Source organism: Paenibacillus sp. 10L310 (assembly GCF_056395745.1).
In genome coordinates, this window is sequence record NZ_JBFTKC010000028.1 from 1 (window position 1) to 57,339 (window position 57,339).

52 protein-coding genes and 1 tRNA gene are annotated in these 57,339 nt (G+C 45.1%); 14 read left to right on the forward strand and 39 right to left on the reverse strand.

Annotated elements, in window-relative coordinates; genetic code table 11:
• The first annotated feature begins 4 nt into the window (after positions 1-4).
• The gene (locus AC1DE7_RS29640) at positions 5-100 is read left to right on the forward strand and encodes an IS3 family transposase (protein WP_477535106.1); all 96 of its coding nucleotides are present in this window, start codon (positions 5-7) and stop codon (positions 98-100) included.
• A 70-nt stretch (positions 101-170) separates the two neighbouring features.
• Here the strand turns inward: AC1DE7_RS29640 and AC1DE7_RS29645 are convergent, their stop codons facing one another.
• From AC1DE7_RS29645 to rpsF, 22 genes are all read right to left on the reverse strand, one after another.
• Positions 171-1,703, reverse strand: a complete 1,533-nt coding sequence (locus AC1DE7_RS29645; RefSeq protein WP_477535742.1) for a peptidoglycan DD-metalloendopeptidase family protein — start codon at positions 1,701-1,703, stop codon at positions 171-173.
• A 486-nt stretch (positions 1,704-2,189) separates the two neighbouring features.
• Positions 2,190-2,999 (reverse strand): class I SAM-dependent methyltransferase, encoded by an 810-nt coding sequence (locus tag AC1DE7_RS29650; protein WP_477535743.1) that lies wholly within the window; start codon positions 2,997-2,999, stop codon positions 2,190-2,192.
• 289 nt (positions 3,000-3,288) lie between these two features.
• Entirely contained in the window at positions 3,289-4,056 is a 768-nt protein-coding gene (locus tag AC1DE7_RS29655; protein ID WP_477535744.1) for a hypothetical protein, read from the reverse strand.
• 222 nt (positions 4,057-4,278) lie between these two features.
• Positions 4,279-5,565 carry an adenylosuccinate synthase gene (locus tag AC1DE7_RS29660; protein WP_036671866.1) on the reverse strand — a complete coding sequence of 429 codons (1,287 nt, stop codon included), beginning with the start codon at positions 5,563-5,565 and terminating at the stop codon, positions 4,279-4,281.
• Between the two features lie 445 nt (positions 5,566-6,010).
• The gene (gene dnaB / locus AC1DE7_RS29665) at positions 6,011-7,372 is read right to left on the reverse strand and encodes a replicative DNA helicase (protein ID WP_036611922.1); all 1,362 of its coding nucleotides are present in this window, start codon (positions 7,370-7,372) and stop codon (positions 6,011-6,013) included.
• A gap of 1 nt (position 7,373) precedes the next feature.
• A complete protein-coding gene (gene rplI, locus AC1DE7_RS29670; RefSeq protein WP_036611925.1) occupies positions 7,374-7,817 on the reverse strand; it encodes a 50S ribosomal protein L9 in 444 nt (147 codons plus the stop codon).
• Positions 7,814-9,805, reverse strand: a complete 1,992-nt coding sequence (locus AC1DE7_RS29675; RefSeq protein ID WP_076216655.1) for a DHH family phosphoesterase — start codon at positions 9,803-9,805, stop codon at positions 7,814-7,816. The genes rplI and AC1DE7_RS29675 overlap by 4 nt, the downstream gene beginning before the upstream one ends.
• Positions 9,806-9,816: 11 nt before the next feature.
• The gene (locus AC1DE7_RS29680) at positions 9,817-10,728 is read right to left on the reverse strand and encodes a DUF2232 domain-containing protein (RefSeq protein ID WP_036612044.1); all 912 of its coding nucleotides are present in this window, start codon (positions 10,726-10,728) and stop codon (positions 9,817-9,819) included.
• A gap of 5 nt (positions 10,729-10,733) precedes the next feature.
• Positions 10,734-11,036: a MazG-like family protein gene (locus tag AC1DE7_RS29685; RefSeq protein WP_017691445.1), complete on the reverse strand. Its 303-nt coding sequence runs from the start codon at positions 11,034-11,036 to the stop codon at positions 10,734-10,736.
• Positions 11,037-11,301: 265 nt separating this feature from the next.
• A complete protein-coding gene (locus tag AC1DE7_RS29690; protein WP_036671868.1) occupies positions 11,302-11,727 on the reverse strand; it encodes a CBS domain-containing protein in 426 nt (141 codons plus the stop codon).
• A gap of 184 nt (positions 11,728-11,911) precedes the next feature.
• The gene (locus AC1DE7_RS29695) at positions 11,912-12,946 is read right to left on the reverse strand and encodes an LCP family protein (RefSeq protein WP_036671869.1); all 1,035 of its coding nucleotides are present in this window, start codon (positions 12,944-12,946) and stop codon (positions 11,912-11,914) included.
• A 438-nt stretch (positions 12,947-13,384) separates the two neighbouring features.
• A complete protein-coding gene (locus tag AC1DE7_RS29700; protein WP_477535745.1) occupies positions 13,385-14,971 on the reverse strand; it encodes an MFS transporter in 1,587 nt (528 codons plus the stop codon).
• Positions 14,972-15,221: 250 nt separating this feature from the next.
• The gene (locus AC1DE7_RS29705) at positions 15,222-16,127 is read right to left on the reverse strand and encodes a D-alanyl-D-alanine carboxypeptidase family protein (protein ID WP_282319776.1); all 906 of its coding nucleotides are present in this window, start codon (positions 16,125-16,127) and stop codon (positions 15,222-15,224) included.
• Positions 16,128-16,381: 254 nt separating this feature from the next.
• Positions 16,382-18,208 (reverse strand): oligopeptide ABC transporter substrate-binding protein, encoded by a 1,827-nt coding sequence (locus AC1DE7_RS29710; protein WP_477535746.1) that lies wholly within the window; start codon positions 18,206-18,208, stop codon positions 16,382-16,384.
• A 19-nt stretch (positions 18,209-18,227) separates the two neighbouring features.
• Positions 18,228-19,133 carry an ABC transporter permease gene (locus AC1DE7_RS29715; RefSeq protein ID WP_036611941.1) on the reverse strand — a complete coding sequence of 302 codons (906 nt, stop codon included), beginning with the start codon at positions 19,131-19,133 and terminating at the stop codon, positions 18,228-18,230.
• 29 nt (positions 19,134-19,162) lie between these two features.
• Positions 19,163-20,125 (reverse strand): oligopeptide ABC transporter permease, encoded by a 963-nt coding sequence (opp4B, locus tag AC1DE7_RS29720; protein WP_036611942.1) that lies wholly within the window; start codon positions 20,123-20,125, stop codon positions 19,163-19,165.
• Between the two features lie 7 nt (positions 20,126-20,132).
• Positions 20,133-21,065: an ABC transporter ATP-binding protein gene (locus AC1DE7_RS29725; protein ID WP_047841027.1), complete on the reverse strand. Its 933-nt coding sequence runs from the start codon at positions 21,063-21,065 to the stop codon at positions 20,133-20,135.
• A gap of 14 nt (positions 21,066-21,079) precedes the next feature.
• On the reverse strand, positions 21,080-22,069 hold the full coding sequence (locus tag AC1DE7_RS29730) for an ABC transporter ATP-binding protein (RefSeq protein ID WP_026081379.1): 990 nt from the start codon (positions 22,067-22,069) through the stop codon (positions 21,080-21,082).
• Positions 22,070-22,794: 725 nt separating this feature from the next.
• Positions 22,795-23,385: a M15 family metallopeptidase gene (locus AC1DE7_RS29735; RefSeq protein ID WP_127547524.1), complete on the reverse strand. Its 591-nt coding sequence runs from the start codon at positions 23,383-23,385 to the stop codon at positions 22,795-22,797.
• Positions 23,386-23,613: 228 nt separating this feature from the next.
• Complete coding sequence (gene rpsR, locus AC1DE7_RS29740) at positions 23,614-23,886, reverse strand: 30S ribosomal protein S18 (protein WP_017691433.1); 273 nt, start codon at positions 23,884-23,886, stop codon at positions 23,614-23,616.
• A 56-nt stretch (positions 23,887-23,942) separates the two neighbouring features.
• Positions 23,943-24,428, reverse strand: coding sequence for a single-stranded DNA-binding protein (gene ssb / locus AC1DE7_RS29745; RefSeq protein ID WP_017691432.1), 486 nt, complete (start codon positions 24,426-24,428; stop codon positions 23,943-23,945).
• A gap of 48 nt (positions 24,429-24,476) precedes the next feature.
• Positions 24,477-24,770, reverse strand: a complete 294-nt coding sequence (gene rpsF / locus AC1DE7_RS29750; RefSeq protein WP_036611944.1) for a 30S ribosomal protein S6 — start codon at positions 24,768-24,770, stop codon at positions 24,477-24,479.
• Positions 24,771-24,972: 202 nt separating this feature from the next.
• On the opposite strand from rpsF, the gene AC1DE7_RS29755 reads away from it, so the two are divergent.
• Positions 24,973-25,167 (forward strand): YjzC family protein, encoded by a 195-nt coding sequence (locus AC1DE7_RS29755; RefSeq protein ID WP_036671877.1) that lies wholly within the window; start codon positions 24,973-24,975, stop codon positions 25,165-25,167.
• A gap of 388 nt (positions 25,168-25,555) precedes the next feature.
• Here the strand turns inward: AC1DE7_RS29755 and AC1DE7_RS29760 are convergent.
• The 4 genes from AC1DE7_RS29760 to AC1DE7_RS29775 all read right to left on the reverse strand — a co-directional run bounded on the left by AC1DE7_RS29760 (position 25,556) and on the right by AC1DE7_RS29775 (position 27,168).
• Positions 25,556-25,646 (reverse strand) — tRNA-Ser (locus tag AC1DE7_RS29760).
• 103 nt (positions 25,647-25,749) lie between these two features.
• Positions 25,750-25,959, reverse strand: a complete 210-nt coding sequence (locus AC1DE7_RS29765; protein WP_036611950.1) for a DUF951 domain-containing protein — start codon at positions 25,957-25,959, stop codon at positions 25,750-25,752.
• Positions 25,949-26,890, reverse strand: coding sequence for a mechanosensitive ion channel family protein (locus AC1DE7_RS29770; RefSeq protein ID WP_477535747.1), 942 nt, complete (start codon positions 26,888-26,890; stop codon positions 25,949-25,951). Before AC1DE7_RS29770 ends, AC1DE7_RS29765 begins: the two co-directional genes overlap by 11 nt.
• A 14-nt stretch (positions 26,891-26,904) precedes the next feature.
• Entirely contained in the window at positions 26,905-27,168 is a 264-nt protein-coding gene (locus AC1DE7_RS29775) for a putative Se/S carrier protein (protein ID WP_017691427.1), read from the reverse strand.
• A 117-nt stretch (positions 27,169-27,285) separates the two neighbouring features.
• On the opposite strand from AC1DE7_RS29775, the gene yyaC reads away from it, so the two are divergent.
• On the forward strand, positions 27,286-27,891 hold the full coding sequence (gene yyaC, locus AC1DE7_RS29780; protein ID WP_036611957.1) for a spore protease YyaC: 606 nt from the start codon (positions 27,286-27,288) through the stop codon (positions 27,889-27,891).
• Here the strand turns inward: yyaC and AC1DE7_RS29785 are convergent.
• The 12 genes from AC1DE7_RS29785 to rpmH form a co-directional block, all read right to left on the reverse strand.
• A complete protein-coding gene (locus tag AC1DE7_RS29785) occupies positions 27,866-28,366 on the reverse strand; it encodes a DUF4446 family protein (RefSeq protein ID WP_036611960.1) in 501 nt (166 codons plus the stop codon). The two genes, yyaC and AC1DE7_RS29785, sit on opposite strands and share 26 nt — an antisense overlap.
• Before the next feature lie 140 nt (positions 28,367-28,506).
• Positions 28,507-29,661: an aminotransferase class V-fold PLP-dependent enzyme gene (locus AC1DE7_RS29790; RefSeq protein WP_477535748.1), complete on the reverse strand. Its 1,155-nt coding sequence runs from the start codon at positions 29,659-29,661 to the stop codon at positions 28,507-28,509.
• A gap of 161 nt (positions 29,662-29,822) precedes the next feature.
• Positions 29,823-30,668, reverse strand: coding sequence for a ParB/RepB/Spo0J family partition protein (locus tag AC1DE7_RS29795; protein ID WP_036611964.1), 846 nt, complete (start codon positions 30,666-30,668; stop codon positions 29,823-29,825).
• The gene (locus AC1DE7_RS29800; protein WP_036611966.1) at positions 30,661-31,422 is read right to left on the reverse strand and encodes a ParA family protein; all 762 of its coding nucleotides are present in this window, start codon (positions 31,420-31,422) and stop codon (positions 30,661-30,663) included. The genes AC1DE7_RS29795 and AC1DE7_RS29800 overlap by 8 nt, the downstream gene beginning before the upstream one ends.
• Before the next feature lie 189 nt (positions 31,423-31,611).
• Positions 31,612-32,430 carry a nucleoid occlusion protein gene (gene noc, locus AC1DE7_RS29805; RefSeq protein ID WP_036611968.1) on the reverse strand — a complete coding sequence of 273 codons (819 nt, stop codon included), beginning with the start codon at positions 32,428-32,430 and terminating at the stop codon, positions 31,612-31,614.
• A gap of 516 nt (positions 32,431-32,946) precedes the next feature.
• Entirely contained in the window at positions 32,947-33,669 is a 723-nt protein-coding gene (gene rsmG, locus AC1DE7_RS29810) for a 16S rRNA (guanine(527)-N(7))-methyltransferase RsmG (RefSeq protein ID WP_036611970.1), read from the reverse strand.
• Positions 33,669-35,558, reverse strand: a complete 1,890-nt coding sequence (mnmG, locus tag AC1DE7_RS29815; protein ID WP_036611972.1) for a tRNA uridine-5-carboxymethylaminomethyl(34) synthesis enzyme MnmG — start codon at positions 35,556-35,558, stop codon at positions 33,669-33,671. Before mnmG ends, rsmG begins: the two co-directional genes overlap by 1 nt.
• A 222-nt stretch (positions 35,559-35,780) precedes the next feature.
• Positions 35,781-37,157, reverse strand: a complete 1,377-nt coding sequence (gene mnmE, locus AC1DE7_RS29820) for a tRNA uridine-5-carboxymethylaminomethyl(34) synthesis GTPase MnmE (RefSeq protein WP_477535749.1) — start codon at positions 37,155-37,157, stop codon at positions 35,781-35,783.
• A 210-nt stretch (positions 37,158-37,367) separates the two neighbouring features.
• Complete coding sequence (jag, locus tag AC1DE7_RS29825) at positions 37,368-38,069, reverse strand: RNA-binding cell elongation regulator Jag/EloR (protein WP_127547530.1); 702 nt, start codon at positions 38,067-38,069, stop codon at positions 37,368-37,370.
• The gene (locus AC1DE7_RS29830) at positions 38,066-38,944 is read right to left on the reverse strand and encodes a YidC/Oxa1 family membrane protein insertase (protein WP_076252192.1); all 879 of its coding nucleotides are present in this window, start codon (positions 38,942-38,944) and stop codon (positions 38,066-38,068) included. The genes jag and AC1DE7_RS29830 overlap by 4 nt, the downstream gene beginning before the upstream one ends.
• Positions 38,945-39,019: 75 nt before the next feature.
• On the reverse strand, positions 39,020-39,370 hold the full coding sequence (rnpA, locus tag AC1DE7_RS29835; RefSeq protein ID WP_036611981.1) for a ribonuclease P protein component: 351 nt from the start codon (positions 39,368-39,370) through the stop codon (positions 39,020-39,022).
• Between the two features lie 358 nt (positions 39,371-39,728).
• Entirely contained in the window at positions 39,729-39,863 is a 135-nt protein-coding gene (gene rpmH / locus AC1DE7_RS29840; protein ID WP_017691413.1) for a 50S ribosomal protein L34, read from the reverse strand.
• Between the two features lie 576 nt (positions 39,864-40,439).
• On the opposite strand from rpmH, the gene AC1DE7_RS29845 reads away from it, so the two are divergent.
• From AC1DE7_RS29845 to gyrB, 9 genes are all read left to right on the forward strand, one after another.
• Positions 40,440-41,114: a GntR family transcriptional regulator gene (locus AC1DE7_RS29845; protein WP_017691412.1), complete on the forward strand. Its 675-nt coding sequence runs from the start codon at positions 40,440-40,442 to the stop codon at positions 41,112-41,114.
• A 209-nt stretch (positions 41,115-41,323) separates the two neighbouring features.
• Positions 41,324-42,685 (forward strand): GntT/GntP/DsdX family permease, encoded by a 1,362-nt coding sequence (locus tag AC1DE7_RS29850; protein ID WP_036671886.1) that lies wholly within the window; start codon positions 41,324-41,326, stop codon positions 42,683-42,685.
• 66 nt (positions 42,686-42,751) lie between these two features.
• Positions 42,752-44,299, forward strand: a complete 1,548-nt coding sequence (gntK, locus tag AC1DE7_RS29855) for a gluconokinase (protein WP_477535750.1) — start codon at positions 42,752-42,754, stop codon at positions 44,297-44,299.
• A gap of 870 nt (positions 44,300-45,169) precedes the next feature.
• Complete coding sequence (gene dnaA / locus AC1DE7_RS29860) at positions 45,170-46,516, forward strand: chromosomal replication initiator protein DnaA (RefSeq protein ID WP_036611990.1); 1,347 nt, start codon at positions 45,170-45,172, stop codon at positions 46,514-46,516.
• Between the two features lie 220 nt (positions 46,517-46,736).
• A complete protein-coding gene (dnaN, locus tag AC1DE7_RS29865) occupies positions 46,737-47,879 on the forward strand; it encodes a DNA polymerase III subunit beta (protein ID WP_017691408.1) in 1,143 nt (380 codons plus the stop codon).
• Between the two features lie 16 nt (positions 47,880-47,895).
• Positions 47,896-48,111 carry a S4 domain-containing protein YaaA gene (gene yaaA / locus AC1DE7_RS29870; RefSeq protein ID WP_036611994.1) on the forward strand — a complete coding sequence of 72 codons (216 nt, stop codon included), beginning with the start codon at positions 47,896-47,898 and terminating at the stop codon, positions 48,109-48,111.
• Positions 48,112-48,168: 57 nt separating this feature from the next.
• The gene (recF, locus tag AC1DE7_RS29875; protein WP_477535751.1) at positions 48,169-49,281 is read left to right on the forward strand and encodes a DNA replication/repair protein RecF; all 1,113 of its coding nucleotides are present in this window, start codon (positions 48,169-48,171) and stop codon (positions 49,279-49,281) included.
• A gap of 14 nt (positions 49,282-49,295) precedes the next feature.
• On the forward strand, positions 49,296-49,544 hold the full coding sequence (remB, locus tag AC1DE7_RS29880) for an extracellular matrix regulator RemB (protein WP_017691405.1): 249 nt from the start codon (positions 49,296-49,298) through the stop codon (positions 49,542-49,544).
• A 67-nt stretch (positions 49,545-49,611) separates the two neighbouring features.
• Positions 49,612-51,522: a DNA topoisomerase (ATP-hydrolyzing) subunit B gene (gyrB, locus tag AC1DE7_RS29885; protein WP_047841032.1), complete on the forward strand. Its 1,911-nt coding sequence runs from the start codon at positions 49,612-49,614 to the stop codon at positions 51,520-51,522.
• 93 nt (positions 51,523-51,615) lie between these two features.
• Here the strand turns inward: gyrB and AC1DE7_RS29890 are convergent, their stop codons facing one another.
• Positions 51,616-52,563, reverse strand: a complete 948-nt coding sequence (locus AC1DE7_RS29890; RefSeq protein ID WP_477535752.1) for a YheC/YheD family protein — start codon at positions 52,561-52,563, stop codon at positions 51,616-51,618.
• 427 nt (positions 52,564-52,990) lie between these two features.
• Here AC1DE7_RS29890 and gyrA point away from each other — a divergent pair, with 427 nt between their 5' ends.
• Together gyrA and AC1DE7_RS29900 are read left to right on the forward strand one after the other, a co-directional pair.
• Positions 52,991-55,555, forward strand: a complete 2,565-nt coding sequence (gene gyrA, locus AC1DE7_RS29895) for a DNA gyrase subunit A (protein ID WP_477535753.1) — start codon at positions 52,991-52,993, stop codon at positions 55,553-55,555.
• Positions 55,556-55,777: 222 nt separating this feature from the next.
• Positions 55,778-56,896 carry an HD-GYP domain-containing protein gene (locus AC1DE7_RS29900; RefSeq protein ID WP_477535754.1) on the forward strand — a complete coding sequence of 373 codons (1,119 nt, stop codon included), beginning with the start codon at positions 55,778-55,780 and terminating at the stop codon, positions 56,894-56,896.
• Positions 56,897-57,339: the final 443 nt, after the last annotated feature.

Genomic DNA, 57,339 nt, shown 5'->3' on the forward strand with positions numbered 1-57,339 from the left:
CCAAATTACAGAGTATATGTTGTTTTACAACAAGGACCGTTTCCAAAACAAACTCGGCGACCTCTCCCCAATTGAATTCCGGGAAAAAGTCGCCGCTTAATGGAGTTTCTCTTTTTTTATTGTCTACTTGACGGGGCTATGACCAAACCTTGCTCTACTTAAGCTCTATATTAGTTCAGATACGTTAACGGATTTTCTACCGTTCCATTCTTAATAATCTCAAAATGCAGATGTGTTCCAGTCGAACGACCCGTGTTGCCCATAACGCCGATACTCTCGCCTTTTTCAACCACTTGTCCAACCTTAACGCCAATGCTGTTCAAATGTCCATACAGTGTTTCGTATCCGTTACGGTGGTTAATAATGATGACATTACCATAGCCGCTTTTCTGTCCTGCAAACGTAATTACACCCTCATCAGACGCTTTCACATCGCGGTTACCTACCAGATCGACACCTTTGTGCTGGCGACCCCAACGTTGTCCAAAGCTGCTACTCATCGTTGCATTTGATACCGGCCAAGCAAATTCACCTGTGCCCTCACCAACAACTTTTGTTCCGCTAAGGACTACTTCAGTTACAGCTGCTTTAATCACTTCCTGACCAAGCCACTCTTCCTGAACCACTTCACCATTTTCTTTGGTTATACGATACTGCATGCTTTTCAAGCCGCTTTGTCCTGGGCGCACGACTTTTGTTGTACCTGCTTTCAACTCATCACTTTTGCGCACTTCCACTTGCGGTTTGATCTCAATTTGTTCAACAACCTGCTCAACCAATTTAACGGTTACCGCCGGTTTCGGAACGGTCAAGGTCAGTTCGTCTCCGATTTGAAGCGACGTTTCCTTGATGCCCGGATTATGCTTACGAATCTCGCTTTGTGTAATTTCATACTTGGCAGCGATCGAAGAGATTGTATCTCCTTCACGAACCACATAAGTTACAGGCGCGTCTTTACCAACGGTTAAAGCTTTAACCGCCTCGGACACATCCCATATTTTGTTTGGATCAGCCTTCACCACATCTGTCGCTACATCTTCCTTGATGCCTACCGACTTCAGGGTTGTGATAGGTCCCTCCTCTTTCTTCGAGGAGTTAGCCGATACCGACTTCGTCTTAAGCGAACTTCGCACAGCCGATGCCGATATGTATTTGCTCTGCACTTGTTCCAGGATTGCATCAGCTGTTGCCTGATCCTTCACGATACCAATGACTTCACCGTCTACCTTGAGCTCCACACCTTTGGCGTAGGCTGTCAGCATGTCACCCAGTTTGTCCAGCGTCTCGTCACTGTTCACTTCAGGTTTGTACGCTCTTACCGTTTCGGTTGTGATGCCATCCGTGTTCAGCACCATCTCTGCATCCGGATATTTATGTTGATATTCCTCAGTTTTGTCTGTAAATAGTTGTTGTAATTGTGCCTCATCTGCAATGGTACCAATCTCGCTACCTTTAACCATTACTTTATAGTACGGTACGGTGTTTGCAGTAACATATTGTTTGCCTGCGAACCCGAGCGATGCTGCGATGAATACACCACATGCTGCTGTAATGATCCATTTGCGCGAGGCCAGAACGCGCTTCTTATTCACACTGAAGGTGGACATGCTCATGTTGTTTTTGTCTTCGGCCGTCCGGTGTTCCCCGGATTGTTCGTGTACCCGGTCTTTGCCCGGTTGGCGTATGCCTCTGAAACCTTTCATGATTCTCTCCTTTTCAGCACTTCTCAGTTCGCATTTCTGTCAAGACATCACCCATCGTGTCTGTCCCATGCTCGTTGATACTTGTATTGGGTGTCCGCAAAATCAGGACTTTAGCTGCGCTCGTAAAAGTGTCAAAATTTTAACCTTTTATCACACCCGTATACTTTAACACAGGTTTTACACTCATTTCAACTCTACACGTCACACCGTAAAGCCACGCCCCGCTTGCTTTCCCTGAATTATCCATAAGATAGTACGGCTGGTCCATCACCCATTATGCCTCAACATCCGCTGTACTATGTACTTTTGTTCGCAAATTAAGACTAGGTTCTAAGACCCAGTGAAATATGCTTTATTTTTCATAAAAATACATATAAAATCCCTCACCAGATCAACTCTGATAAGGGATTACGTAAACAACCTGTTTGTGGTTTATCTTAAACTGGATTTCATCTCATGCCACAATAGAAATTAACTTTTATGTCTCTATTCTTTGACTGCAAGAATTACAAATCGCTTTTGCTGTACTTCCCAGAATCCATTGTGCTCCATCTCCATATGAATATCCATTAACGGCTGACGGAACTGTTCCACTTTGAAATCAGGTACTTGCCACGGGATAGTCTTTAGATAATATACCAGTGCGCCTATATCATAGAAACGTTGTGCAGGGGTTGCTTCCCGTTGCTCCAGAATACGGAATCCAGACTGTTCCAGCTGAAGAACAGCACGATCCAGTTCCCATCCAGCGTAATCCGCTGGCATAGGAATGCCGAGCCGATCATTGATCTCCCTGCAATCTGACCAACCTACCTGTTGAGTTAGAAACATTCCCCCTACCGATAGAATCCGCCTAACTTCCCGCTCATCATACGACTCATGCCGATTAAGAATCAGATCGAATTCCCCATCTGTGAAAGGAAGTTGCGAATCATCAGTCACTGGAAGCACCTTCACACCGAGCGGCTGTAAACGTTCCTCTGCAATAGGTATATTGGGGAGATAGCCCTCGGTCGCACATCTGTATGGAGGAAGGGGACGGAGTCTGGACAGCATCTCTCCTCCACCAGTCCCCATGTCGAGCATTCGTTCTGTTTGATTCAATAATCGGCGCGCCATCGTTCCATATGACCAAGGCAATATTCCGCTCTGGAGTCTCCCACTCCCTGTTACATAGCTAAAATCCCAGCCACTAAACGGCTGGTCCGCCTCTTGCAGCCCTTGCTCGTATCGCTCTTTCGCCGCCTCGGCAAACTCTTTTACTGATGGTTCTGAATTAGAATGATATAAGTTCATGGTCAATACAACCTCCAATTAGTGTATTCGTAAACACAAGTCCATCGGTTCTCTTGAAAGCACCTATGAACGGAGGTCCACGAATTGGACTGGAGATTTCTGCAATGTTGCCTGAACGTTTTTATATGTCGTGTTCTTTACCTTTATATTTCATACACTGTACCCTCCTACAGGCATTTCCAGAATTTATATAAATAAATTATATTCAATCATCCTCGACAAGTCCATTACATTATGAATCAGGCGATACGTCTATGAGCACACCTGTCTTCCCTGCCTGCCTATCATCCTATTCTGTTTGCAGTACTTCCATCAGGTTGTCGTACTCTTCACTGGTCAGGTACTTCGAGATCACCTGTTCAATCTCACGTAATTCCTGTTCCGTTAGGCCACCTTCCATGGCACCTGAGATCTGTTGCATTTCCTTCTGTGGAAGCTTATTCATGAGCAGGCTGAAGATTTTTTCTTTCTCCTCTGCTGGTAGCTTGTCCTTCGCTCCTGTAATGTCATCCGGTGATACGACAATAGCATCATTGCCTGAAGAAGCACCGCCGCTGGCTGCTCCGGTTCCATTGCCTGAAGCTGAACCACTACCCTGATCTGTTCCTGAGTCATTACCCGTGCCGGTATCCGTCCCATTACCTGCACTTGTGCCTGAGTTTGATCCTACGGTCGTATCTGTACCTGAACCTTCCCCTGTGCCCTCGCCTGAGCCACTTCCTTGGGACGCATTGTTGCCTGCATCTACGCCAGATTGACCGCTCTCCGTTCCATTCCCCATAACTGAAACAGCATCTTCCGGAACCTTCTCTTCGTCCGCTCCTGTCGGCTGATCTGTCTTCCCATTTCCCGATTTATTCCCCTCGCTGGTTTTACCGCCCAAAGCACCTTGGAACATGGCGGTTAACCCCATGGGTTGACCTTCCCACTGAATATTGAAACTCGCGAGTAGCGACTTCGCATATGACTGTACAATTAATCCGGTCGTGAGCAGTGTCAGTGAACTGACCAGCAACACGGTTAGCACGATTTTGACAAACCACACAAGCAACTTCATTCCGTTCTCTCCCTCCGATTATCCCACCCGTCTAACATGCGCATGTCGGGGTCTGTGACTCTACTGTTAACCAGTATTGACGGAAATCTCGGGATTATATCCGATAAACATACAAAAAACCTCCAGTCATCGCTATAAAAGCAACAACTGAAGGCTTAACATGCCTAAGTCAGCAGAGGATTCTATTTTATAATTCAAGAAACAATCTCTCTATTTCTTCGATTACTCGTAGATTGGAAGAACTTGATTTGTTTGCTCACGGTTACGACCAACGGAGAAGATGGCAATTGGAATGCCTGTCAGTTCGGAAACACGTTTTACATAATTCTGTGTGTTCACTGGCAGGTCTTCAAGTTTCTTCGCTCCAGTGATATCTTCGCTCCAACCTGGCATCTCTTCGTATACTGCTTCACATTCTGCCAGCATTTTGAGGCTTGCCGGATAGTGTGTGATGACCTCGCCGCGGAATTTGTATCCTGTGCAGATTTTTACGGTTTCCAGACCTGTCATTACGTCCAGAGAGTTCAGGGACAGACCTGTAATTCCACTGACACGACGCGCGTGGCGAACAACAACACTATCGAACCAACCTACACGACGTGGACGTCCAGTTACCGTACCGTACTCATGTCCAGTCTCACGGATTTGGTCACCGATTGCATCATGCAATTCCGTAGGGAATGGGCCATCTCCTACACGGGTTGTGTAAGCTTTCGCTACCCCAATGACTTGTTGAATACGAGCCGGGCCTACGCCAGAACCGATACATACGCCACCTGCGGACGGATTGGATGATGTAACAAATGGATAAGTTCCTTGATCAAGGTCCAACATAACGCCTTGTGCACCTTCAAACAATACTTTTTTGTCCTCATCAATATATTCGTTCAGAACAACCGATGTATCACGTACGTAAGGACGCAGAATTTCAGCATATCCGAGGTAATCTTGCAGAATCTCTTCCACATCAACAGGCTGGCCGCCGTAGACTTGCTCGATGACGCGGTTTTTTTCTTTGACCAGATGACGCAGTTTCAGTTCGAAATCTTCAGCATCCAGCAGGTCAACCATCCGAATACCAATACGAGCTGATTTGTCCATGTAACATGGGCCAATTCCTTTGCCAGTCGTACCGATTTTGTTCGGGCCTTTGCTCTCTTCTTCGAGTGCATCCAATACCATGTGATATGGCAGGATGATATGTGCGCGCTCACTGATGGACAGGTTCTTCGTTGTAAAATCATTGTCATGAATATAGTTAATTTCTTCGATGAGTGCCTTCGGGTTGATAACCATTCCGTTACCAATAACACACGCTTTATCCGTGTAAAAAATCCCTGATGGAATCATCGTCAGTTTATATTTTTTGTTATCAATCAGAATTGTATGACCCGCATTGTTACCACCTTGATAACGAGCCACCACATCAGCGCTCTCCGCCAGATAATCCGTGATTTTACCTTTTCCTTCGTCTCCCCATTGCGTTCCCACTACAACTACCGTTGACATAGTTAACATTCCTCCGTGGGTGCCTTGCGCACCTTTGTATTGGTCTGTCCGTCCTCTATCCCGGCAGGCATGTTACGCAATAAACCGACTGAGAAGCGTGCTAACGGACAGTAAAAATGTCCTTCCGTTACATTCAAGGGAAGGTTTGCGCTGCTTTAACGCAGCAGTATTAGTGTACCAGTACCCTTTTTCAAAGTCAAATCAAATGGCGAACAATTAGATATAGTACAACCGTAATGTTCGGGATTTACCCATTATTTCAACACAAAAAACCGGAGACTTCAGTCCAAGCTTGCTTGACTGCTATCACCGGTTCAAGGATACCCATTTCAATGTGAATCTATATCTGGTATTTATAACACATGTTTGCGTTCAGTTGCTCTAATGGTTGATCTTTGGGACAGACGATTCTCGCTTCTTGATCGAAGTCGTCAGCACCTGCCCGTTACATCGCGAAGGCGTCATTGTGCGCCCTCTCGTAATTGACGAATTTATTAAAGTTTTTCAGGAAGACCAGTTCAACCGTACCTACCGGACCGTTACGCTGTTTAGCGATAATGATCTCGATAATATTTTTCTTCTCGGTCTCCTGGTTATAGTAGTCATCCCGGTACAGGAACGCTACGATGTCGGCATCTTGCTCGATCGAACCCGATTCCCGCAAGTCACTCATCATCGGACGTTTGTCCTGACGTTGCTCTACACCCCGGCTCAGCTGGGACAAGGCAATAACCGGAACTTCCAGTTCCCGGCCAATCTGTTTCAGTGTACGTGAAATCTCGGATACCTCTTGTTGACGGTTCTCCCCTGCTTTACCACGACCACTAATCAGTTGAAGATAGTCAATCAGGATCATGCCGAGGCCCTTCTCTTTCTTCAGGCGACGGCATTTGGCACGAATATCCGCTACGGTAATCCCTGGTGTATCATCTATGAAGATGTTGGCTTCTGACAAAGCTGCAATACCCATCGTCAGCTTCTGCCAGTCTTCATCACCCTTGAAGTCACCCATACGCATTACGCTGGCATCCAGGTTGGCTTCCGCACAGATCATACGTTGCACCAGTTGGGCAGCTGACATCTCCAGACTGAAGATGGCTACCGTCTCCTGGGCCCGAATGGCTACGTTCTGAGCGATATTCAGGGCGAAGGCCGTCTTACCTACGGAAGGACGGGCCGCTACAATGATCAAGTCACTGCGCTGGAATCCGGCAGTCATCTTGTCCAGATCGATAAACCCGGACGGAATACCTGTTGTTGTACCCTTATTCTGATGAAGTGTTTCCACACGATCGAATACTTCCATCAGTACGTCCTGTATGGCTATAAAACCACTACTGGAGCGACGGTTGGAGATCTCCAGAATGCGACGTTCAGCTTCTCCGAGCATCGCTGCAACATCTTCTCCGCCTGTATATCCTTCGCTCACGATCTGTGTTGCCGTACGAATCAGGCGACGCAGCATCGATTTCTCTTCGATAATCTGAGCGTAATAGTCTACGTTCGCGGCTGTAGGTACACCATGGGCTAGCTTAGCCAGATAACTAACGCCCCCGATGTCCTCCAACTCACCTTTATCCTTCAGAAGCGAAGTCAGTGTAACAAGGTCAATCGGTTGATTTCCCTCACCAAGCTGGATCATCGCTTCAAAGATTAATTGATGGGGTTTATCATAGAAATCCTCGGTTTGCACCCGTTCCATCGCTGTAATCAGGGCCTCGCCCTGCAACAGGATTGCACCCAGCACGGCCTGTTCGGCTTCCAGGTTCTGCGGGGGAATCCGGTCGAATAACATTTCTCCGCCCATCTTACTCTTCCGTTACCTGTACCTTCAAGGTTGCCTTCACTTCAGGGTGAACCTTGACAGTTACTTGTGTTACGCCGAGTGTACGAATAGGCTCGTCCAGCTCAATTTTGCGTTTGTCTACTTTCAGACCCTTTTTAGACAAAGCTTCTGCGATCTGTTTGCTCGTAATGGCGCCAAACAGACGACCACCTTCGCCGGACTTGGCTTTCAGTTCAGTCACTTCTGCTTCCAGCTTTTTCGCAAGTGCTTCCGCTTCCGCTTTCTCTTCCTGTTTGAGTCTTTCTTCAGCCGCCTTCTGGTTGTCCAGTGTCTTCATGTTGCCGTCTGTTGCCAGACGTGCGATTCCCCGTGGCAATAGGAAGTTCTGTGCGTAACCCTCAGATACTTCTTTCACTTGCCCTTTCTTGCCTTGACCCTTCATATCTTTTATAAAAATGACTTTCATTCGAACAGCCCCTCTTCCTTTTCGATTTCAGCCAGTACGTTCGTCAGCCGTTTTTCTGCCTCTCCAAGCGTTCCTTCAAGCTGCACGGCAGCATTCGTCAAATGTCCGCCACCGCCCAGTCGTTCCATGACAACTTGGACATTCATGCGCCCCAGCGATCTCGCGCTGATGCCAATCAGTCCATCCGGACGCTCACTAATCACAAATGAAGCGACCACGTCAGTCATGTTCAGTAATGTATCCGCCACCTGGGCGATCATCATCTGTGAAATCTTGCTGCCAGGGTCTGTGACCGCCAGCGCAATGTTTCCATATACCATTTTAGCATGCTTTATGATTTCTGCCTTAGCAATATATTCTGACAGATCCTCTTTCATCAACCGCTGGATCATAATGGTGTCCGCACCGCTACGGCGCAAGAAACCTGCCGCTTCGAACGTTCTGGACCCCGTGTGCAGTGCAAAATGCTTCGTATCCACCGTAATCCCGGCAAGTAGAGCCGTAGCTTCTAGCGGAGTGAATTGTACCTTATCATGAATGTATTGCAAGAGTTCGGTTACCAATTCGGCAGCAGAGGACGCATAAGGTTCCAGATAGATCAACACTGCGTCATTGATGAACTCTTCGCCCCGGCGATGGTGATCCACAACGACGACACGGGTAGCAGACTGTACCAGTTTTGGCTCCATGGTCATGGAGGCCTTATGGGTATCCACTACCACCAGCAACGTGTGCTCGGTCATCATCTGGGTTGCCTGTTCCGGTGATACAAATGCTTTGGACAACTTCTCGTCCTTGTTCACTTGCTCCATCATGCGTTCAATCGATGGATTAATTCCATCCAGAACAATTCGGGCTTCCACATTGTACAGACTGGCCGCTTTCCACACTCCGATGGATGCGCCGATCGCGTCCATATCCGGAATTTTGTGCCCCATGATGAGCACCCGATCGCTCTCCTGCATGAGATCACGCAACGCGTGTGCAATAACGCGGGCTCTTACCCGTGTCCGTTTCTCCACTGCGTTAGACTTACCGCCATAGAAAGACAGGCGTTGTCCGGACTTCACGGCAGCCTGATCACCACCACGTCCAAGTGCCATGTCCAGACTGGACTGTGCCAGTTCTCCCATCTCGCTGATGCTATCCGATCCAAACGCCAGTCCAACACTGAGTGTCATTGGCACTTTGAGGTCAGCAGTCATCTCCCGAACTTCATCCAAAATGACAAATCGGCTCTGCTCCAGTTCCTGCAAAGACTTATGATTCAGCATCAACAGATAACGATCAGAAGACAGACGGCGCAGGTACACTTCGTACCGCTTGGCCCATGACGTAATTTCGCTGGTCACTCGGGCAATCAGCGCTGTACGCTGTTGATCGTCCATGCCTTGGGCAGCCTCGTCCAGATTATCCAGAACGAGAATTCCCAATGCAAGGCGTTCATTTTCATATTTATCACGAAGAATGGCTAGCTCCGTAATCTCGTATACATATACATACCGCTCCTGCGGGTTATGAATAACTCCATAATGCCGATCATCCAACTGGAATTCGTCATGCAACTCCTTGGATGAATGTTCCTTCGTCCCATCCTTCTTCTCTTTAGGCTGAGGAAGTTTGGGAAACATATTAAGTAGCGGATTACCCACCATTGTCTTCTCCTGGAACATCTCCGCGACAAAGCGGTTATGCCACTCTACCGTACGATCTTCGCTGTACAGCACAATTCCGAATGGAAGCATGCTGACCGCTTCCCCCTCCATCCGTTTGATCCGAATAGATAGGCCATTAATGTAGTCGTTAAGCTCACGGCGGAACGCGAGCTCCGCCTTAATCATGACGATTCCCAGCGCCGAAGCCAGTATCAGACTAATCAAACCAAGCGTCCAGTTATAAATGGTAACGAACATAACGAGCAACAGCAGCAGTATGAACGCCCATACGGTATAGTAGCCGTGCCAGCGTTTCTTCAGAAATTTAGGCATGACTCATCACCCTATCGTTTTGATTTCGATATTGCCTCACGAAGCGGGAACGCCAGATCGATAATTCCGATAATCCGAAGCGGACCAATGAAGAAAACCGCAGCCGCCAGGAAATATGGTATAACCGGATTCCATTTCTTTGTATGTGAGAGAAAGAAGAAGAAACCGATCGCTTGAATCATGAAGCCCAGATTAATTAACGGGGACAGATTCATGGCAATCATGGTCCAGTATGTTCCATCACTTTGTCTGGAGATCACTTCGATCAAGAGAGCAAGGAAATAATACCAGATCAATGCACGCGGCATACGCCATTCTCTCGCTGGTGGAAGCTTCGATACCACCACACCCATCACGTTAAGAATTGGACGAGCTATGGCGTGTGTAATAAAGGCCATTACCATCGATGTGACAACGAGAGCAAACGGAATCATAAGCTGTGTTTGTTTGGCAACATCCTCGGTCATCTCAGGTGTCCATGCAAAACCGTTGATCATCTGATTCGATGTATTGGTTAGCGGTTCAATGGTCAATTTGACCACATCTTCAATATAACTGGACAGGTCGAATTGGAAAATGACACTGCCGACCAAGAGCAACAACAAGTATTCTGCCAACATCATGCCACTTCCCGCCATCAGGGCGAACAGGGCTGATTTACGTGTTTTATACGCGTGCCCCATAACGATCGCAGGCAGGGTAAAGATGAGCAATAGTAACAGGTAGATGGGGTGGAATACGACCAATATAACGGCTACGGGCACGAGATGCCATATAAATGATTTTAAAGATAATGAAGCATACAAAATAACTCCCGGAATCATCATAAAAAATATGGCAAGTACCGATAAAGGAGTTAACAGCGAAAGTAGCAAGAGCAGATAAACTGCGCTCCAAACAGCTGATTTAAAGCTAAATTTCAACAAATTCACCTCTTACGCATATGATCTTCTAGCGCGGAAATATCCTGGTACCAGTCTTCAAGCTGGTGACCTTCCTGTTTATGCTTTTTCAACTTCTCAACTAGCAGTGCATCCAGATCCTTGAAAGGAATACCGAGCCTGCGGCCCAATATGTAACTACTCATAATCAAACTGGCAAGACTGTCCCCGATTCGAGTTGTACTGCCTTCCCATAACGCCTTGAATAATCGGGATACCTGATCAAGCACTTCGGTTTTCAGCCATTCAATCACTTTAGCGCGTTTGGCTACATCCAGTTCTTTAGGCATATTGGCGAAAGTCACTCTCCCCCGAAAAAGCTTTATTCTCGATTATAGCATAAAAAGAGGGCCCGCAAAATTACCCCAAAAAACGGAGAAGTTCTCCGAAACTGATGTCAGGTACTTATGCGGAGTCCTCCGTACATCCTATCGACCTATATATTTGTAAAAAACTTCGAATGCGGCCCTGATTCAGGACTTCTTAAGTTTAACATGATACCGGACGGCTGTGATTATCCATCATGACACAATAATGTTTAAATTCGTAACAGCCTTACTTAGCCTTGATCGATTCTTTGGCTACAATGCCCTCGCAGTACTCAATAATCTGACTCCGTCTGACAATACCAATGAACCGATCCATATCATCGACCACAGGAACAAAGTTCTGAACTTTAGCCAGATTAATCAGGTCCTCCATGTTGGCGTTAATGGATACAGGTTTCATATCCAAGCGAAGGGGAACATCCTTGAGCAAGAATTTTGAAGCGTTTTCAAATGAAATCTTTCCCTCGGCATTCTTCATATACCACAGTAAGTCGCCTTCGGTAACCGTACCAATATATTTGCCCTCTTTATTCAAAATGGGTACCGCCGTAAAACGATGATATTCCATCCGTTCCAACGTTTGCCGCAGTGTAGAATCCGACGTCACGCACGTAACCTCTTGTTTGGGTAGCAAAAAAAATGCGATGTTCATACCCTTGTGTATCCTCCTTGTGAATTTCTTCGTTCAACTTATCTCGCTCAACTTATATTATACGGATCAGAACGCAGGATGTTCCAAAAGGATAATAGTTCTCAATACAAAGAAAAAAAACAGCAGCCCGCGAATAAACGTACTGCTGATTGTGGTCTACAACACATCATTGGTATGGAATTGGTTATTCAATCTTTTGCCGGTCAGGGATCATGACTTCACCGGCTGGGGTAGATTGATCCATCCAGTTGTTAATCAGCTCTTTGGCATATTGGACATCTTTCTCGTCAGCCTGACCATAATAGATACCGTCTTTTTTCATCCCCTCACCCAGAATGGTGAAGCTTGAAATCTGTGGTTTCTCCTGAGTAAGCACTTGTTTAGCCAGATCAATAATGAAAGAAGCTCGCATATCCGTCTGGAAGCTGTCTCCCATGATCTGAATCAATTCCGGAATTTTGGCGATTTGATTCAAATTCAGCATCTCATTCGCCATCGCGTTCAGGAAAATCTGCTGCCGCTTGGTACGATTAAAATCGCTATCCTCACGGTATCTTACATAATACAGCGCTTCCTGCCCGTCATAGATCGGCTTACCACCTTCAATCGTGAATTGCACATGATCCGGATTCTTGTTCACAATGTCCTCATCGATTGGCAGTTTTACACCACCAAGCGCATCAACCACTTTTTTGATTCCGTCGAAGTTGATTGTTGCATAATAACCCACATCAGCATCAAGGAATTTCTCCACCGTATTGATGGACATATTCTCCCCACCAAAAGCATAGGCATGCGCCAGCTTATCATAATCATCTTCGCCGTCCTTGTTGGCATCCCGTCCTACAATCTGCACATACGTATCACGTGGAATGGATACCAACAGCACACGGGATTCCTTCGGACGTACTACAGCATAGATGACGGTATCGGAACGTCCACGCGTTTTCTCATAGGCGCGTTTATCCGAACCGAGCAGTAACACGGAGAATGGTTCCTTACGGTATACCGTTGGATCAGGCGTGTTGTTGCCTTCTTGCGGTACATAAGAGCGGGATAACTGATCTTCTACTGAACCGGCGAGAAACAGATCAAATGCCGCTACAGCCAGCTGCTGACGGAACAAATACCCTCCGATTAACAAAACAACAAGTGAAACGAGCGTTATATATAGGCCTTTTCTTCTTTTCTTCTTCTTATCTTTAGTTCTGCTTTTCATCCATCGATTCCTTCTTCACTATCGAAATGATACTGCCTACTATATAAGTTTCATCTAATATTTACACTAATAACGGAGAGGTCAGAAAAAACCTGAAGAAGCGTAGCGCTCGCCTTTATCAACGGATTTTTACCTTTTGAATAAGGTAATTTTAAAAAAATCTGGGGATAACAGCGATCGGAAGGTTATTCTGAACTCGCAGTGATGAAGTGTAACGATTCGTTCAACTTATATAATACCAATTAAACGTCTGAGATGTCTTGTGACTCGGTGTTCTCTGAAGTTTTCTCTCTCTTGAATCAAGACACCGCTTACGCTCGTTCTATTGTAATCATTGCAGGAGCAAGAAAAGTTACAATCCGGTTAAATTGAAAAGAACAGCGACTCCTTTTTAGCTACAAAAGGTGCACTGTTCTCTTCATTTCTAACGTTATCGAATCAGTTTGTGGATACACTTTCCACATGTTGGCTCTTCTCTTTTTGACGCAGACGTCCCGTTATAAGCGCAGCTACCAGCGTAAGCACACTGAATACCACCGCAGACCAGAAAAGGCCATTATAACCCTGCCCTGTCGTTTGATGCACTGCCTGGAGCAACACATCACGGATACCTGCATCAGGAATCTGGGACAGGCCCTCTGTCAGACTGGATACATCACTCCCTGCTGCTCCACCTGAGGCATATTGCTCCAGCATCGCCGGCGGCACCTGAATTCCTTTGTCAGCGAATCCTGCCTGAATGTTGGATCCCAGATTAATGAAAGAACGTGCCAGGAATCCAGCGAAAATCGTAGGCGCAATAGCCATCGCCATCTGGCGGAATAACGAACTGGTCGCTACCGCGATGCCTTTGTTGTTCTCCCCCGCCTGTTCCGTGACAAGTACGTTAACTGGCGCACCAAGCATCATGCCGAAACCGATACCTACGAGTGTACTCGCGATGACAAATTGCCAGATATGCTCCACCCATAGCGGGAACAGCAGGAATCCAATGGCAGATAGCAACCCCGCAACCGATAACGTCCAGATTGGCCCTTTGCGGTCAACGAGGTATCCACCTCCACCTGCCCCGATGCCAGATGCCAGCGCAAGCGGAGTAAACCAGTACCCGGAAGCCGTATTGGATACGCCGAGATATTGCTCAACAAATCCGGGAATAAAGATCACCGAGGCCAGAATGGCTCCGGAGAAAAAGGCAATCAACAGCGTCCAGCGAAAGGACGCAATGCCCAGAAGCTGTGTCGATACAACAGGTTCACGTTCAGATCCTTCCAGCCTTTTTTCCATGAAGTAAAAGAGCACCAGAATGATTACACCTGCCAAGAAGAAACCGTAGAACATCGGTGATCCCAGGCTTTGAAGCATGTTCACACCGTCCAGATTGCTGAAGCTATACATTAAACTGAGTACACCCAACGTTAGGACAGCAATACCGCTCCAGTCCACTGCTGCACGATTAAGTTCCTGCTCCTCATGGATTAATCGAATACCTGCAATGAACAACAGAATGGCGATCGGCACATTGATCAGGAATAACCAATGCCAATTTCCGGTCAGATCCAGTATAAAAGCACCGACATTGGGTCCCAAAATAGCGGCAACACCATTCATCCCTCCAAGCAGACCCAAGGCTGTACCTTGTCGCTCCGCCGGGAACTTGCTTAATACGTATGAGCTGGCAATGATAAAAATCCCACCACCGCCCAAAGCTTGAATGACACGAGCAATCAGGAAAAAGGTAAACGATGTGCTCAACGCGACAAGCAGGGACCCGATCCCAAACAACGCCACTTCAATCAAAAATAGTTTCTTGCGACCATAACGGTCCGACAGTTTGCCCGCAATAGGTACACTCACCGCAAGCCCAAGCGTGTAAAGCGTAATCGTCCATGCTCCCCATGTTGGCGACACACCAAATGATGCATTTAAGGTGGTCAGTGAAGAGGTGATGATCCCGTTATCCAGCGCAGCCATAAATACCCCTATGGCGAACAGGATTAGCGGCCATTTCATTTGTTTTTGCATCACATGTTACCTCCCGATCAGATCGTAAATTCAGTATCGTACAGTTGGTTTGGTACATATATATTAAACCGAGTTGAATAATAATGACTCACTGGTCATTTTAAAACAAAAGAAAACCATATGTCAATTTAATAATATGGTTATATGGATCAAATTACGTCTGATTCGATACAATAGAGCTACCACATGTTCAGTCGAACCTGCGGCAGCCCTCATATCTTATCTAACGTACTAACGCTTGCGTAATGCTTCAATAATCTGGTCTGACTCGGTTTCCCGAAAACCCATAGTTGAATAACTTCCGAGTCTCCACAAAACGCCCTTCACGAGTATCTGTTCCAAATACAACTGATATCAGTCTTTTCCCATCACGTTCAGCTGTCCCCACAAAATGATATCCGGAATCTTCATCATACCCGGTCTTTAATCCGTCATTCCCATCATAAGCATACGGTCCACCAATAGAGGACAACATCCAGTTCGTGTTACTCATGTACATCCCTTTTTGGTGCATTGATACTTGCATTTGACTGGAGATTCTTAAAATCTCGGGATGGTTATTCAGCAGATATCGCGCAAGCTTGCATGCATCTATAGCCGTCATTAAGGTCTGCCCTTGTATATCCATCGGACGGTTAGGACCAAGCAGCTTTTCACTGAGGCCCGTTGAATTCGTGAATTGTGTATCCTCAGACAGCCCAATCTGAGTTGCTTTCTGATTCATCTGTTGCACAAACTTCTGCTCTGTACCACTGATATGTTCAGCCAGAGCAACCGCTGCATCATTGGCTGAATAGACAGCTATGATCTCGAACAACTCCTGAACGGTGAATTGCTCTCCTTGTTTCAGGGTCAGTTGACTGCCCCCCACGGAGCTGGCATACAGACTCACATTAACAAGATCATTCCAGCCTATATCACCATTGATCACGGCCTCCATTACTAACAGTTCTGTCATCAACTTACTGACGCCTGCCGGAGCAATCTCTTCGGAGCCGTTAAAATCCATTAAGATCTGTTCAGAGTTCATATCCATTAGTACCGCAGATTCAGCTTTAATTCCCGGTTTGCCTACCAGCATGTCCGGTTTCACACCCAAATATATAATAAGCAAGAGAGCTAGCAGCATACCTGCCCGTTTCCACCATTTTTTCATAAGATGATCACCTCTTACCTATATAGACGAAGTAAAGAGGCATTTTGTCTGCACTTTTTTGAAAAAAAGTTAAATTTTTTTTATTTTTTGGTTACAAAAATAACATGAACCCCATACACCCATGCCAGAGTGTACAGAATCCATGTTTTTAAAGACACTTTTTATTCATTTTCCCAGGAGAATTCTTCATTAATAATCTAGCAACCGGCTTCTTAAAGGACCCCAATCCTTACAGCTGCTAATTTAAGAATGTTTTACTGAGCTACAACTGCTTTGTCTGCATTAACTTGCAGGTCGCTCAGGTAAACGCCTGTTCCATCACCAATCGCATAGTTCATTACACGTTTGTTAACTGGCGCTACAACTGCACGATACAGTGTAGGGAATACAGGAACTTCATCTACCATGTATTGCTGCCATTGATTGTAGATCTCTTTACGCTTGTCTACATCAAATGCTTCAGCTGAGATACCTTGTGCCAGCAATTTGTCATTCTCTTCGCTGGAGAATCTGGAGAAGTTGTAGAGTGCATCGCGGCCATACAGACCAGATGGATCTACGTCAATACCAACGCCCCATGCTGCTTGATACACATCAATTTTCGGATCATCTTTACCTGTGTTACCTACACGGTCATAGAAGCTGTTGAACTCAACCATTTCCAGGTTTACTTTCAAACCAATAGCTGCCCATGATTGAACATAATAACGAGCCAATGGTTCAGCTGTGTCGCCACCAGTCATGGATACAAAGTTGATTTCGAGTGGTGTTCCATCCGGATTCGTACGGAATTCACCATCCAGTTTGTAACCAGCTTCGTCGAGCAATGCTTTCGCTGCTTCTGGATCATATGCTACACCCGGATTGTTGGAATCATGGAATTCTGGGTGAGATGGTGGAATCAAGGTTGTTGCATTCCAACGCAGGCCATTATAGAAACGTTTACCTACTTGATCGTTATCTACAGCCATCCACATTGCTTTACGCAAGTTTTTGTCGCCCATTTTTGCTTCGGCATTGCTTACAACTTTTCCGTTCTCTTCATCCCACGTACCCAGTTTGAAACCGATGTACGTATAAGCACGATCGATTGCGCCCAGGAATTCTACGTTGGACAGGTTAGCATTATCTTTGTATTGATCTGTCGGGAATGCATCCACGAGGTCTACCCCGCCAGATTTCAGTTCTTGAACAACCGTTGTCGGGTTGATAACTTTCAGAGTCACTTTGTCCAGTTTCGGAGCCCCACGCCAGTAGTCTTCGTTCTTAACATAAGTTACAGACTCACCCGGAGTGATGACATCCACTTTAAATGGACCAAAACCAATTGGTTTTTCACGTACTTCTTTGGAAGAAGACATTTTTGCTACATCCATATCGCCGAAGATATGTTTAGCCAGTGGATACGTCCATACGCCACCTGTCAGCAGGGACGGAGTGGATTCTTTATACGTAATGCTGATTTGTTTGTCGCTCAGCACTTTAATACCAGAGATTGTTTTTGCTTTTCCAGCATGGAATTCTTCCATACCTACTATGCTAGTAAAGTTGGAGTCATAACGTGGACCATCATACGCTTTGTTACCAATAACTTCATAAGCAAATTGCAGATCTTCAGCCGTTACCGGCTTGCCATCATGCCAGTTTACGTTGTCACGAATGGTCAGTGTGAACGTTTTGCCATCTTCAGATGTCTCATATGTTGCTGCACCATCATTGGTGTACACATAGTCTTTGTCCCATGTAAGTAATGGCTCATCGAACCATTGCAGTACCTGAACATCCGGGTTACCGGAATAGAAGTTGTAGTTCAGTGTACCTTCAAAAGCAGTATCCGATACAAGTCCGAATGTAATCGATCCACCCTCGATCGCAGTACCCTCATTCGTTTTGACATTGTTGAAGTCATCAATGGAGTAAACGCCCTCTTCATTAGCAGGTTTTTCCTCCGTTTTTCCCTCTTCTGTGTTGGAAGCTGGAGCTGGAGTAGCTGCTTCTTTCTCAGAGCACGCTGCGAGCACCAATACAAAGACCAACATCATCGTGAAAAATAGTCCCCGTGAAAATAATCCCTTTTTCATGAACCTTTCCTCCCTTTTTTTAACCTCTTCTTTGTCTTGCATCAGTCGCACGCTTTAGGGCTTGACCGACATTATTTATACTCAACATCAATACCAGAATCAGTACCGATGCGGGTAGCCATATCCACCATCTGGACTCCAGGGTTTGCGGATTACGTGCATAACTTACGAGTGTTCCAAGACTAGGCGTACTTTCGGGAAAACCAAACCCTAGGAAAGACAGCCCGGATTCGAGGCCAATGTTGGCAGCGAGATTCAATGTCATCGTTACAATAATAATGGAGCTCAGATTCGGAAGAACTTGTGAGAGCATAATCTTCAGATGAGAAGAGCCCAATGTTTTTGAAGCTTTTACATAATCCAGTTCCCGTTCCTGTAATGCTTTGGAGCGAATCAATCTGGCGATACCCATCCAGAGAAATGCCGTCATGATTAGAGAGAACGAGATGATATTGTATTTCGGTACTGCCGTAACAAACGCGATAACAATCATCAACATCGGAAGGATCATGAAGAAATCAACAACACGCATAAACAGGTTGTCTATCATTCCACCGAAATAACCGGATAAAAGGCCAATTAAGATACCTATGAAGCCAGTCATTAACGTTACGATAATTCCAATGGTCAGGGAGTTACGTGTACCGATGACCAGCTGGCCAAATACATCACGACCTCCATAATCCGTTCCTAACCAATATTTCGCGGATGGTGGTTCATATAAGGCAAACAGATCCACGCGTACGATATCATCCTGATTCAGAATGAGAGACGTGCCATATACCAGCAACATGACCAAGCCCAAGAAAATGAGCGAGATTAGTGCCACCTTATCTCTGACAAGCTCCCTCCATAAAATACTCAAGCTGGAGGGGCTTTTATCAACCTTTTGTGAAGTTACAACTACCTCGTTGGCCTTGCTCATCTTGTTTTCACCCCGAAATCTTCAAGTTCTTACTTGATCCGTATACGTGGATCTACAATTCCTAGAATTATGTCAGACAGCAATGCCCCGAGAATGGAAGCTACGCCATACAACAATACGAGTGCAGTCACAACGCTGAAGTCACGCAATGAGATGGAACTCAGGAACAACTGCCCCATACCTGGATAACTGAATATACTTTCAATAAATACCGTACCTCCGATAAGCCCTGTAATCTCATATCCGAAGAACGCGGCGATAGGTAATAGTGAGTTCCTCAAGATATGCCTGTTGTAGATCCGGGATTCCGAGGCGCCTTTGGCTCTGGCAGTAATAACGAATTCCTTATGCTTGATATCAATGATTTCACTACGTAAATATTGAACCGTAGATACCGTTGTAATTAGTGCCATGGATAATGCCGGCAATAATAGATGATAGAACTTACTCATTACGTAGCTGAATGTGCCTGGTGTAAGACCCGGCGCAACGCTACCTCCTGTCGGGAACCAGCCGAAGTGGAATCCGAAGATCCATACCATCACCAGTGCGAAGATGAACAATGGTGCGGCAAACCCCAGGTAAGTGTATCCCGTGATCAACCGATCAGACCAGGTATCGTTGTAACGACCACTGATGATACCCAGTGGAATAGCGATCAGGTAAGTCAGTACAAGTGTCGCCAGTGCGAGCCAGAATGTATTTGCTACACGCTGACCGATCAAGTCGGTAACCGGCATTTTGAAACGGAAGGATTGCCCAAAATCACCTTGGATGGCGTTTTTGATCCAGTCCCAATATTGCACGTACCAGGGATTATTCAATCCTAGTCTCTCTCGCTGCGCTTCCAATGCTTTGGGATCAACGCTTGGATCAAGCAATCCCGTTAGTGCATCGCCCGGCATGGCTTTGGCCATCAGAAAGACCAAAAGACTTAGTAAAAAGATCTGAGGGATCATTATGATAATTCTGCGTACTATCGTTTTCCACATATGGCCTTCAACCTTTCTGAGGTAGAGCTACTCGGTGAGTATCGGAAATGGATTTGAGCGAGTATGCAAGCCCTTCCTCATCAAAGAAATTTCGGTATGAATGTTCATACTCGGATTTGACCTGTTGACGGAAGGCTACCATTTCCTCTCGTTTGGTTGGGTCCATATCCGGAATGGCTGCAATGAGACGTTTGGTATAGATGTGTTGTGGATTCTCAAAAATATCATTTGTTGTGCCCTGTTCCACATATCGACCTTTATACATAATTCCAATCTGATCACACATATGCCGGATGATGCCCAGATCGTGACTGATGAACAGATAGGTCAGATTTAATTCTTTTTGAATTTCCTGCATGAAGTTGAGTACCTGAGCTTGTACCGATACATCGAGTGCAGATACAGGTTCATCCGCGATAATTAGTTTCGGCTTCAGTGCAATAGCCCGTGCAATGCCAATCCGTTGACGCTGTCCGCCGGAGAATTCATGCGGATATTTGTAGATTGATTCCGGACTCAGGCCAACCTTTTCAAGTAATTCTCTTACTTGTCTTTTCTCCTCGGTAGCTGTCAGACGCTCATAGTTACGAAACGGCTCAGCGATAATATCGATAACCCGCTTCTTTGGATTCAGTGATGAATATGGGTCTTGAAAAATCATTTGAACATCCCGCTGGAGTTGCCTGTTCTTACGTCGCTCTGTAGCCAGATTTTTGCCGTTAAACAGAATCTTTCCGTCAGTGACATGGTTTAGCCCAATAATGGCTCTGCCTGTTGTTGTCTTACCTGAACCTGATTCGCCAACCAGACCATAGGTCTGTCCTTCTTCAATGGAGAAGCTAACATCATCAACAGCCTTTACACTGCCAATTTCCCGTTTAAGCAATCCACCGCGAATTGGAAAGTGTATCTTGAGCCCTTCTACTTCGAGTAATGCCATTATGTTATTCCTCCTCAGCTTTGGTCAGGGAAATGAAAGTGCTGGTAACAGGTACACCGTACAAAGTGACCTGGTGCAATTTCATGCATCTGTGGGTTCTCTTCATGAGCCGATTCACTAATCCATGGAATTCGGGCTTTGAATCTGCACCCTTTGCGAGGAAGATTTTTGAGTGATGGTACAATACCTTGGATGACATGTAATTTGGATCCTTCTTCAGACAGGGTGGGAATAGAGTTCAACAGTGAGCGGGTATATGGATGCTTCGCATCGTTCATCAATGTGAAGATATCTGCGATTTCAACAATTTCGCCTGCATACATAACTGCAACGCGATCAGCCATCTCAGCTACGACACCCAGATCATGTGTAATCAGAATAATGCCTGCGTTAATTTCATTCTTCAGATCTCGGATTAGTTCCAGGATCTGTAGTTGAATCGTAACGTCAAGCGCCGTCGTTGGCTCATCGGCTATAAGTAGTTCCGGTTTGTTGGCAATCGCAATGGCAATAACAATTCTCTGTCTCATACCACCAGATAGTTCGTGGGGATACTGCTTGTATATTTGTTCGGGACGTGGAATCCCTACCTGATTCAATAAGTGAATGACCTTTTCTCTCTTCTCTCTGGAAGACAGCTTGGACTGATGAAGTGTGAGAATCTCTTCAATCTGTTCACCAATAATCATTAGAGGATTTAGTGCGGACAATGGGTCCTGAAAAATCATGCCCATTTCTTTGCCGCGTAGCTTGTTTAATTTGCTTGGGGAGATGTTGGCAATATCTTGTCCTTTATAGAGAATCTGGCCTTCGATCTTTGCTTTGTTATGCAAACCCATAAGAGAGAATGCAAAAGCACTTTTACCTGACCCGGATTCACCTACAATCGCCAACACTTCATTTTTCTTCACCGTAAGGTTAACGTGATCCACTGCTGCATAATAGTCATCTTCAATTCTGAATGATGTTGTTAGATTTCTGACTTCCAATAGCTCTGTATTCAAATCAATCACCCTAACCCCATAATTTCCGTAGATTGTATTCGTGTGTAGAAATGCATCCACTGTATATTTCCAAGTTCTTGAAGATAACGAACAATAGCTTATACAAAATACCAAATTGTTAGGAGAAACAAGTTTAAGAGACTTATATTTAGACCATTGGTCAATTAATGTTGATAATTCCTAGCGGAATTATATATCAAAATAATTAATGTAATCATACGTGTAATTTTAGCTAACGTCAATGCTTATTTTGAGATTTTTGGTATAAATGTTTTTTATACTACAGATTTGGATATTAGTAATACTATAAAGGCATATAGCAGGAATTTTGAGAGGTGTTATCTTGTTTTTGGCTGTGAGGTGAACATAGGCATTTAGCCGATATAACATATACATAACATAATAGTTACATTTAGTGTATGTGTATGCTTTGATTTAAGTAGACATTCTTAATTTTGCGTGAGGTAAATGTTACATATATGAGTGATGATTATATCTCGATCTATAGCTGAATTTTATTGAACCGGAGCCGTTATGCTTACAATTGAAATAATATGTGCGATCAGAGTAAAAAATCTAGTTAATCTAGTATAGTTTTATTTATTTGCTAATGTAAAGACCAAATTGTCATCTTTTATCATTTATTTTACAAAAGAAAGAAAAAAGCCCTGCAAAATGCAGAGCTTATCTAATAATTATTCATTTAAGTGTATATATAACACCTTTTACTGAGAGTCAGGGGGTCTTTTACCACGTTTTAACTCATTAATACTCAGTCCAAAATCCATCTGCAAGTGAGGATAGTCCGGAAAGTTTGCCCAGTCTCCACCCCAAGTGAAACCTAACTCTTTGGCAAGATCCACAATTTCCATCCAGTCTGCCTCGCCATTGCCGTTATCATCACGTTCCATATCCCACACCACATCACCCTCAGGCGTCCTCAGTGCAAAATCAATTGCCAATCCGTAGTTATGATATGACTCACCACCACGTGCATTAGTAACGATATTGCCTGCGCTTGAGCGTCCTTGGTTGAATAGTGCATCTTGCTCCTCGGAACTTCGGTAACCGTGGGTGATAACAATCTCTATTCCACGTCTCGCTGCCTTACGTACCAATAATTTCTCATTCTCTGCTACCACAGGATGTAGGCCGGTGATTGGCAGAGCTTCTTGGATTGTTGTCCCAGGCCACATATTATCTATATCATCTTTTTGCTGTAACCATACATATATAATGGAAAGTAAAAGAGTAGCTATAATCCAGGTTTTCAGACTTTTTTTTCTCTGTTTGCCTTTACGTTTTGATGTATTCATATCCACTCCTGGTGTTTATTCTGAAATAAACAGCTATTCCTGCTGCCTGAACCTTTTCAGTAGATTAGACTCTATTATAATTCATTTGAGCCTTGAATGCTTCTATCACCACAGTATTGAATTCTTCCATTTGTTAGAGTGGATCTGTTATTTCTAATAATTCTATTGATATATACAAAAAAGCAGCCGGCTATAAGCCGACTGCTTCGTATGCAAGCTGAGTAAAAACTACTCAGTTGTGTATGGCAATAATGCGATTTGACGGGAGCGTTTGATTGCAATCGTCAGCATGCGTTGATATTTAGCGCTAGTACCTGTTACACGGCGTGGCAAAATTTTTCCACGTTCGCTGATAAATTTACGAAGCAAGTCCGTATCTTTATAATCGATGTGAGTAATTTTGTTAGCTGTGAAGAAGCACACTTTACGACGTTTATTACGGCCGCCACGACGTGCCGGTCTTTTATCGTTGTCTCCGCCTTCTCTTTGCTTGAAGCCCATGCTTTTCAGTCCTTTCCTATCATGTAACCCATATCTCCTAAGAGTATCAGCTCATGTTAAAATGGCAAATCATCATCCGATATATCAATCGGTTTTCCGTCATCGGAAAAAGGATCCTGATTGTTGCTACGCGAATTATTGTTATTGTTCGCGCGTCCGCCGCCTCCATAAGAAGGCTCTTCACGCATTGGTTGCCCACCGCCGCCACCGCTATTATCACGGTTAGCTGACTCCAAGAAACGGACATTATCGGCAATGACTTCGGTCACGTATACACGTTTTCCTTCGTTATTCTCGTAGTTCCGTACTTGAATGCGTCCTTCGACTGCAGCCAGGCGTCCTTTGCGCAAGTAGTTCGCACAGGTCTCGGCAAGCTGTCTCCAGGTTACGACCGGAATGAAATCGGCTTCCTTTTCTCCCCCTTGGCTTGTAAACGGTCTGTCCACTGCCAAAGTAAATTGCGTAACTGCCACTCCTGCTGGAGTGTAACGCAACTCAGGATCCCGGGTTAACCGTCCGATCAGAATGACACGGTTCAACAATGTAATCCCCTCCTTCAGAGCGTATTGGTGCGTTAATCACGAGTAGTCTTAAGCAGACTTAACGTCGTTGGTAATGAGATAACGAATTACTTCGTCAGAAATCTTCATGAGACGCTCAAGTTCAGTTACAACTGCTGGTTCAGCAGTGAAATGTACCAGAACATAAAAACCATCACGGAATTTCTTGATCTCATACGCAAGACGGCGTTTACCCATAACGTCGTGAGCTGTAACTTCACCACCGCCGTTGGAGATGATGCCTTGGAATTTATCGACTGTAGCTTGAACAACTTCTTGCTCAATGTCAGGACGAATAATGTACATCACTTCATATTTGCGCATAATTTTCACCTCCTTATGGACTCTGGCCCTCAATCTAGGTTGAGAGCAAGGAACGAGCACAAACTCGAACTATATTAATATAACAAATACCGAGTCAAAGTGCAAGCAAACGTTCCCTGTACATATTGGCACATGATCAGCCCGGCTATGGAGCACACTACAGAAGCAACAAAGTAACATAATCTGCAGAGGAGGTTTTATCATGGGTGAAAAAACCGAGTTTGAACCAGGAGACAAAGCCCCAAACGATGGAGAGTACACGGAAGTTGGGGAAAAAAGCTTTGTCACGGAAATTCAGAACCCAAAGCGGGTAACGCTGCAAAAAGGTGAAGCTTTTCCCGAAACAAGCAATCATAATCGTAAGTGGAAGAAGCTGACCAAAGCCCGCGTCCATTAATCGCAATACTTTTTTACGATCCATGTATATAAAACGGAATAAAGCACATAATACAATCAGGCGGTGCACGAGAGAGGTGTGGTTCCGTTGGACAACGAAGCCGATCATTCGCTGTTGGAGATTCATCACGTAATTTAAGAAGCAAGTGGTTATGTGTAGTAAGGCCCTTCGTCTGAAGCACGCGTATTGCTACGTGCAGTACACCAAATGTCTGATTGTTACGACCGATTGTTTCCTAACAAACAAATGCACCGCCGGATAAAGAGCCCTTCGGGGCTCTTTATTTTTCGTGTTTAAAACGTTATACAAAAAAGACTTTCCTAATGGAAAGTCTTCTTATCGATCTTTTTATTAAACTCAATGTGTATTGAGTAAATTACAATTGAAGTGGCGGAAAGGGTGGGATTCGAACCCACGCACGCTGTGACACGCCTAACTGATTTCGAGTCAGCCCCCTTGGGCCTCTTGGGTACCTTTCCGCAGCATTATTGATTATAGCATGATCATTTACAGAACGCAACACTCATACGGAGCTTGCATGTAAACGTTATTACGCATACTGCATACCGAATTATAGCAAGCTCAAGATTCAGTGGAATCCTCGGCTGAACGCAGTACCTTCTTCATGTTTTTCTCGAATTTCGCTCTTGGAATCAACACGCTGTGTTTACATCCGACACACTTAATCCGAATATCCATACCCATACGAATGATCTCCATCTCATTGCTGCCACAGGGATGCTGCTTCTTCATCTGCACAATATCCCCAAGCTGGAAACTTTTACGCTCCACCTGTGCCATCCCCCTCATCTTTCTCCAAAGCTACTGCCTGTTCCAATACGGCTTGATTGCTCATCTCATGATACTCCAGCGTTTTTTTCACATCACCCTGAATCTGACGTTCCACCGAAGCACGAGAGTTAGGCATACATTCAGCCACGATTCGCACCACATACTCAGATGTAGACATCGACTGTATACCGAGCACATCCGGCACCTTCACAATATTTAGGTCACGCTCTTCAATCCCAACCAAAGACTTCTTCACCAGATGTACTGACTCATCGAGACTTAAGTCCGCCTTCATCGGAATATCCACTACAGCCAGCGAATTTGACATGGAGTAGTTCGTTACACTTGCAATCGCCCCGTTTGGGATAATGTGCACTTCACCTTGCCAGCTGACCAGTTTCGTTGTTCTAAGTCCGATCACTTCAACCGTTCCCTTGTAGGTTCCCGTCTGAATAACATCCCCCACAGCGAACTGATCCTCCAATATAATGAAGAAACCGGTAATAACATCCTTGACCAGACCCTGTGCACCAAAACCAATGGCAAGCCCGAGCACACCAGCACTCGCGAGTAGCGGTCCAACTTGGATATTGATCTCAGATAACAGTAGCAGAATCATAATAAAATTACATGTTATGGAGGTCGCATTTTTCAACAGTTCCCCTACGGTTACGAACCTGCGCGGATTCACGCGAATCTTGCCTTCCTGCTTGCGTTCCATGGAACGATCTATAATTCGATAGACTACCTTAATGACAATACGGGTGATGATAAAAATAATGATGATCCGGATTGAGCTGAACATAATGTTAAGCCACATATCGGGATCTGCAATTTTGTTCCAGACTTTATCCGTCCAACGAAGGGCTTCATCCACGGCGGCTACCGGACCGCTAGCTGTAGTCCCTTGAGCAAACTGAAATGACAACATTCATCATCCCTCCTCTACATCGGTATGTTATCATAGCTGTCTTCTGTTTTGAAATAGAGGCCTCGGATCTCTACGAACTCGTTACGAATGATCTTCTGCACTCGCTCCAGATCCTCTTTTGGAAACTGAATACATAACGCACACCCTGCTGTAATTTCTTTTGGTGTAGGGAACAAATCAATCTCTATCTCAGCAAACTCCAGCAGCATTTCAGCACGCAGTGCCTGCTGGGTTGAATCAAATGCAATCAGCATCCAATCGTTAATCCATTCGTCCATGTTCGGCTCCTTTCACCATACGTCCAACCCTAGAGAAAAAGCTTGTCCTCTCGAAGTATAAAACGCTCTACCTTTCCATATACTGTTACTACTATTCCAAGGGAAAGGATAGATCCTATGAATCCTACTTCGCGTTCCTTTTCATCACAAGACATGACCAGTTTGAAAATCCCCCATACCGATCCAGGTATTCATTCGGCCATTACCCATCGTTTAATGTTTCACCTCTATAAAGCCCATTCTCTACAAAATGTAGTGATTGTCTGCATCGGCACAGATCGCTCAACAGGCGACTGCCTTGGTCCTCTGGTCGGATCAGCCCTTTCCAAGTGGGACAGCCCTTTATTCCATCTATATGGTACCTTGGATGAACCAGTCCATGCGATGAACCTGCAAGATACACTCCACAACATACAGAAAACACACCATAACCCTTATGTGATTGGCATTGACGCCTGTCTCGGTCAATCATCCAGTGTGGGATGCATTCAAGTTGTGAATGGTCCACTCAAGCCGGGTGCGGGGGTAAATAAAGAATTACCGCCGGTCGGCGATATCCATCTGACAGGTATCGTTAACGTCGGCGGCTTTATGGAATACTTTGTTCTACAGAACACACGGCTCAGTCTTGTTATGCGCATGTCCGAGATTATATCCAGCAGTCTGTACTCGGCCATCCGGGAATGGCATACACGTTCTACTCTGCTTGCTGTGCCAGAGTAATAGCTTCCTTTTCCTCTGGGGACAGAGTATACGTGGACTCTCCCCCTTTAAGAGGTTTGGCATATACGTAAGAACCGTCACGGTTATATATCCCCGTAAGGATCATGCCATCCTGGCTATCGTTAATCATGGCCATTGAGAAGCTCAGATCACTGCCACGCTCTCCATATGCATTGTACCTTTTCACGCCAACTTTACCTTGAATGCGGGTCAGCTTTTGCATGACAACTTGCAGCTGATTCGTTTGCAGTTTGTGTTCATCCTCAATGCTGTCCATCTGAATTTTCAGATTAACCAGCAACGATTCCAGGTCCTCTACTCCACTGCCAGCCATCATGGCTTCATATTTACGTTTAAACTTTCGTAACTTTGCCCCTTGAACAATACTCACAATCAGCAAGATCACCGTAAGTAATGCCATTCCGCCAATAATCCATAACAGCTGTTCCAGAATCAGCTCGTTTAATTCAGCCATGTAATTGCAACTACCCCTCTATATTTTTGATCAGATTAACGTCTGTCCTGTAATATTATCATTCTTTATAAATCAACCCGATATCCATAAGCTTAATCAAGCAACCCGATATCAAATGAGTTCATCATTTCAACTCTAATCTAGTCTGCCCCAGTCAATTCCAACACTGCCTTAACGAGTGCTTCCACATGTTCTCTAGTTGAATTGTACCCCACACTGGCCCTTACTGCTCCGGTAGCGGTTGTACCAGCAGATTCGTGTGCAAGCGGTGTGCAATGAAAACCGGAGCGAACCGCAATCCCATAATTCCGATCTAAACGGAAGGCCAGTTGTGCTGAATCATACCCATCTACAGTAAAAGATACTAATCCAGTGCGTGGCTGTCCAATCTCTGGACCAAGCATTCGTATACCCTTAACGGATGACAGCCCATCCATCATATGTTGGGTCAGTTCCCACTCATGTTGGTAGATGAACGCGGGTGTCATCTCAAGTACATGTTTCACACCTGCATTCAGCCCTGCGATCCCGACTGTATTCGGCGTCCCCGCTTCATACCGATCAGGACGCACCTTTGGCTGCTCTACAGCTTCTGACTGACTTCCTGTTCCTCCATGAAGTAAAGGCTCTATATCGAGCTCTGGAGCAATGTACAAGCCCCCTGTACCCTGAGGACCAAGCAGTCCCTTATGCCCTGGAAAAGCCAACATATCTATGCCCAATTGTTGTACACTCACAGGCATAACCCCAGCACTCTGAGCCGCATCTACCAATAAGATCGCCTGATGTTTACCACATAGGAGCGAAATTTCTCCAATAGGAAGAATACTGCCAAGCAGATTCGAACTATGTGTACATACCACCAATCTGGTATTGGAACGAAACATACGTTCCATTTGCATCAGATCAATGGCTCCCGCAGCATTAACAGGTACATAATCAATCTCCACATTTCGGAGTCTGCGCATATACTCTAGTGGTCGTCTGACTGAGTTATGTTCAGCCATGGTGGCAATCACATGGTCACCCTCTCTGAGCGAGCCTTGAATCGCCAGATTTAGTGCTTCTGTCGTATTTGATCCGAATGCAATATCATTCGCATTTTTGATTCCAAAGATATTGGATATGGATTTTCTCGCCTCGAACAATACACGACTTGCCTGAACAGCCATACGGTGACTTCCTCTGCCAGGATTGGCTCCGGCAATCTCCAATGCACTCAACATCGCATCACCGACAGCAGGTGGTTTGGGCCAAGATGTTGCTGCATGATCTAGATAGATAACTCCCTCCACCTCACAACCACCTCTGTCCTATAAATTAATAATTCGCCTGCACATATTGCACATATAACCCTATAAACAAAGAATGACATATCGTTTCTCCATGGTACAGAGGCGATATGTCATGACATGAGTAAGCCCCGCATGTTGTTAATGAATCATAGAGCCGACTGTTATTGTAACAATTCCAATAGCCGTTCCAGATCCTGTTGACTGTAGTAGTTGAGCTCAATTTTACCTTTATCTTTATTGTGCTTGATTTTCACTGTAGTTTTGAAACGTTCACGAAGAGATTCTTCCAATGTATCAATGAATGGATCTTTCTTTTTTAACTTCGATTTGGCTTTAGCCTCACCTGTTTTGGAGCGATCCAGTTGTTGAACAGCTTCCTCCAACTCACGTACACTCCATTGCTGATCAATGGTCTGTTTCGCAAGTTGCTTCACTATAACCTCGTCTTTAACACCTACGATCGCACGTGCATGTCCCATAGATAATGTTCCACGTGAAACATGGTCTTTTACTTCTTCGGGCAAAGATAACAGACGCAAGAAGTTAGCAATGTGAGAACGTGATTTACCTACTTTTACAGACAACTCTTCCTGAGTCAACGCGAATTGATCCATTAACCCCTGATAAGCAACTGCAACTTCCATAGCGTTCAGATTCTCCCGTTGCAGGTTCTCGATCAACGCAATCTCCATTACCTGCTGATCACTGAAGTTGCGGACTACAGCCGGTACCGTGGCATTACCACAATATTGCGAAGCTCTGAACCGTCGTTCTCCGGCAATAATCTCATAACCTCGTAATACAGGACGAACAATAATGGGTTGTATGACACCGTGCTGACGAATGGACTCAGCCAGTTCATGTATTGCGCCCTCATCAAATACTTTACGTGGTTGATAGGGGTTAGCCCGCAGTTGACTAATCGGGATTTCTACGACTTTATCATCGTCATTAATTGAAAGCGAAGGAATGAGGGCATCAAGACCTTTTCCAAGCCGCTTACTCATAAGAAATCACTTCCTTTGCGAGCTCTAAATACACTTCCGCCCCTCTTGAACGAGGGTCATACGTAATAATGGATTGACCATGAGATGGTGCTTCACTAAGCCGTACGTTACGCGGAATAATCGTTTGATATACTTTTTGTTGAAAATACTTTTTCACTTCTTCAATAACCTGAATCCCCAGATTGGTCCGCGCATCAAACATCGTCAGCAATACCCCTTCAATCTGCAGGGATGTATTCAGATGTTTCTGTACCAGACGAACTGTATTGAGCAACTGACTTAATCCTTCAAGTGCATAATACTCACACTGAATCGGAATGATCACCGAATCGGAAGCAGTCAACGAATTGATCGTTAACATACCAAGAGATGGTGGACAATCGATCAGTATGTAATCATAGTTTTTTTTCACCATGGCGAGTGATTTTTTCAGGCGAACTTCCCGTGATATCGTGGACACCAATTCGATCTCGGCTCCGGCAAGCTGAATCGTTGCAGGTATGATATGAAGGCCTTCAATCTGAGTCTCCAAAATTGCTTCTTGAGGAGGAACCTCATTAATAATGACATCATATATACAATTAGCCACATCTGCTTTATTGATTCCGACTCCGCTGGTTGTATTCCCCTGAGGGTCAATATCGACAAGCAATACTCTTTTCCCGAGTGAAGCCAGTCCTGCACCCAAGTTAACAGATGTCGTCGTTTTCCCCACACCGCCCTTTTGATTTGCTACGGCCATAATCTTAGACAATTACTTCACCTCAAATAAAATAGGAGTCTTTTCTGTAGGTTGTGAGATATTGTTAACAAAAAGCAGGCGGCTATCGTCCACACAAACAACAACTACCGTTCCATCAATATACCGACCGTTCTTTAAACATGTCAGACCTAACTTGCTTTATAGACATAAAAAGCGGCCCATTGCCGCCATAAGCTTCAATTATTTGCGTTTTGGAATATGGATAACGATCTCATAATGATCCTCATGGTCTGCTTCTTTGGTTTTGATGTCCAGACCAGAGCCAGTTACCATATCAATGGATTGGCGAATTGTATTAAGTGCAAGCCTTACATCCTTGGTAAAGGAAACACGTCTAGATTTTTTAATCTTAGAAGATTCCTTGTAGAAGGCAACACGTGCCTCTGTCTGTTTCACATTCAATTCTTTTTCGATAATCTCACCGAGCAACTTCATCTGCAGTTCTTCCGTATCCAGAGAAAGTAATGCCCTTGCATGCCGTTCAGAAATTTTGCGTTCCATCAATGCGGCCTTAATGCCGTCCGGAAGCTGTAACAACCGAATTTTGTTCGCGATGGTTGACTGGCTTTTGCCGAGTCGTTGTGCCAGACTTTCCTGTGTCAATTGATGCAAGTCGATCAGCTTCTGATAAGCGACAGCTTCCTCAATGGAAGTCAATCCTTCACGCTGCAAGTTCTCAATCAGTGCAATGGATGCGGCCTGAGAATCGTTGAATTCACGCACAATAGCCGGAATCGTATCCAAACCCAATTTTCGAACTGCACGCCAGCGACGTTCCCCGGCAATAATCTCATATGATCCATTTCGCACGCGAACGACAATAGGCTGAATTACACCATGTGTTTTGATCGTCTGCAACAACTCATCAATTTTATCATCATCAAAAATAGTACGGGGTTGATATGGGCTGCTCACAATTTCATTAACCGGAATCTGTTTGATCTCATCTCCGTTATTGCGCTCCGCCAAACCAAACAACTTCGAAAATTGTTCTTTCATTCCGCAGATTACCACCTAGTTTCGTAATAGCTCCCACAGTCTTTGCAGGTGCTTCTTATTCAATAAGCGACCTTTCACATGCATCGTTCTTGGAATAAGTTTTGCCTTTCATAACGCTTTCTGTCATGCAACATCGAACGCATATCCATCTATCTATACATATAATCTATGATCGCTGTGACCCAGGATCGGATACTTCTATTCTATCATCTTTTCTATCATAATCCTATGCTTACCTATTCTTTAAACTCTACTAATTATCCTGCTTTTTCTTTGTGAATATTGGAAATATGACGACTTGCACACATTCAATTAATGAAATTGTTCATGAGTTACTGTGCGTAAAATTCATCAATACAGGTTCTTTAAAAGATATGTAATACGAAGTATCTGTAATGTTGATCCAGTCCTCCATTTTATAAAACAAAAAAAAAGAGAATGTTTCACGTGAAACATCCTCTTCATCCATGTCTAAAATTGTATTTTGTTTTGACTTACTTCAAAACCATCACGCAACTATATCAGCGGAGTCTTCATTGGAGTACCTGGTTTACGCGGATACTTATATGGTGTCTTATCAAATTTCTGAATCAGAATGATGTGACGCTCTGATTCTTCAACCGGCAGCTGGAAAGGATGAACGGCCTTAACCCGTCCTTTCAGCTGATTGAAGCTGAACTCCGCTTCCTTCATTTCTTCACGCGGGTCTCCGCCCTTCATGGCAGCGAATATTCCACTTTTACGAACAAACGGAAGGCAGAATTCATTCAGCACAGCCAGCTTGGCTACTGCACGCGCCGTAACAAGATCGTAGCTGTCACGATACCCTTCTTTGCGCCCAATCTCTTCAGCACGTCCATGGACTAATTCCACATCAGTCAGACCAAGGATATCTACCACATGCTGTAGAAAGCCAATACGTTTATTTAATGAATCAATGATCGTCAGCTTAATATGCGGGAAACAGATCTTCAGTGGCAATCCCGGAAAACCCGCTCCTGATCCAATGTCAGCAAGCTTATTCACTTTGGTCATGTCAGTATAAAAAGCCAGCGATACCGAATCATAGAAATGTTTTGTATACACTTGCTCCCGATCCGTAATTCCAGTCAGATTCATCTTTTCATTCCAGGATACCAGTTCCTGATAATACAATTCGAATTGCTCCAACTGGAGTTCGCCCAGCTCTAATCCATGTTTCTTTAGGCGCCGCTGCAGTTGCTGTTGAATATCGTCCATTATTGTCCCCTTGCTGCGGTTACACGGTTATAATGCTCCAGGTAGACCAGCAGAATGGAGATGTCGGCAGGAGTAACTCCAGCAATACGAGAAGCCTGACCAATCGAGATTGGACGAATCGTAGCGAGCTTCTGTTTGGCTTCCATAGCAAGACCATGAATCTCATCATATACGATAGTGTCCGGAATTTTCTTTTTCTCCATCTTTTGCAAACGTTCCACGTGGATCAATTGTTTCTCAATATAACCCGCATATTTAATTTGTATTTCCACTTGTTCTTTCATATCTGCTGTCAGTTCTACCTCAGATGGTGAGAGCTGTTCAATCAGTTCATACCCCAGCTCCGGGCGACGCAGCAAGGTAAGCAACGTACTGCCATCCTGAATAGGTGTAGATCCGTACTCTTCCAGCTTGGCATTCACTTCAACCGGGCGAGCTTTAGCCACTTTCAGACGTGCAACTTCCTGCTCGACTTTCGCCTTTTTATCCAGGAATTTCGCATAACGCTCTTCAGGGATCAGGCCAATGTCATGTCCGATTTCCGTCAAACGCATATCTGCATTATCATGGCGAAGCAACAGACGATACTCAGCGCGTGAAGTCAACAGACGATACGGTTCATTTGTACCCTTTGTCACCAGATCATCAATCAGCACGCCAATATAACCTTGGGAACGATCAAGTATTACCGGCTCTTTCCCCTGTACTTTGAGTGCAGCGTTGATTCCAGCCATAACACCTTGTCCTGCTGCTTCTTCATAGCCGGAGGTACCATTAATCTGACCCGCCGTAAACAGACCTGGTAGACGTTTAGTTTCCAGTGATGGCCACAATTGTGTAGGCACCATCGCATCGTATTCAATCGCATAACCATTACGCATCATTTCCACTTTTTCCATACCTGGAATGGAACGCAGCATAGCCAGTTGAACGTCTTCTGGCATACTCGTAGACAACCCCTGTACGTAATACTCGGATGTGTTCTTGCCTTCCGGCTCAAGGAATATCTGATGTTTCGGCTTGTCGCTGAAACGAACAATTTTATCTTCAATGGAAGGGCAATAACGTGGTCCGGTTCCTTCAATAAGCCCCGAGAACATCGGAGCACGATGCAGATTATCATTAATAATCTGATGTGTATCCACAGATGTATACGTCAACCAGCAAGGCAACTGCTCATTATCAGAAGATTCTGTTTCATAGGAGAAGAACTTCGGCTTGTCATCACCAGGCTGAATTTCGGTTTTGCTAAAATCAATCGTATCCTTATGCACACGTGGTGGTGTACCTGTTTTAAAACGAACCAGATCAAAGCCCAGTTCACGCAGATTCTCTGACAATTTAAGAGAGGGTTGTTGATTGTTCGGTCCACTCTCATACATCAACTCGCCCATAATTACTTTACCGCGCAAGTATGTGCCTGTTGTCAGAACGACCGCTTTAGCCCGATACTCTGTTCCGGTCTGAGTCACAACGCCTACACATTTTCCGTCTTCAACGATCAGTGAATCAACCATACCCTGACGCATCGTCAGATTACGTTCATTCTCCATCGTTTCCTTCATTTTATGCTGGTAGGAGAATTTATCTGCCTGAGCACGAAGCGCGTGAACAGCAGGCCCTTTACCCGTGTTAAGCATCCGCATCTGAATAAAGGTTTTATCGATATTCCGTCCCATTTCTCCACCAAGTGCATCAATCTCACGGACAACATGTCCTTTAGCCGGTCCCCCAATAGATGGGTTACAAGGCATAAAAGCCACCATATCCAGATTGATCGTAATCATTAGTGTTTTGGACCCCATACGAGCTGCGGCCAGCGCGGATTCCACACCAGCATGCCCTGCACCAACGACGATTACATCATAACTGCCGCCATCAAAAGCCATTCCCGTTTACCTCCTTATTCCGCTGCATTTGGTGTAACTCACGCAGACGGATCATGTTCTACAATAATGAAACTACTTCTAACCGTTCATCGGAACTTGCATCCCTATCTATATGAAACCAACACGTAATGGCTACAATATCATTCTATCCTTTGACAACAGGCAGAAATTGTACCTCTCCATCATACACTACGATTTAACTCAATCGGCAGTATATTATTTTTACTTTCCTAGACAGAACTGGGAGAAAATCTGATCAATTAATGCATCATGTGCTGTATCTCCAACAATCTCGCCCAAATGCTCCCACGCCAAACGAACATCAATCTGTATCATATCGATCGGAATGAACTGCTCTGCTGCTTCATAGGCATCAACCAGAGACTGCTTCGCTTTTTTGAGCAAAGCAATATGACGCACATTGCTGACATAGGTCAGGTCTGCTGACTCCAGTTTACCACTGAAGAATAGCGTAGAGATGGCATCTTCCAGTCGATCCACACCCAGATCATCTTTCACCGACATCGGTACAAGCCGTTCTTCCGGAATGTAACGAAGCAGCACGTCACGTTCTACCTGTGGCGTTAAGTCCATTTTATTCATAATGATTATCGATTGTCTACCGCGGATTTGTTCCAATAATTCAATCTCATCGGGATGAAGTGGCTCCGCGGCATTCACAACCATCAAGATCAGATCGGCTTCACTTACTGCAGAACGAGAGCGTTCTACCCCGATCTTCTCTACAACGTCCATTGTTTCCCGGATTCCTGCTGTATCCAGCAATTTCAGTGGAATATTATTAATCGTAATGAACTCCTCGATCACATCACGAGTTGTTCCTGGAATGTCCGTAACGATGGCCCGATTGTCTTGCGCAAGTGTATTCATCAATGAGGATTTACCTACGTTAGGTCGTCCAACGATAGCCGTCGTGATACCCTCTCGCAGGATCTTTCCTTGCTCTGCTGTAGTCAGCAATTTATCAATTTCAGTCATAACCTGACTGGACTTTTCCTTAATAAAATCAGACGTTAACGACTCCACATCATGCTCGGGATAATCGATATTCACTTCAATATGAGCCAGTGTTTCCACCAATGTATATCGTAGATCACGCAATTTGGAGGACAGCTTGCCTTCAACCTGTTTCAGTGCAACCGAGAAAGCTCGGTCCGACTTGGAACGAATAAGATCCATGACACCTTCCGCCTGAGACAGGTCAATCCGCCCATTGAGGAAAGCACGCTTCGTGAACTCACCGGGTTCAGCCAGACGAATATCAAGCTGCAACAACAGGTCCATGACCCGTTTAACAGACACTACACCGCCATGCGCACTGATCTCCACCACATCTTCTGTTGTGAACGAGCGTGGTGCTCGCATTACCGTAACCAATACTTCCTCAATCTTTTCCCCATTAACGGGATCTATGATATGACCATAATGAACCGTGTGAGATTCTGCCTGAGTTAAAGGGGTTTTGCTGCGAAAAATCTTTTCCGTCTCCGACACTGCTTCCGGGCCGCTGACCCGGATCACGGCGATACCCGCCTCTCCGACAGCCGTTGATATCGCTGTGATCGTATCACTGATCATAGTTATCTCTCCTTGCTCTATTTTAAATTGCCGTCCCTCTGGGGACGCCATATCCATTTTCAAATCTATTAATGATATATCATATGACATGTTGTTTATCGTATTAAGTCCACTCTTTACTTGTTCTACGCACCTTATCAAATTGCTTCTGTACGAAAAAAGCAATGGCTTCTGCACCGGGCAGGAAGCCATTGCGTCTTCAATTTCGTGTTATTTCGTCGTAATAACCACACGCCGATTAGGCTCCTCGCCCTTACTTAACGTCTTAATCTGCGGGTGATTTTGCAGTTTTGCATGGATGACTTTTCGTTCGAGCGGAGGCATTGGTTCCAGTACAACTTCCTTACCGGTACGGATTGCTTGTCCAGCCAACCGTTCAGCCAGATCCTCCAGCGTCTTCCGCCGACGTTGACGGAAATTCTCCGCGTCGAGCACAATTCGAACGAAGCTTTCCGAATATCGGTTCGCTACAATGTTCGTTAGATACTGAAGCGCATCCAGCGTCTGTCCACGTCTGCCAATAATCATGCCCAGATCTTCGCCGGCAATATTGAAGATATGTCCATCCCGCTGTTTTTTGATATGCACTTCAACATCAAGTCCCATACCTGCTGCGACCTCTTTCAAGAAAGCAGCCGCTTCTTCATAGGGATTTTTAGCTGCAACATCCTCGAGTAATGCATCTACTTCAGACTTGTATGCAGCTGATTTGATCGGCTGTGGAACAACTTCCGGTACAGGCAATAATTTCACTTCAACTTTGGCCGCCCTCACCCCGAACAAACCCAGGAATCCTTTTGACGGCTGCTCTAACACTTGTATCTCGACCTTGTCCCGACTTACGCCAAGCTCGGTCAATCCTTGGTTTACAGCATCTTCAACGGTTTTTCCTGACGTAATGACTTTGGTCATTTCGATTTTTTGGCCCCTTTCGACCCTTTCCCAGAGACGGTCGCTTTGCCACCGTTTTTGCGTTTAGCTCCATTTTTGGAAGAGCTATTCTGCTTCACGTTGACCTCAGCTACGATTTTATCATTATTCCGGTAAAGGAAATAGTTTTGCACGATCGTGTAGATGTTACTGTAGAACCAGTACAGCGGAAGTGCTGACGGGAACTGATAAGACATCACGAAGATCAAAATCGGGTACACCCACAGCATAAACTGCATCGGACCAATTTGCTGTGCAGGGTTCATACGCATCATCATCCAAGTTTGAATGAATGTTGTGATGGCAGCCAGCACTGGCAAAATAAACAGGTGATCGGGTGATCCGAGCTGGAGCCACAAGAAATCATGCGTTCTCAGACTGGAGTTTCCGTAAATTGAGTTATAAAGTGCGATGTAAATCGGCATCTGAATGATAAGTGGCAGACAACCGGCCATCGGATTAACTTTGTTCTCCTGGAACAACTTCATTGTTTCTTGCTGAACTTTCTCAGGTGTATCTTTAAACTTGGCTTGAATCTCCTTCAGCTGCGGCTGAATCGCCTGCATAGCTTTGGAGCTACGGACTTGTTTCATTGTTAGTGGTAAAATCAATGTCCGTACAATAAGCACCATCACGAGGACGGCCAGTCCATATTCACCTTTGAACCAGTTGGCGAATGTATCCAGCGCCAGTGAGAACCAGTACACAACATTGGCTTGCCAAAAAGAATCACTATTCTTTAGATCTTCCGTAGTAACCCCGGCTCCTTGTGGAGTACATCCGGCGAGTACAGTGACCATTGCAATGACTGCAATGAGGAGAATCCACTTCCCCTTTGATGTCTTCAATCGCGACACTTCATAACCCCTCTCTTAACCATTCCATTCCATCGTAAAATCATACCATAATTAGGAGGACAAATAAACCGAAGCTTACCGCTTGCTCGACTTCAAAAGAGAGCCCTTTCGCATCGCATGTAGCAGGCTTTTTTCCATTTCCTTATAGGGCATGTCCAGTGCACCTTTTCTGACGATAAAAATCAGATCCATCTGCGTGACGATCTCATGCTCATGATGACGAACAATTTCCTTGATCATGCGTCTCATCCGGTTGCGTACGACAGCGTTTCCGATTTTCTTGCTGCATGATACGCCGACCCGAAATTGTTCCGTATCTTTACGGCGACAGCCATACACCACGAATTGATGATTGGCAAACGATTTCCCATACCGGTATACGCGACTAAAGTCCGCCCGGTTTCGTAGACGCAGTCTTTTATACACGGCGCTTCTCCTTGCTCTTCTCCACCAATGTTATTGACGGAGGCCTCATTACTGATTTAGTATAGGCTTTCTTGAATGACGGTAAACCGCCTTGGCGACAACTTCATTTGGGATGATTGTTAATCAGCTACTTGAACTGATCCGCATTCATCCGGGATGAATGTTGATTGGCCATTTCAACCTATCAACGATTCATCATTATATAAGGTAAGTTTTCGAAAAATGGAAAACTCACTCAACATACATTCGTGTGTGTTCAGCACTTTTTCGCAGACCATTCAGACCTGATCTGTAGTAGCATCCAGTCTGATTTGACCTAATTAAGAAAAAAAAGACCACCTCGGTGGTCTTCAATGCATTAAGCACTCAGGTTTTTACGGCCTTTAAGGCGACGTGCGGCCAAAATTTTACGGCCGTTGCTCGTGCTCATTCTTTTCCGGAAACCATGAACTTTTTTACGTTTGCTAACGTTCGGTTTGAATGTAGGTCTCAATGTATTGCACCTCCTCACAAGGAAATACTTATGTGATGAATCACTTTCATCTTCACAGAAAACACCTTTATATATTTAACCATGATCACCTGGAAAAGTCAACTGCAAGGCGCAAGGCTTTTCCCTCTTTTATATACACTCTTCATCCCACCCATAGTAATGACCACAGTCCGTTCAATTCAATACCAATTTCAAGCCCCGAAGAGAGTCCTGAAAGTTATCCCCAGACCCCGATCAGATCACCATATTTCAGCTTTTATAGTTATCCACACCCTCTAATACCTGTTATCTCCTTCATTTCATCCTGTTTGAAGTTATTCACATGTGGATAATGATTATAGGCTATTAATATCGTCATATTCTAATCCGGTTGTATCCGCTTCAATTAAGGTTTACAAGCTTTTGAGAAAGTTGTAGGATAAAAATCACATCTTGTATACAAGTAGTCCTTTGAAAAAAACATTAGCCGTTAGCTTGCAGCTACAGACTATGGATGGAACTGAATGTCCAGTCCGCAAAATAGTTATGCTATGATCAGTAATGAACTGATTACTTATTAATAGGAGCGTTAGCCATATGTTATTTCCTTCTTCCTGGCTTCAAGGGGCTTCCCGTGGTGAAGCCATTGCCTGCGAATTAAGGCTGCGGATCATCAGCGGTACCCTTCGACCTGGAGAGATTTTGTCGGAAAACCGAATTGCGGCTGATTTTGACAGCAGTCGTTCACCTGTCCGTGAAGCGTTACGAACATTGTCCAATGAAGGACTTATTCGACTTGAACGTATGGGTGTCGTTGTCATTGGACTACGAATCAAGGATGTCGAAGAATTGTATGATGTCCGTTTCCTGATTGAAAGTTTTGTGCAGCAGCGACTTGCTGGTGATGTCCCAGAATCATTAATCACCCAGTTGCGTAACGTGATCGACAAAATGCAACTTGCTGGACGGCATCAGGACGCCGTCGAATTCGCCTATCAGGATCTCGTTTTCCACGAGACCATCATTGAAGCTGCTCAGCATTCCCGTATTTCACATCTATGGAAGAGTATTCGATATGTTGTGATGACCGTTATGCTGCTTACAACGCGCAGAGTATTTGTTCAAGGTGAGCAGAAAGTAAGCGCTGTAATTGAGAAACACCGTTTGCTCGTTGAAGCACTTGAATCAGGTGACAAGATGCTCATTCAGGCTGGAGTCCGCACGTATTTCCAAGATTCAGGCAAAACCCTGCACGAAAGCTTTGATTCTTAATCGATGCAAGGCGTTTGCAATCATATCCGTCGTGAATGATTGCGCCTTAACTTGTCGACAAGTATACAAAATGCGATTTGTTTCAAATTTGGGCATGATAAAACTACATTTTTCGCCAACACCTTCTGCGGTACTGGTACAACTTTAATTGTTGACGCTAATTTCACTTGTAAGCGTTCTATATCAGAAATAAAGGAGCACACAACATCATGAGCACTCTTTTTGGACTATCCCACAACGCAACATTATTGGTTTGGACGTTAATTGCGATCGTTTTTCTGATCGTTTTGATCTCCAAGTATAAATGGAATCCCTTTATCACCCTGCTGTTGTCCGCATTAATGCTCGGTTTGCTTACAGGCATGAAACCTGCCGATGTGATCTCTTCCATTACCGGGGGACTTGGCGGCACACTTGGAACCATCGCAATTGTTATTGCTCTCGGTACAATGCTTGGTAAGATGATGGCCGAATCTGGCGGTGCCGAGCGCATTGCAACGACATTAGTTGATCGGTTTGGTGTGAAACGTGTGCACTGGGCCATGATGATTGTTGGATTTATCGTGGGTATTCCCGTTTTCTTCGAAGTTGGCGTGATTTTGATGATCCCTATCATTTTCACCGTTGCACGTAAAACCAACATGTCTTTGCTGCAGATTGGTATTCCCATTTTGGCAGGTCTGTCGACTGTACACGGTTTGGTTCCACCCCATCCAGCGCCAATGATAGCAATTGAAGCCTTCAGCGCGGATCTGGGTAAAACCATTTTGTACTCCCTTATTGTTGGTATTCCTACAGCGATTATTGCAGGTCCTTTGTTTGGTAAATTTATTGGAAAAAGGATACACACCGAACCGCCAGCAGAACTGGCTGAACAATTCGCAACCAAAACAAACAGCAACATGCCAGGGTTTGGTATTACCCTGTTTACCATATTGCTGCCGGTTATTTTGATGCTGATTGGTTCCATAGCAAGCATCATTGACCCAAATGCCACGAGCGGTTTCACCGTTTTCAGTGAATTTATCGGTCATGAGATCATTGCTTTGCTCATTTCAGTTGTATTTGCCCTCTTTTCACTCGGCTTTGCACGTGGATTCACCAAACACGATATTTCCCGTTTCACCAGTGAATGTCTGGCGCCTACGGCGACCATCATTCTCATTATTGGTGGAGGCGGTGCCTTCAAACAGGTATTGATCAATAGTGGTGTGGGTAACGCGATTGCTGAAGTCGCTACCCATGCCAACATCAACGTGATCCTGTTTGCCTGGCTTGTCGCTGGGCTCATTCGTGTAGCTACCGGTTCAGCAACCGTAGCCATGACAACAGCCGCCGGTATTGTCGCTCCAGTGCTTGCACTCACACCAGGGGCCAATATTGAGCTGGTTGTACTCGCCACAGGTGCGGGGTCACTCATCTTGTCTCATGTAAACGATGCGGGATTCTGGATGATCAAAGAATTCTTCAATATGAGCGTTTCCCAGACATTGAAAACGTGGACCGTTATGGAAACACTATTATCTGTAGTGGGACTGATCTTTATTTTGCTCCTGAGTACAGTGGTATAAATGGAGTATCTATAGTAGAAAGAAATTAAAATCTTATCGCTTTCTGAAGAAAGAAGGATTAAATACATGAACAACTATATGATTGGGATCGATATTGGTACCACCAGTACCAAATCCGTATTATTTACCGAGCAGGGCTCTGTCGTCAGTACCTCAACGCAGGAATACCCTTTGTATACCCCGGCACCCGATGTTGCCGAGCAGGACCCTGAAGAGATTGTACAAGCGGCCCTCCGCTCTGTACGAGGAGTCATGGATCAGAGTGGTGTTGCTGCCGAGCAGATCCTGTTTGTATCCTGCAGCTCGGCTATGCATAGTGTCATTGCCATGGGACAGGATAATAAACCCTTAACCCGTTGCATCACCTGGGCGGATAATCGAAGTGCAGCTTGGTCTGCCAAGCTGCACGAGAATGGATTGGGCCATCGCATCTATCTGCGCACAGGTACACCGATCCATCCCATGTCACCGCTGACCAAATTAATGTGGCTGCGCCACGATGAACCTGAACTTTTTGAGAGTACCGCCAAATTTATTTCGATTAAAGAATATCTGTTCTTCCGTCTATTCGGACAATATGTCGTCGACCATTCCATCGCTTCCTGCACAGGTTTGCTCAATCTGGAACAACTGGACTGGGACGCAGAGGCCCTTGAGGTTGCAGGCATTACACCCGACCATCTCTCGAAGCTTGTACCTACAACACATATATTAGAAGGAATGAATCACGAATCGGCTGAAAAAATGGCTCTCTCCCCCTCTACGCCCTTTGTTATTGGCGCAAGTGATGGGGTTTTATCCAATCTCGGCGTAAATGCCATTGAACCTGGTGTTGTCGCAGCAACCATCGGAACCAGCGGGGCCATTCGCACTGTCGTGGACCGTCCGGTTACCGATCCCAAAGGTCGAACCTTCTGTTATGCCCTCACAGAGAATCTTTGGGTCATTGGTGGACCTGTGAATAACGGTGGCATGCTGTTTCGTTGGGTGCGGGATGAATTCGCCGCGTCTGAAGTGGAGACAGCGAAACGACTTGGCATCAATTCCTATGATGTACTGACCAAAATTGCCGAACGTGTCCGGCCGGGATCGGAAGGGCTTCTGTTCCATCCGTACCTTTCGGGCGAACGTGCCCCTTTATGGAATCCGGATGCCCGTGGCTCCTTTTTTGGCTTAACACTCCATCACCAGAAAGAGCATATGATTCGTGCTGTCCTGGAAGGGGTTATTTTCAACCTATATACGGTACTGCTCGCCATGGAAGAACAGATTGGGCAACCTACCTCCATTCAAGCCACAGGTGGATTTGCACGCTCTCCTCTCTGGCGCCAGATGATGTCTGATATCTTCAATCAGGAAGTGGTTGTACCCGAGAGCTTCGAAAGTTCCTGTTTGGGTGCCGTCGTGCTTGGTTTGTACGCTACAGGGCGGATCCAATCGCTTCATGCCGTTTCTTCCATGGTCGGTACAACGCATCGGCATACCCCTATCAAAGAGAATGCTGTACTCTACCAAGAGCTGCTGCCCATCTTTATTCGGATCTCTCGCAAACTGGAAGAGGAATACGCAGATATCGCTGAATTCCAGCGTAAGATGTCCCTTCCCCGTCTCTAAATCATCAATCCATACTTCGTCTCTGCATTAAAAAAGAGGGTGTCCTCTAAAACCAAAAATCGGTTTTAGAGGACACCCTCTTTTGCTATACACGCATAATCTATCCTTTGATTTCATATTATACATTCATACACTTCAACCTCCATATTCGAGCATCAGCTTACCTCTTATCCTGATAATTCTCATTCCATATGTCTCAAAATGAAGTCATCTATGTCCATTATTCTTATACATTGTCATCACAGAATTACCATCTACTCAGAAAATACACCACTGATCTTGTTCAATTAAAAGCATGAGTTTACTCCCCCTCTCCGTCTCCCATCCAGATACTGAATTCGTCGCTTTCACCATCGCCCCATTGGCAAGAAAAACACGAGGGTGAGAGGTCACTCTTTTTCCGATCTCAATCATGCTTTGTTTTCACTTCACGGTTATCCACAGACAGGTTATTCACAAACGAAGAATACTTTTACACACAATTTGGCATCATTTGACGGATAACCTGTGTATAAAACATTTTGGGTTTTTGGGTCATTCTGTCGAAAGTTAAACAGTTTATAAACAATATATTGTGTTGTGACTAAAAATTATACACAAGTTATTGAATTTGTGGATAAAATCACGCGATACGTTGAAATGCGGGGTTTCTTTTGCTATGATTGTATTACTTTTGGATGTGAATATGTGATCTGACCCATAATATTATCAACAGCCTGTGGATAAAGTTGTGAACAATTTTCCGTTGTTCATACTTTTTTTGTTTTCGACCTGCGGGGGTTTGGGGATAAATTCAACAATATATCTCGTATTTCGACACTGCATCATGGCTTAAGCCACACTTGGAACATGTAAAAGGAGTGACAGTCTGTGGACAGCCATACTTCTGATTTATGGCAGCAAATTTTATCAATCATACAAAACAAACTCAGCAAACCCAGCTTTGACACCTGGTTCAAAGCAACCAAAGCCACCAAGCTGAATGACCGTTCAATCGTCATTTCCGCACCAACCACGTTTGCCGTCGAATGGCTGGAGAGCCGTTACACCAAATTGGTTGGCTCGACGGTATACGAGTTGCTTGGCAAGCAAGTCGATGTGAAATTTGTCATCGAAGAGAACAAGCCTGCTGAACCGGACCCGCAACTGCCGGCGCCAACGCCTACAGTTGTACAGGAAGAAGCCGTACTCAGCATGCTGAATCCGAAATATACGTTCGATACATTTGTCATCGGGCCGGGCAACCGTTTTGCCCATGCCGCATCGCTGGCGGTCGCTGAAGCGCCCGCCAAAGCTTACAATCCTCTCTTTCTGTATGGAGGAGTAGGTCTCGGTAAAACTCACTTGATGCATGCGATCGGACATTATGTTCTGGAGCATGATCCGGGCAGCAAAGTCGTTTATTTGTCGTCTGAGAAATTCACGAACGAATTCATTAACTCGATCCGTGACAACCGCGGGGAGAGCTTCCGTAACAAATACCGGAGCGTCGACATTTTGCTCATTGATGATATTCAGTTCTTGGCGGGAAAAGAATCAACACAAGAGGAATTTTTCCATACGTTTAATGCGCTGCATGAGGAACGGAAGCAGATTATCATCTCCAGCGACAGACCACCGAAGGAAATTCCGACATTGGAAGAACGGCTTCGTTCTCGCTTTGAATGGGGGTTAATCACGGATATCCAGCCTCCAGATTTGGAGACAAGGATCGCAATTTTGCGGAAAAAGGCACGTGCGGAAAACCTGGATATTCCGAATGAAGCGATGATGTACATTGCCAACCAGATTGACACCAACATCCGTGAACTGGAGGGCGCCCTGATTCGGGTCGTTGCTTATTCTTCACTGACTAATCAAGATGTAACCACTCATCTGGCAGCTGAAGCACTGAAGGATATTATTCCTTCCAGTCGTCCCAAAATGATCACTATTCATGACATCCAACAAAAGGTCGGCGAGTATTATAGCCTTAAGCTTGAAGATTTCAAAGCACGGAAACGGACCAAGGCAGTTGCTTTTCCAAGACAGATTGCCATGTATCTCTCTCGTGAACTGACAGACTTTTCTCTGCCCAAAATTGGGGAAGCATTCGGAGGACGAGATCACACCACTGTCATACATGCTCACGAAAAAATCTCCCAAGCGATTAAAAACGATCAGGATCTCTATAAAGTTATCAACAACTTAACCGAAAAAATAAAGAATCCAACCTGAACAAGTCCCAAGCCTATGCACAACGTATACACATGTGGATAGGCTTGGGTGTACGGGTTTATACCCACTTATCCACATATTCAGTGCCCCTATTACTATTATTACTAAAAAGATCTTAAAGATATCATCTCCAAAATAGCCATTTCGGAGCTTAGCCTTCGGCCTTTGAAAAACACCTTTTAACACCCCAACACCCAAAAAAACAGCTAGGAGTGAAACCATGAAAATCAGCATAATGAAAAACTACTTAAACGATTCCATACAGCAAGTATCCAAAGCGATCTCGAGCCGTACGACGATTCCGATTCTGAGCGGTATTAAATTCGACGTGAATCATCAAGGTGTAACGTTGACAGCAAGTGACACCGATATATCCATTCAATCCTTCATCCCGCTTGAAGATGGAGATAAAAGCGTAGTTCAGGTAGATCAACCCGGCAGTGTAGTTTTGCCAGCCAAGTTTTTTGTGGAGATCATCAAAAAGCTGCCATCACAGGAAGTGCACATGGAAGTCAAAGAGAACTTCAACACCTTTATCTCCGCAGGTGCTACCGAAATTCAACTGGTAGGTCTGGATCCGGAAGAATTCCCGGTACTGCCAAGCATCGAAGAAAACCAAACCGTCTCCATTCCAGGAGATTTGCTGAAAAATATGATCAAACAAACGGTCTTCTCCATTTCCACACATGAGACTACTCCAATCCTGACAGGTGTACTCTGGAGTTTGGGTGACAACGAATTGAAATTTGTGGCAACAGACCGTCACCGTCTTGCTACTCGATCAGCAATGCTGGATAATGCAGAAGGTATCCGCTTTAACAACGTGGTCATTTCCGGTAAAACGCTGAACGAGCTCAGCAAAATTGTTCCGGATCAAAATACCCTTGTGGATATCGTTGTTGCAGATAACCAAGTTCTGTTCAAAATCGACCGTGTATTGTTCTACTCCCGTATTTTGGACGGAACATATCCGGATACTTCTAGAATTATTCCAACGTCATACAAAACAGAACTTGTTTTAGATACAAAAAAATTAAGTGAATCCATTGACCGGGCTTATTTGCTGTCGCGTGAAGAGAAAACAAACATCGTGCGTATGCAAACGATGGATTCAGGATCCGTTGAAATTTCTTCAAGCTCTTCCGAGCTAGGTAAAGTAAGAGAAGAAATCGAACCTGCCGAGTTTACAGGAGATCCGTTAAAAATCTCGTTCAACTCCAAATACATGCTGGATGTGCTGAAAGTTGTTGAAAGTGAGCAACTGATGATCGCTTTTACAGGAGTCATGAGTCCAATCATCTTGAAACCGCTGGATGACAGTCACAGCCTTTACGTGATATTGCCATATCGGACGACCAACTAACGAAAGGAAGATCATAGTGAACCAAGTTACGATTCGTACGGAATATATTAAGCTTGATCAATTTTTGAAACTGGCTGATTGCATCCCAACTGGAGGTATGGCCAAAGCTCTGCTTCAGGAAGGACTTGTACGTGTGAATAAAGAGCCTGAGGAACGCCGGGGACGTAAGTTATACCCTGGGGATATCGTTGAAGTGGACGGAGAAGGCACATTCGAAGTTGCTGCAGAATAAGAAGACCAGTTCGATCCTGCTGCCTCCTGACGGACGGGATAAAAGGGAGGTTACCGCGTGTTTGTGAACAGCATTGATCTGCAGAATTTCCGCAATTATGAACATCTGAGACTGGATTCTTTTGGTCCCGTAAACTTGTTGATCGGGCAAAATGCCCAAGGCAAGACCAATCTTGCAGAGGCGATTTTTGTACTTGCACTCACCAAGAGCCACCGTACATCCCGTGACAAGGAGTTAATCCGTTTCGGTGAGGAACGTGCCAGACTTGCAGCAGAGGTCGACAAAAAGTACGGATCGGTCAAGCTTGAACTATCTTTGTCGCAACAAGGCAAAAAAGCAAAGATTAACGGCCTGGAGCAGCGCAAGTTAAGTGATTTTGTCGGAGCGCTCAATGTTGTGATGTTTGCGCCGGAGGATCTGGAGATTGTAAAAGGCACACCGGGGGTCCGCCGCCGGTTTCTTGACATGGAGATTGGACAGGTTGCACCAGGTTACCTGTATCACCTGCAGCAATACCAAAAAGTGCTCGTCCAACGAAACAATTTGCTTAAGCAGTTATGGGGAAAAGGGGCATCGGCCCAGACCATGCTTGAGGTGTGGAACGAACAACTGGTCGAGCATGGTATTAAAATCGTCAAAAAAAGGAAACAATTCATAAAGAAACTGCAAAAGTGGGCAGAAACGATTCATCAGGGGATCACCGGAGGCGGAGAAGTCTTACGGCTGGCCTACCTTCCTTCCTTCAGCGAAGCCGCTGAGGAAGATGAAGCTGTCTTAATGGACCAATTTATGATAAAATTATCACAAATGAAAGAGCAGGAGATTCGCCGAGGCACAACCCTTAGTGGGCCGCATCGGGATGACCTGTCCTTTTTCATTAACGATCGGGAAGTACAAACATATGGCTCGCAGGGGCAGCAGCGCACAACGGCGTTGTCCCTTAAACTTGCGGAAATTGAACTGATTCATGAAGAAATCGGAGAATATCCAGTTCTGTTGCTGGATGATGTTCTGTCCGAGCTGGACCCTTTTCGCCAGACGCAGCTGATCGAAACGTTCCAGAGCAAGGTGCAAACCTTTATTACGGCTACGGGGATCGAGAGCCTGAACGTTGACAAGCTCAAAGATGCCAGTATTTATCACGTTCATGCCGGACAGGTTGAACGCTAAGGAGTGAGGGGCTTATGTACATTCATCTGGGCGGTGAGAAGATCATCCGTTCTTCCGAATTGGTCGCTATTTTTGATATATCGATTGAAAAATCCTCAAAGATCTCCAAGCAGTATGTCACGCATGCCGAGCAGGAAAAAACAGTGGAACACATCGGCGAAGAGGAAGCCAAGTCCATTGTGGTGACCAAAAACATTGTGTACTACTCGCCTATTTCCTCAGCCACGCTGAAAAAGCGGGCTCACATTTTTCCGGATCTCTAGCGTTGTGTGGCATAAAATTAGTTAACGCATATTTACGATATTGAATCTATAGAAGTAGGTGAAAGGCATGTCTATGAATCAACCGTCATATGATGCGAATGAAATTCAGGTCCTTGAAGGATTGGAAGCCGTACGGAAGCGTCCGGGCATGTATATCGGTTCCACCAGTTCCAAGGGCCTGCATCATCTGGTCTGGGAAGTAGTGGACAACAGTATTGACGAAGCGCTTGCAGGTTACTGCGACCACATTGAGGTCAGTATCCATGAAGACAATAGCGTGACTGTAGTCGATAACGGACGGGGTATTCCTGTCGGCGAACATACCAAAATGAAACGTCCTGCACTTGAGGTAGTTATGACTGTCCTCCATGCAGGGGGGAAATTTGGCGGCGGCGGATATAAAGTATCCGGTGGTTTGCATGGTGTTGGTGTGTCCGTTGTGAATGCACTCTCTGAAAAAGTGGTTGTAACGGTTAAACGTGAGGGACATATCTATCAACAGGAATATCGCCGTGGAGCTCCACAGTACGACCTGAAAGTGATCGGTACAACCGACGAAACAGGAACAACGGTTAGATTCCATCCGGACCCTGAAATTTTCACGGAAACAAGAGTTTATGAATATGACATCTTGCTGGCCCGTATTCGTGAGCTGGCGTTCCTGAACAAGGGTATTGGTCTTACACTGACGGATGAGCGTACAGGTGCAACCAACTCATTCCTGTATGAAGGCGGCATTATCGAATACGTCTCCTTCCTCAACCAGAAGCGCGAAGTACTGCATGAAAATCCAATTTACGTTGAAGGTTCCAGAGATAACATCCAGGTGGAAGTTGCCCTGCAATACAATGACAACTACACCGAGAATATCTATTCCTTCGCGAACAATATCAACACGCATGAGGGCGGAACGCATGAATCAGGTTTCAAGAGTGCCCTTACGCGGATTATCAATGACTACGCCCGTAAGGCGGGGGTAATCAAGGACAGCACGGGGAACCTTTCCGGGGATGACGTGCGTGAAGGCTTGACAGCTATTATTTCGGTCAAGATTCCGGAACCGCAATTTGAAGGACAGACAAAGACCAAGCTGGGCAACAGCGAAGTGCGTGGGATTGTCGAATCCTTGTTTGCCGAGAAGTTGCAGGAGTTCCTGGAAGAGAATCCTTCCGTATCCCGTCGCATTTTGGAAAAAGGTCTGCAAGCAGCACGTGCGCGTGAAGCTGCCCGTAAAGCCCGTGAACTGACACGTCGTAAAGGTGCACTCGAAGTGAGCTCACTTCCAGGTAAACTGGCAGACTGTTCATCCAAGGATGCTTCAATCAGCGAATTGTACATCGTCGAAGGTGACTCTGCAGGCGGATCAGCAAAGCAAGGTCGGGATCGTCATTTCCAAGCGATTCTGCCACTGCGTGGTAAGATTTTGAATGTGGAAAAAGCTCGTCTCGACCGGATATTGGGTAATGCGGAGATTAGAGCAATTATTACGGCAATGGGTACCGGTATTGGTGATGACTTCGATATTGCCAAAGCACGCTATCACAAAATCATTTTGATGACTGATGCCGACGTTGATGGTGCTCATATCCGAACACTATTGCTGACATTCCTGTATCGGTACATGCGTAAAATCATTGAGGCAGGTTATGTATATATTGCACAACCGCCATTGTTCAAGATTGAGCGTAACAAAGTGATTCGTTATGCCGGTTCAGAGAGAGAGCGCGATGAAATTATTGCAACGCTCGGTGAAAATGCGAAATTCAACGTTCAGCGTTACAAAGGTCTTGGCGAGATGAATGCCGGACAATTGTGGGAAACGACGATGGATCCGGAGAGCCGGACCATGATGCAAGTATCGATTAATGATGCCATACTTGCTGATACCATGTTTGACACCCTGATGGGGGATAACGTTGAACCGCGTCGTGACTTTATCCAAGAAAATGCAAAATACGTGAAAAACCTCGACATTTAACATATTCGAAGAGGCGCCTGAGAGGGCGCCTTTTTTATATTAGGGAAGGTATGGAACAGGGAAGGCGTATACTTAGATCTCCATATCCCTTTGTTATCTGCGTACACGTTTTTTGGCAGATGAAGCCTGTGCTTTAGGGGATGGCCGGGAGCTCTTACCCTTTTTGGAGGGCAAACGACCGTACGCAATCGCATAACGTTTGATCTTCCGGTACGCCTCCTTGTCCGGTAATAAGCCAAAGGCATAAATGCCTGGCAGTGTGTTGACTTCAAGAATCCAGGGACGCCCTGCTTCGTCTAGTGCAATATCAATACCAATCTCTTTGAGTCTTGGAAATGATGTTTGCAATTGCACAGCGGTATGAATACCTAAGCGGTACAGCTCAGTGCGAAGTTTTTTGAAGCCATCCTGGTGAAGATGGGGGAGTACGAGTTCTTCAAACGTAGCCAATCGCCCACCACCATGAATGTTGGTGATGATTTTGCCCGGGGCAGCAACACGTCCCAGAACACCTGTTGTTTCCCAGTTGTGTTGCAGATTTTTCTGAGTTAACACACGCAAGTCAAAAGGCAAATTTTCATGCTTCATCAGCGAGATTCCCTGTTGAATGATATATTCACGTTCCTGAATACGATCATTCAGTGCTCGTTCGAGTTCGTCCAGAGAATGAAATGATCTCTCCTCTGTACCGTATTGGAGATGATATGTTGTTGTGAGATAGGTAGCTCTGGAGATAATAGCACTTGCTTCGGGTTCATCAGGCAGGTTTCGATCATTGGTTTCTTCCGAAACCTCTGCATCTGTGGTGGAATCTTCGGAATTAACAACAGGTTCGTATAAACGGGTTGTTCTCACCCGCATAACGCCATTACCGTAAGTGCCACGGTCCGGTTTGATATAGTTGGACTCAAATAATTCAGTCATTCGTTCCAGAGTTTGACGGCTATATTTTCGGGTCACTGGGATATATTCATTCACAATGCGACTGCGTTGTAACACGGCTGTTTTGGCCCATTTGCTGGAGACGCGTTGGATACCCAAGATTCATCAGTCCTTTCATGTTTTGTTCAGTTCTAAAGAGGGACCAGACACGGAGAAATCAAAGGACAAGAGACGATTTCAGTGGTATAATAGAGAAATATGGCGTTTTGTGCGATGAGCTGCACAATTTGCAGTTTGATCGTAGGACGGGAATGGCTTTAGCCTCGGTAGGCACAGTACATATGCCGTTTTTCTAGCATTGTATGTGCAATTGGGGAGGAAGGCAGGGCGTATCCCCAGACACGCAGAAGTTCCCGGAAGAAAGGCTATTGCCCAGCGGACGTTTAATTGTGTAACTTTTGTGAAAGTAATATAATAAAGAGTAGCGTTCTTGCGCGGTTTTAGCCTTGTTAGGCTTTTCACATATAATCAACTTTTTTGCATGACGGAATGGAACGTTTGTTGAAGGACAAGAAGGAGGTCCAGCATGGCGGAAGAAATGAACTCTCAGATTACAGATCGGGATATAGGCGTCGAGATGCGTGAATCGTTTATGGATTATGCGATGAGCATCATCGTTAGCCGTGCCTTACCTGACGTGCGTGATGGATTGAAGCCGGTTCACCGGCGTATTCTGTACGCGATGTCAGAGCTCGGCATGACACCCGATAAACCACATAAAAAATCAGCCAGAATCGTCGGCGAAGTTATCGGTAAGTATCACCCACACGGTGACTCTGCTGTTTACGAGACGATGGTACGGATGGCACAGGATTTCTCCCTGCGTTATATGCATGTAGATGGACATGGTAACTTTGGATCGGTCGATGGTGATATGGCAGCAGCCATGCGTTATACCGAAGCACGTTTGTCCAAGATTGCTATGGAAATGCTCAGAGATATCAACAAGGATACGATTGATTTCCAACCAAACTATGACGGTGAAGAACATGAGCCAATCGTTCTGCCTGCTCGTTTTCCTAACTTGCTTGTCAATGGGGTCGGCGGGATCGCGGTAGGTATGGCTACCAATATTCCTCCTCATAATCTGGGTGAGGTCATTGATGGTGTACAGGCCATGATTCAAAATCCGGACATTACATCCATGGAACTCATGGATTACATTCAAGGACCAGACTTCCCTACGTCCGGCTACATTTTGGGCCGTTCAGGCATTCGCCAGGCGTATCAGACCGGACGTGGTTCAGTAACGATGCGGGCTAAAACCAACATCGAAGAGAACAACAACAAGGCGCGAATTATCGTTACGGAGCTGCCTTATCAGGTAAACAAGGCGAGACTTGTTGAGAAAATCGCCGAGTTGGTACGTGATAAAAAGATTGATGGTATTACTGACCTTCGTGATGAGTCTGACCGTAATGGTATGCGGGTTGTAATTGAGCTTCGCAGAGACGTGAATCCGGGGGTTGTCCTGAACAACCTGTACAAACATACATCGATGCAATCCACTTTCGGGATTAACATGCTTGCGATTGTTAATAAAGAACCTAAAATTCTGAACTTGCGTGAAGTGTTGTATCACTACCTGCAGCATCAGATTGAGGTTATTCGCAGACGTACGCAGTTTGAACTGAAAAAGGCTGAAGCTCGTGCACACATTCTAGAAGGTTTACGTATTGCGCTGGATCATATCGACGAGATTATTACGTTGATTCGTTCATCCAGTAATGCGGATGCAGCAAGAGAAGGTTTGATTGAGCGCTTCTCACTCAGTCATGATCAGGCTCAAGCTATTCTCGATATGCGTTTGCAACGCCTCACAGGTCTGGAACGCGAACGTATTGAAAATGAATATAACGAACTGATGGTCAAAATCAGAGAGTATCGCGAAATTCTGGCCAATGAGCATCTGGTGCTTGAGATTATCAGTACGGAGCTGCAAGAGATCCGCGACCGCTTCAGCGATGATCGTCGTACAGAGATCACTGTAGGTGAAGAGAGCATTCTGGATGAGGACCTGATTCCACGTGAAGAGGTTATCATTACGATTACTCATACAGGCTACGTGAAACGTCTGCCGGTATCCACATACCGCAGCCAGAAACGTGGTGGACGTGGGGTCGTGGGTATGGATACAAAAGATACCGACTTTGTCGAGCATCTGTTTGTGACCAACTCCCACAATTACCTCATGTTCTTCACTGACAAAGGTAAAGTGTACCGTCTCAAAGCTTACGAGATTCCAGAGCTTGGACGTACCGCTCGGGGAACGCCGATTATCAACCTGATCCAGATCGAGCAGGGCGAATCGGTCAATGCCGTAATTCCGGTCCAGGAATTCGAAAGTGACAGATACTTGTTCTTTGCTACCCGCCAAGGGGTTGTGAAGAAGACGCCACTTGAGGATTACACCAATATCCGCAAAGGCGGCTTGATCGGTATTTCCTTACGTGATGATGACGTTCTGATCGATGTTAAGCTGACCGATGGATTGCAAGAGATCATCATGGGTACAGCTCACGGAATGTCTATTCGATTCTCGGAAGGTAATGTACGTTCCATGGGACGTAGCGCAACCGGCGTCAAAGGGATTACATTGGATGAACAGGATGCTGTTATCGGCATGGATGTAGTTGATAAAGAGCTTGATGTTCTGATCGTTACAGCCAAAGGTTATGGTAAACGTACACCTGTCAATGATTATCGGATGCAGACTCGTGGCGGTAAAGGGATCAAGACTATTAATGTCACAGAGAAGAACGGCTCAGTAGTCAGCCTCAAAATGGTTAAAACCGAAGAGGATCTGATGATTATCACGTCCAGCGGTACGTTGATCCGGATGAGCATGGAAGGCATATCCACTATGGGTCGATACACGCAGGGTGTGAAGCTGATTCATATTCGTGACGAGGATTCAGTAGCTACAGTCAGCCGAATTGACAAAAATGAAGAGGAACCAGACGATGAGTCGCTTGAAGGCTTGGAAGGCGAGGAGTCCAAAGCTCCGGAAGTAAGCTTGGAAGAAGGCACCGTTTCTGACGCTGAGGTTAATGAAGTTGAGGGCGACGACGATTCCGGTTCGGAAGCATAAAATAGAATTTTATAAAGACTGATCTCTTTGAGATTGGAAGAAGATTGCGAGGGCTCCCACCGGGAGCCCTTTTGTTTGTATAAAGGAATCTCTTCTTTTATTCTTCCGAATCTGGGATGTACAGCCTGATTCCTGAGTAATATAATGGAAAATATCATGAAAAACCGGGACTATGGTCTTGTTTGTATTAACATAGAAGAACGATGAGTGAGGGGAATACACATGGGATTAATCACCCTGTCAGAAGTCAAACCAGGACTCAAACTTGGGAGTGATGTGCAAACACTTCGCGGCAACGTTCTGCTTCAGAAGGGAAAAGTCATTTTACCCAAGGATATGGAAGTGCTCAGAGCCTTTATGATTCAACAGGTAGATATTGAACAAGAAAGAACGGTGTCGAGTAGTACAGGAACCAAAGGTGCATCTGTGTCCGCAGGAAGTTCTGCGAATGACAACAATGGTGAACGGGCAGGGAAGACAGGGAACATCACCACAGCTCCTGTAGTAACGTCTTTGCAGGATGAGTATGAGAAGATGGTCGGACTAACGAAAAATGCTTTCCTGTCCTCTCTGGCGGCTGAATTACCGGTCTATGAGTTACGTACACAGTTGGAGGCTGTGTTTGCACATCTCAAACAATATAATGTGCTTACCTTCAGTCCACGAGTAATGCAAGAACATGATTATGTATATCACCATGCCGTACTGAGTGCGATCACATCCTATCAACTGGCTCAATGGATCGATCTCCCCTCCAAGGATTGGATGCAAGTGGCTTTTGCAGGCTTGTTCCATGATATTGGTAACAACAAGGTAGATCCGCAGATTCTCCATAAACCATCCACGTTGACGGCTACAGAGCAAGAAGAGATTCGTCAGCATACGAAATATGGTTATCAGATCCTTAAACAGGTAAAGGCCATTAATGAGGGGGCCAGACTTGCAGCTTTGCAGCATCATGAAAAAGTGGATGGTTCAGGCTACCCGTTGCAGCTTAGTGGGACGCAGATTCATATTTATGCCAAAATTGTAGCTATCGCTGATATTTTCCACGCTATGACGCTGGAGAAGATCTACCGCAAGGCACAATCACCATACCTAGTCCTAGAACAGATCCAAAGTGAGGCATTTGGGAAATTGGATCCTGCAATCGTAAGTGTATTTGTTCAACGGTCGACCCAGATCCATAATGGCATCCGAGTAAAACTCAGCAATAACCAAATTGGAGAGATCGTATTCTCTGATCGAGATCATCCTACACGGCCTATGGTGTCAGTAGAAGGAACCATCATTAACCTGATGCAGCAACGGCAGCTTCACATCCAAGAGGTTATCGGATAACAATAGATATTAAAGTAACTTGATGAGAAGGCCTTTCTTTTATAGAGAGGCCTTTTACGTGAGATATATGTAGAAATGTAGAAAAACCAGAACGATTATATAATTACTTAAAAAAAGACTTGCATTCAATATCTGTACATGGTATATTCTAATTCCGGCCAAGAAAACACAGTTTACACGGTGCGGCAAGCAAATGAAATAAGTTTCGAAAGAAACTTAAAAAAAAGAGCTTGCAAAGTTGGTTCGGATGTGATAAGATATAAAAGTTGCTGAAGAGAATAACATTCGGTAACAAAATAAGTTTGATCTTTGAAAACTGAACAACGAGTGAGTAAACATTCTGCTTGCAGAATGAACGCAAAAGTTTGAGACAAGCCTTGGCTTGAATCGGCTGGAGCACAAATGAGATTTTTAATCTCGTCAGATTCAAAATGAGCTTATCG

Coding starts and splice junctions, on each gene's coding strand:
- AC1DE7_RS29660 (WP_036671866.1), bottom strand. CDS start 5,565: ATGTCAACGGTAGTTGTAGTGGGAACGCAATGGGGAGACGAAGGAAAA.
- gntK (WP_477535750.1), top strand. CDS start 42,752: ATGAACAACTATATGATTGGGATCGATATTGGTACCACCAGTACCAAA.
- rpsR (WP_017691433.1), bottom strand. CDS start 23,886: ATGGGCTTCAAGCAAAGAGAAGGCGGAGACAACGATAAAAGACCGGCA.
- AC1DE7_RS29795 (WP_036611964.1), bottom strand. CDS start 30,668: ATGAGTAAGCGGCTTGGAAAAGGTCTTGATGCCCTCATTCCTTCGCTT.
- opp4B (WP_036611942.1), bottom strand. CDS start 20,125: ATGTGGAAAACGATAGTACGCAGAATTATCATAATGATCCCTCAGATC.
- gyrA (WP_477535753.1), top strand. CDS start 52,991: ATGGCGGAAGAAATGAACTCTCAGATTACAGATCGGGATATAGGCGTC.
- AC1DE7_RS29690 (WP_036671868.1), bottom strand. CDS start 11,727: ATGAACATCGCATTTTTTTTGCTACCCAAACAAGAGGTTACGTGCGTG.
- rsmG (WP_036611970.1), bottom strand. CDS start 33,669: ATGGACGATATTCAACAGCAACTGCAGCGGCGCCTAAAGAAACATGGA.
- AC1DE7_RS29755 (WP_036671877.1), top strand. CDS start 24,973: ATGGGTGAAAAAACCGAGTTTGAACCAGGAGACAAAGCCCCAAACGAT.
- remB (WP_017691405.1), top strand. CDS start 49,296: ATGTACATTCATCTGGGCGGTGAGAAGATCATCCGTTCTTCCGAATTG.
- AC1DE7_RS29675 (WP_076216655.1), bottom strand. CDS start 9,805: ATGCCTAAATTTCTGAAGAAACGCTGGCACGGCTACTATACCGTATGG.
- AC1DE7_RS29725 (WP_047841027.1), bottom strand. CDS start 21,065: ATGGCATTACTCGAAGTAGAAGGGCTCAAGATACACTTTCCAATTCGC.
- AC1DE7_RS29650 (WP_477535743.1), bottom strand. CDS start 2,999: ATGAACTTATATCATTCTAATTCAGAACCATCAGTAAAAGAGTTTGCC.
- AC1DE7_RS29655 (WP_477535744.1), bottom strand. CDS start 4,056: ATGAAGTTGCTTGTGTGGTTTGTCAAAATCGTGCTAACCGTGTTGCTG.
- gyrB (WP_047841032.1), top strand. CDS start 49,612: ATGTCTATGAATCAACCGTCATATGATGCGAATGAAATTCAGGTCCTT.
- AC1DE7_RS29735 (WP_127547524.1), bottom strand. CDS start 23,385: ATGAATACATCAAAACGTAAAGGCAAACAGAGAAAAAAAAGTCTGAAA.
- AC1DE7_RS29645 (WP_477535742.1), bottom strand. CDS start 1,703: ATGAAAGGTTTCAGAGGCATACGCCAACCGGGCAAAGACCGGGTACAC.
- jag (WP_127547530.1), bottom strand. CDS start 38,069: ATGACCAAAGTCATTACGTCAGGAAAAACCGTTGAAGATGCTGTAAAC.
- AC1DE7_RS29695 (WP_036671869.1), bottom strand. CDS start 12,946: ATGAAAAGCAGAACTAAAGATAAGAAGAAGAAAAGAAGAAAAGGCCTA.
- AC1DE7_RS29700 (WP_477535745.1), bottom strand. CDS start 14,971: ATGCAAAAACAAATGAAATGGCCGCTAATCCTGTTCGCCATAGGGGTA.
- AC1DE7_RS29900 (WP_477535754.1), top strand. CDS start 55,778: ATGGGATTAATCACCCTGTCAGAAGTCAAACCAGGACTCAAACTTGGG.
- mnmE (WP_477535749.1), bottom strand. CDS start 37,157: ATGATCAGTGATACGATCACAGCGATATCAACGGCTGTCGGAGAGGCG.
- noc (WP_036611968.1), bottom strand. CDS start 32,430: ATGAAAGAACAATTTTCGAAGTTGTTTGGTTTGGCGGAGCGCAATAAC.
- rplI (WP_036611925.1), bottom strand. CDS start 7,817: ATGAAAGTCATTTTTATAAAAGATATGAAGGGTCAAGGCAAGAAAGGG.
- AC1DE7_RS29845 (WP_017691412.1), top strand. CDS start 40,440: ATGTTATTTCCTTCTTCCTGGCTTCAAGGGGCTTCCCGTGGTGAAGCC.
- yyaC (WP_036611957.1), top strand. CDS start 27,286: ATGAATCCTACTTCGCGTTCCTTTTCATCACAAGACATGACCAGTTTG.
- AC1DE7_RS29775 (WP_017691427.1), bottom strand. CDS start 27,168: ATGGACGAATGGATTAACGATTGGATGCTGATTGCATTTGATTCAACC.
- AC1DE7_RS29785 (WP_036611960.1), bottom strand. CDS start 28,366: ATGGCTGAATTAAACGAGCTGATTCTGGAACAGCTGTTATGGATTATT.
- mnmG (WP_036611972.1), bottom strand. CDS start 35,558: ATGGCTTTTGATGGCGGCAGTTATGATGTAATCGTCGTTGGTGCAGGG.
- AC1DE7_RS29850 (WP_036671886.1), top strand. CDS start 41,324: ATGAGCACTCTTTTTGGACTATCCCACAACGCAACATTATTGGTTTGG.
- AC1DE7_RS29770 (WP_477535747.1), bottom strand. CDS start 26,890: ATGTTGTCATTTCAGTTTGCTCAAGGGACTACAGCTAGCGGTCCGGTA.
- dnaN (WP_017691408.1), top strand. CDS start 46,737: ATGAAAATCAGCATAATGAAAAACTACTTAAACGATTCCATACAGCAA.
- dnaB (WP_036611922.1), bottom strand. CDS start 7,372: ATGGGCGGAGAAATGTTATTCGACCGGATTCCCCCGCAGAACCTGGAA.
- AC1DE7_RS29715 (WP_036611941.1), bottom strand. CDS start 19,133: ATGAGCAAGGCCAACGAGGTAGTTGTAACTTCACAAAAGGTTGATAAA.
- AC1DE7_RS29685 (WP_017691445.1), bottom strand. CDS start 11,036: ATGCCTAAAGAACTGGATGTAGCCAAACGCGCTAAAGTGATTGAATGG.
- rpsF (WP_036611944.1), bottom strand. CDS start 24,770: ATGCGCAAATATGAAGTGATGTACATTATTCGTCCTGACATTGAGCAA.
- AC1DE7_RS29705 (WP_282319776.1), bottom strand. CDS start 16,127: ATGAAAAAATGGTGGAAACGGGCAGGTATGCTGCTAGCTCTCTTGCTT.
- AC1DE7_RS29710 (WP_477535746.1), bottom strand. CDS start 18,208: ATGAAAAAGGGATTATTTTCACGGGGACTATTTTTCACGATGATGTTG.